54 protein-coding genes (2 of these 54 only partly in view) are annotated in these 57671 nt (G+C 58.8%); 23 read left to right on the forward strand and 31 right to left on the reverse strand.

The window, feature by feature from the left end; genetic code table 11:
* A protein-coding gene (locus ACMG4M_RS09860; protein WP_414429896.1) for a hypothetical protein crosses the window boundary here: on the reverse strand, window positions 1–228 show its 5' portion. Its footprint begins 492 nt before the window's first position; 228 of the gene's 720 nt are visible here — the first part of the coding sequence; the start codon lies at window positions 226–228; the stop codon falls past the left edge of the window.
* Between the two features lie 116 nt (window positions 229–344).
* Here ACMG4M_RS09860 and ACMG4M_RS09865 point away from each other — a divergent pair, with 116 nt between their 5' ends.
* The 8 genes from ACMG4M_RS09865 (at window position 345) to ACMG4M_RS09900 (ending at window position 11675) form a co-directional block, all read left to right on the forward strand.
* Window positions 345–743, forward strand: coding sequence for a MerR family transcriptional regulator (locus ACMG4M_RS09865; protein ID WP_035244572.1), 399 nt, complete (start codon window positions 345–347; stop codon window positions 741–743).
* Complete coding sequence (locus tag ACMG4M_RS09870) at window positions 736–1899, forward strand: isovaleryl-CoA dehydrogenase (protein ID WP_414429897.1); 1164 nt, start codon at window positions 736–738, stop codon at window positions 1897–1899. The genes ACMG4M_RS09865 and ACMG4M_RS09870 overlap by 8 nt, the downstream gene beginning before the upstream one ends.
* Window positions 1900–2012: 113 nt before the next feature.
* Window positions 2013–3620, forward strand: coding sequence for a carboxyl transferase domain-containing protein (locus ACMG4M_RS09875; RefSeq protein ID WP_035244575.1), 1608 nt, complete (start codon window positions 2013–2015; stop codon window positions 3618–3620).
* Between the two features lie 57 nt (window positions 3621–3677).
* Window positions 3678–4451, forward strand: coding sequence for an enoyl-CoA hydratase/isomerase family protein (locus ACMG4M_RS09880; RefSeq protein ID WP_272963224.1), 774 nt, complete (start codon window positions 3678–3680; stop codon window positions 4449–4451).
* Between the two features lie 93 nt (window positions 4452–4544).
* Entirely contained in the window at window positions 4545–6494 is a 1950-nt protein-coding gene (locus ACMG4M_RS09885) for an acetyl/propionyl/methylcrotonyl-CoA carboxylase subunit alpha (protein ID WP_414429898.1), read from the forward strand.
* Between the two features lie 86 nt (window positions 6495–6580).
* On the forward strand, window positions 6581–8521 hold the full coding sequence (locus ACMG4M_RS09890) for an acetoacetate--CoA ligase (RefSeq protein WP_414429899.1): 1941 nt from the start codon (window positions 6581–6583) through the stop codon (window positions 8519–8521).
* A 78-nt stretch (window positions 8522–8599) separates the two neighbouring features.
* Window positions 8600–9874, forward strand: a complete 1275-nt coding sequence (locus ACMG4M_RS09895; protein WP_035244582.1) for a hypothetical protein — start codon at window positions 8600–8602, stop codon at window positions 9872–9874.
* An 88-nt stretch (window positions 9875–9962) separates the two neighbouring features.
* Window positions 9963–11675, forward strand: coding sequence for a ShlB/FhaC/HecB family hemolysin secretion/activation protein (locus tag ACMG4M_RS09900; protein ID WP_414429900.1), 1713 nt, complete (start codon window positions 9963–9965; stop codon window positions 11673–11675).
* Window positions 11676–11779: 104 nt separating this feature from the next.
* Here the strand turns inward: ACMG4M_RS09900 and ACMG4M_RS09905 are convergent, their stop codons facing one another.
* A complete protein-coding gene (locus tag ACMG4M_RS09905; RefSeq protein WP_414429901.1) occupies window positions 11780–12019 on the reverse strand; it encodes a YdcH family protein in 240 nt (79 codons plus the stop codon).
* Between the two features lie 455 nt (window positions 12020–12474).
* On the opposite strand from ACMG4M_RS09905, the gene ACMG4M_RS09910 reads away from it, so the two are divergent.
* Window positions 12475–13419 (forward strand): oxygenase MpaB family protein, encoded by a 945-nt coding sequence (locus ACMG4M_RS09910; RefSeq protein WP_414429902.1) that lies wholly within the window; start codon window positions 12475–12477, stop codon window positions 13417–13419.
* A 145-nt stretch (window positions 13420–13564) separates the two neighbouring features.
* On the opposite strand, the gene djlA is transcribed toward ACMG4M_RS09910, so the two are convergent.
* The 5 genes from djlA to ACMG4M_RS09935 form a co-directional block, all read right to left on the reverse strand.
* Window positions 13565–14383, reverse strand: a complete 819-nt coding sequence (gene djlA, locus ACMG4M_RS09915) for a co-chaperone DjlA (RefSeq protein ID WP_272963228.1) — start codon at window positions 14381–14383, stop codon at window positions 13565–13567.
* A gap of 3 nt (window positions 14384–14386) precedes the next feature.
* Entirely contained in the window at window positions 14387–15169 is a 783-nt protein-coding gene (gene hyi, locus ACMG4M_RS09920) for a hydroxypyruvate isomerase (protein ID WP_035244592.1), read from the reverse strand.
* The gene (locus tag ACMG4M_RS09925; RefSeq protein WP_414429903.1) at window positions 15169–16068 is read right to left on the reverse strand and encodes an NAD(P)-dependent oxidoreductase; all 900 of its coding nucleotides are present in this window, start codon (window positions 16066–16068) and stop codon (window positions 15169–15171) included. The genes hyi and ACMG4M_RS09925 overlap by 1 nt, the downstream gene beginning before the upstream one ends.
* Window positions 16069–16216: 148 nt before the next feature.
* Entirely contained in the window at window positions 16217–18130 is a 1914-nt protein-coding gene (locus ACMG4M_RS09930; protein ID WP_414429904.1) for an FTR1 family protein, read from the reverse strand.
* 92 nt (window positions 18131–18222) lie between these two features.
* On the reverse strand, window positions 18223–18891 hold the full coding sequence (locus ACMG4M_RS09935) for a DNA-3-methyladenine glycosylase I (RefSeq protein WP_272963230.1): 669 nt from the start codon (window positions 18889–18891) through the stop codon (window positions 18223–18225).
* A gap of 139 nt (window positions 18892–19030) precedes the next feature.
* Here ACMG4M_RS09935 and ACMG4M_RS09940 point away from each other — a divergent pair, with 139 nt between their 5' ends.
* Together ACMG4M_RS09940 and ACMG4M_RS09945 are read left to right on the forward strand one after the other, a co-directional pair.
* Window positions 19031–20260, forward strand: coding sequence for a pyridoxal phosphate-dependent aminotransferase (locus ACMG4M_RS09940; protein WP_035244598.1), 1230 nt, complete (start codon window positions 19031–19033; stop codon window positions 20258–20260).
* Window positions 20261–20371: 111 nt separating this feature from the next.
* Window positions 20372–20887, forward strand: coding sequence for a hypothetical protein (locus ACMG4M_RS09945; RefSeq protein ID WP_035244599.1), 516 nt, complete (start codon window positions 20372–20374; stop codon window positions 20885–20887).
* Window positions 20888–21013: 126 nt separating this feature from the next.
* On the opposite strand, the gene ACMG4M_RS09950 is transcribed toward ACMG4M_RS09945, so the two are convergent.
* Window positions 21014–21946, reverse strand: coding sequence for a class I SAM-dependent methyltransferase (locus tag ACMG4M_RS09950; RefSeq protein ID WP_052042428.1), 933 nt, complete (start codon window positions 21944–21946; stop codon window positions 21014–21016).
* A 121-nt stretch (window positions 21947–22067) separates the two neighbouring features.
* On the opposite strand from ACMG4M_RS09950, the gene htpX reads away from it, so the two are divergent.
* On the forward strand, window positions 22068–22964 hold the full coding sequence (gene htpX / locus ACMG4M_RS09955; protein WP_035244600.1) for a protease HtpX: 897 nt from the start codon (window positions 22068–22070) through the stop codon (window positions 22962–22964).
* Window positions 22965–23105: 141 nt separating this feature from the next.
* Here the strand turns inward: htpX and ACMG4M_RS09960 are convergent, their stop codons facing one another.
* The gene (locus ACMG4M_RS09960) at window positions 23106–24245 is read right to left on the reverse strand and encodes an ATP-NAD kinase family protein (protein ID WP_035244601.1); all 1140 of its coding nucleotides are present in this window, start codon (window positions 24243–24245) and stop codon (window positions 23106–23108) included.
* Between the two features lie 73 nt (window positions 24246–24318).
* Here ACMG4M_RS09960 and ACMG4M_RS09965 point away from each other — a divergent pair, with 73 nt between their 5' ends.
* Entirely contained in the window at window positions 24319–24519 is a 201-nt protein-coding gene (locus ACMG4M_RS09965) for a PA1571 family protein (protein WP_156964803.1), read from the forward strand.
* Here ACMG4M_RS09965 and ACMG4M_RS09970 read toward each other — a convergent pair.
* Window positions 24491–25606 carry a 4-phosphoerythronate dehydrogenase gene (locus ACMG4M_RS09970; protein ID WP_035244602.1) on the reverse strand — a complete coding sequence of 372 codons (1116 nt, stop codon included), beginning with the start codon at window positions 25604–25606 and terminating at the stop codon, window positions 24491–24493. The two genes, ACMG4M_RS09965 and ACMG4M_RS09970, sit on opposite strands and share 29 nt — an antisense overlap.
* 11 nt (window positions 25607–25617) lie before the next feature.
* Entirely contained in the window at window positions 25618–26478 is an 861-nt protein-coding gene (locus ACMG4M_RS09975; RefSeq protein WP_272963242.1) for a fructosamine kinase family protein, read from the reverse strand.
* Between the two features lie 166 nt (window positions 26479–26644).
* Here ACMG4M_RS09975 and ACMG4M_RS09980 point away from each other — a divergent pair, with 166 nt between their 5' ends.
* The 10 genes from ACMG4M_RS09980 to ACMG4M_RS10025 all read left to right on the forward strand — a co-directional run bounded on the left by ACMG4M_RS09980 (window position 26645) and on the right by ACMG4M_RS10025 (window position 35911).
* Window positions 26645–27163, forward strand: coding sequence for a hypothetical protein (locus ACMG4M_RS09980; RefSeq protein ID WP_035244603.1), 519 nt, complete (start codon window positions 26645–26647; stop codon window positions 27161–27163).
* Window positions 27160–29076, forward strand: coding sequence for a tetratricopeptide repeat protein (locus ACMG4M_RS09985; protein WP_035244604.1), 1917 nt, complete (start codon window positions 27160–27162; stop codon window positions 29074–29076). The genes ACMG4M_RS09980 and ACMG4M_RS09985 overlap by 4 nt, the downstream gene beginning before the upstream one ends.
* Window positions 29073–30935 carry a tetratricopeptide repeat protein gene (locus tag ACMG4M_RS09990; RefSeq protein WP_414429905.1) on the forward strand — a complete coding sequence of 621 codons (1863 nt, stop codon included), beginning with the start codon at window positions 29073–29075 and terminating at the stop codon, window positions 30933–30935. Before ACMG4M_RS09985 ends, ACMG4M_RS09990 begins: the two co-directional genes overlap by 4 nt.
* On the forward strand, window positions 30895–32016 hold the full coding sequence (locus tag ACMG4M_RS09995) for a tetratricopeptide repeat protein (RefSeq protein ID WP_414429906.1): 1122 nt from the start codon (window positions 30895–30897) through the stop codon (window positions 32014–32016). The genes ACMG4M_RS09990 and ACMG4M_RS09995 overlap by 41 nt, the downstream gene beginning before the upstream one ends.
* Entirely contained in the window at window positions 31997–32749 is a 753-nt protein-coding gene (locus tag ACMG4M_RS10000; protein WP_414429907.1) for a tetratricopeptide repeat protein, read from the forward strand. The genes ACMG4M_RS09995 and ACMG4M_RS10000 overlap by 20 nt, the downstream gene beginning before the upstream one ends.
* Window positions 32749–33036: a hypothetical protein gene (locus ACMG4M_RS10005; RefSeq protein WP_414429908.1), complete on the forward strand. Its 288-nt coding sequence runs from the start codon at window positions 32749–32751 to the stop codon at window positions 33034–33036. The genes ACMG4M_RS10000 and ACMG4M_RS10005 overlap by 1 nt, the downstream gene beginning before the upstream one ends.
* A gap of 140 nt (window positions 33037–33176) precedes the next feature.
* On the forward strand, window positions 33177–33866 hold the full coding sequence (locus ACMG4M_RS10010; RefSeq protein WP_052042430.1) for a MotA/TolQ/ExbB proton channel family protein: 690 nt from the start codon (window positions 33177–33179) through the stop codon (window positions 33864–33866).
* Window positions 33867–33909: 43 nt separating this feature from the next.
* Window positions 33910–34440, forward strand: coding sequence for an ExbD/TolR family protein (locus tag ACMG4M_RS10015; protein ID WP_035244607.1), 531 nt, complete (start codon window positions 33910–33912; stop codon window positions 34438–34440).
* Window positions 34437–34937, forward strand: a complete 501-nt coding sequence (locus ACMG4M_RS10020) for an ExbD/TolR family protein (protein WP_035244609.1) — start codon at window positions 34437–34439, stop codon at window positions 34935–34937. Before ACMG4M_RS10015 ends, ACMG4M_RS10020 begins: the two co-directional genes overlap by 4 nt.
* On the forward strand, window positions 34934–35911 hold the full coding sequence (locus ACMG4M_RS10025) for an AgmX/PglI C-terminal domain-containing protein (RefSeq protein WP_035244611.1): 978 nt from the start codon (window positions 34934–34936) through the stop codon (window positions 35909–35911). The genes ACMG4M_RS10020 and ACMG4M_RS10025 overlap by 4 nt, the downstream gene beginning before the upstream one ends.
* Before the next feature lie 216 nt (window positions 35912–36127).
* Here the strand turns inward: ACMG4M_RS10025 and ACMG4M_RS10030 are convergent, their stop codons facing one another.
* The 20 genes from ACMG4M_RS10030 to ACMG4M_RS10125 form a co-directional block, all read right to left on the reverse strand.
* Window positions 36128–36559, reverse strand: coding sequence for an acyl-CoA thioesterase (locus ACMG4M_RS10030; RefSeq protein ID WP_035244613.1), 432 nt, complete (start codon window positions 36557–36559; stop codon window positions 36128–36130).
* The gene (locus ACMG4M_RS10035) at window positions 36559–37716 is read right to left on the reverse strand and encodes an iron-containing alcohol dehydrogenase (protein WP_414429909.1); all 1158 of its coding nucleotides are present in this window, start codon (window positions 37714–37716) and stop codon (window positions 36559–36561) included. Before ACMG4M_RS10035 ends, ACMG4M_RS10030 begins: the two co-directional genes overlap by 1 nt.
* Window positions 37717–37945: 229 nt before the next feature.
* On the reverse strand, window positions 37946–39544 hold the full coding sequence (locus tag ACMG4M_RS10040) for a GMC family oxidoreductase N-terminal domain-containing protein (RefSeq protein ID WP_035244617.1): 1599 nt from the start codon (window positions 39542–39544) through the stop codon (window positions 37946–37948).
* Between the two features lie 11 nt (window positions 39545–39555).
* Complete coding sequence (locus tag ACMG4M_RS10045) at window positions 39556–40152, reverse strand: transcriptional initiation protein Tat (protein ID WP_035244618.1); 597 nt, start codon at window positions 40150–40152, stop codon at window positions 39556–39558.
* A gap of 600 nt (window positions 40153–40752) precedes the next feature.
* The gene (locus ACMG4M_RS10050) at window positions 40753–42291 is read right to left on the reverse strand and encodes a GMC family oxidoreductase (RefSeq protein ID WP_035244620.1); all 1539 of its coding nucleotides are present in this window, start codon (window positions 42289–42291) and stop codon (window positions 40753–40755) included.
* Entirely contained in the window at window positions 42288–42917 is a 630-nt protein-coding gene (locus ACMG4M_RS10055) for a hypothetical protein (protein ID WP_414429910.1), read from the reverse strand. Before ACMG4M_RS10055 ends, ACMG4M_RS10050 begins: the two co-directional genes overlap by 4 nt.
* A 118-nt stretch (window positions 42918–43035) precedes the next feature.
* Window positions 43036–43956, reverse strand: a complete 921-nt coding sequence (locus ACMG4M_RS10060) for a cation diffusion facilitator family transporter (protein WP_349380293.1) — start codon at window positions 43954–43956, stop codon at window positions 43036–43038.
* A 27-nt stretch (window positions 43957–43983) separates the two neighbouring features.
* Window positions 43984–44772 (reverse strand): peptidoglycan DD-metalloendopeptidase family protein, encoded by a 789-nt coding sequence (locus tag ACMG4M_RS10065; protein WP_414429911.1) that lies wholly within the window; start codon window positions 44770–44772, stop codon window positions 43984–43986.
* An 88-nt stretch (window positions 44773–44860) separates the two neighbouring features.
* Entirely contained in the window at window positions 44861–45769 is a 909-nt protein-coding gene (locus tag ACMG4M_RS10070) for a DUF368 domain-containing protein (RefSeq protein ID WP_035244627.1), read from the reverse strand.
* A gap of 145 nt (window positions 45770–45914) precedes the next feature.
* Window positions 45915–46577 (reverse strand): protein-L-isoaspartate(D-aspartate) O-methyltransferase, encoded by a 663-nt coding sequence (locus tag ACMG4M_RS10075; RefSeq protein ID WP_297763315.1) that lies wholly within the window; start codon window positions 46575–46577, stop codon window positions 45915–45917.
* Window positions 46578–46625: 48 nt separating this feature from the next.
* Entirely contained in the window at window positions 46626–47657 is a 1032-nt protein-coding gene (gene truD / locus ACMG4M_RS10080) for a tRNA pseudouridine(13) synthase TruD (protein WP_349380290.1), read from the reverse strand.
* Window positions 47654–48127 (reverse strand): 2-C-methyl-D-erythritol 2,4-cyclodiphosphate synthase, encoded by a 474-nt coding sequence (gene ispF / locus ACMG4M_RS10085; RefSeq protein ID WP_414431130.1) that lies wholly within the window; start codon window positions 48125–48127, stop codon window positions 47654–47656. Before ispF ends, truD begins: the two co-directional genes overlap by 4 nt.
* Before the next feature lie 2 nt (window positions 48128–48129).
* On the reverse strand, window positions 48130–48843 hold the full coding sequence (ispD, locus tag ACMG4M_RS10090; RefSeq protein ID WP_156964804.1) for a 2-C-methyl-D-erythritol 4-phosphate cytidylyltransferase: 714 nt from the start codon (window positions 48841–48843) through the stop codon (window positions 48130–48132).
* Window positions 48840–49202 (reverse strand): FtsB family cell division protein, encoded by a 363-nt coding sequence (locus ACMG4M_RS10095; RefSeq protein WP_335625844.1) that lies wholly within the window; start codon window positions 49200–49202, stop codon window positions 48840–48842. The genes ispD and ACMG4M_RS10095 overlap by 4 nt, the downstream gene beginning before the upstream one ends.
* Window positions 49203–50495 carry a phosphopyruvate hydratase gene (gene eno / locus ACMG4M_RS10100; RefSeq protein ID WP_035244633.1) on the reverse strand — a complete coding sequence of 431 codons (1293 nt, stop codon included), beginning with the start codon at window positions 50493–50495 and terminating at the stop codon, window positions 49203–49205.
* A 20-nt stretch (window positions 50496–50515) separates the two neighbouring features.
* On the reverse strand, window positions 50516–51358 hold the full coding sequence (gene kdsA, locus ACMG4M_RS10105) for a 3-deoxy-8-phosphooctulonate synthase (protein ID WP_035244635.1): 843 nt from the start codon (window positions 51356–51358) through the stop codon (window positions 50516–50518).
* A 9-nt stretch (window positions 51359–51367) separates the two neighbouring features.
* Complete coding sequence (locus ACMG4M_RS10110; RefSeq protein WP_035244637.1) at window positions 51368–52996, reverse strand: CTP synthase; 1629 nt, start codon at window positions 52994–52996, stop codon at window positions 51368–51370.
* A 448-nt stretch (window positions 52997–53444) separates the two neighbouring features.
* Window positions 53445–55346: an ATP-dependent DNA helicase RecQ gene (locus ACMG4M_RS10115; protein ID WP_414429912.1), complete on the reverse strand. Its 1902-nt coding sequence runs from the start codon at window positions 55344–55346 to the stop codon at window positions 53445–53447.
* Window positions 55347–55606: 260 nt separating this feature from the next.
* On the reverse strand, window positions 55607–56896 hold the full coding sequence (gene tilS / locus ACMG4M_RS10120) for a tRNA lysidine(34) synthetase TilS (protein WP_414429913.1): 1290 nt from the start codon (window positions 56894–56896) through the stop codon (window positions 55607–55609).
* A gap of 123 nt (window positions 56897–57019) precedes the next feature.
* On the reverse strand, window positions 57020–57671 hold the 3' portion of the coding sequence (locus tag ACMG4M_RS10125) for an acetyl-CoA carboxylase carboxyltransferase subunit alpha (RefSeq protein WP_035244639.1). Its footprint extends 320 nt past the window's final position; only the last 652 of its 972 coding nucleotides appear in the window; its start codon lies off the right edge, out of view; its stop codon occupies window positions 57020–57022.

Below are 57671 nucleotides of genomic sequence, written 5' to 3' on the forward strand. Positions count from 1 at the left end.
GTCGTTTTTCGGATGCACCACAAACAACACCATCTCGTTGGCAGTGAAGCTGTCTTCCAGGGACACAAAGCGCTTGAAGTCCGGGTTCTCTTCCGTGAAGAAAATTCGTGGATCGTTGTTGTTATGGAAGTGGCTCATGCCACCGGCCATGGCAAGGCACAGGCCCGTGCAGGCCAGCAGTACCCACACCGGATGTGTCACCACCCAGCGACTCCATGCGTCTTTCATGCGTATCCCCCTTATTCGGTAGCCGCAGTCTAGGCAGGGGTAAACACTGTGTCACGGACCGAAAGGGCCAAAATCAGATACTTTACGTTAACGTAAACTTCCCCTACTCTTTTACCATGAGCAAAAAACAGACCTACAGCATCGGCGAGCTGGCCCGGGAATTTGATGTCACCACCCGCACCATCCGCTTTTACGAAGACCAGGGCCTGGTAGCCCCGGAGCGCCGCGGGCAGACAAGGGTCTACACCCCCGCCGACCGGGTCACCCTGAAACTGATTCTGCGTGGCAAGCGCCTGGGCTTCTCGCTGGCCGAATCCCGCGAACTGATCGGCATGTACCAGCCACAAAGCGACAATCGCAGCCAGTTGCTCGCCTTACAGGAAAAAATTCACCAGCGCCGCGTACAGCTTGATCAGCAACTGCGTGATATCCAGCTACTGCACCAGGAACTGGATAACGCAGAACAACGCTGCCTGGAAAGTCTTAACCAACTGGAGTCCAAGGAAAATGTTTAACAGCACCTTCAACTTCCACCTGGGCGAAACCATTGACGCCCTGCGTGATACGGCCCGCGCCTTCGCCCAGAAGGAAATCGCTCCCATTGCCGCCGAGATCGACCGCAGTAACGAGTTCCCCCTGGAGATGTGGAAGAAGATGGGTGATCTGGGTCTTCTTGGAATCACTGCCGGCGAAGAATACGGCGGCGCCAATATGGGCTATCTGGCCCACACCATCGTGGTGGAAGAGATTTCCCGCGCCTCTGCCTCCATCGGCTTGTCCTACGGCGCCCATTCCAATCTGTGTGTCAACCAGATTGCCATCAACGGCAGCGCTGAGCAGAAAGACAAGTACCTGCCCAAACTGATCAGCGGCGAGCACATCGGCGCTCTGGCCATGAGCGAGCCCGGCGCCGGCTCTGATGTAGTGAGCATGAAACTGCGCGCCGAAAAGAAAGGCGACCGCTACATCCTCAATGGCAACAAGATGTGGATCACCAACGGCCCTGACGCCCACACCTACGTAATTTATGCGAAGACTGATACCAGCGCGGGCCCCCGTGGCATTACGGCTTTCATCGTCGAGCGTGACTTCCCCGGTTTCTCCCGGGCCCAGAAGCTGGACAAGCTGGGTATGCGTGGCTCCAACACCTGCGAGCTGGTGTTTGAAAACTGCGAAGTCCCCGCCGAAAACATCCTTGGCAAGGAAAATGAGGGCGTAAAGGTACTGATGAGCGGCTTGGACTATGAGCGCACCATTCTGTCCGGTGGTCCGGTGGGCGTGATGCAGGCCTGCATGGATGAGGTGGTGCCCTACATCCATGAACGCAAACAATTCGGCCAGGCCATCGGCGAATTCCAGCTGATGCAGGGCAAGATCGCCGACATGTACGTGATGCTCAACACCAGCCGCAGCTATCTCTATAACGTGGCCCAGGCCTGCGACCGCGGTGAAACCAACCGCAAGGATGCCGCCGGCGTGATTCTCTACTGCGCCGAGAACGCGACAAAAATGGCCCTGGAAGCGATCCAGACCCTGGGCGGCAACGGCTACATCAATGATTACAACACCGGCCGACTGCTGCGTGACGCCAAGCTATATGAAATCGGCGCCGGCACCAGTGAAATTCGTCGCATGCTGATCGGTCGCGAGCTGTTTAACGAGACCGCCTGACCAGGCCAGCAAAAGAAATTTTCACCACAGAGGGCACAGAGTTCACTGAGGAAAACCTGGTCTCTGTGTGCTCTGTGACCTCTGTGGTAAGAAACGGTTTTTGCGAGACTCCTATGCCCAAGATCAATAGCCAGATCAATCCCGCCAGCCCGGAATTCCAGGCCAATCGGGAACACAACCTGACACTGCGCCAGCAGCTTCAGGACAAACTGGACCACATCGCCCACGGCGGTGGTGAGGCCGCCGAGCAGCGTCTGCGCGAACGCGGCAAACTGCCGGTGCGGGAGCGAATTAATCTTCTACTGGACCCGGGCTCGCCGTTCCTGGAGATTTCCGCCCTGGCTGCCGAAGGCGTCTATGGTGAAGACGTTCCGGCAGCAGGCTGTGTGGGCGGCATCGGTCAGATCCACGGTGTGGAATGCATGATCGTCGCCAACGACCCCTCAGTAAAAGGCGGCAGTTACTACCCGCTGACCGTCAAGAAACACCTGCGGGCCCAGGCCATTGCCGCCGAAAACCGTCTGCCCTGTGTCTATCTGGTGGATTCCGGCGGCGCCAACCTGCCCCGTCAGGACGAAGTCTTCCCGGACCGGGATCACTTCGGCCGCATCTTCTTCAACATGGCCAACATGTCTGCCCGGGGCATTCCCCAGATCAGTGTGGTGCTGGGCTCCTGCACCGCCGGCGGCGCCTACGTGCCGGCCATGGCAGACGAAGTGATCATGGTGAAGGAACAGGCCACCATCTTCCTGGCCGGCCCACCCCTGGTGAAGGCCGCCACCGGTGAGGTGGTCACCGCCGAAGAGCTGGGCGGTGCCAATCTTCACTGTGAGCAGTCTGGGGTGGCCGACCATTTGGCCGATGACGAACCCCACGCCCTTGAGCTTGCACGCCGCTCCATCGCGCACCTGAACTGGCACAAACCGGATCAGGTAAACCGTCAGGCGGTACGCCCGCCTGCCTACGATTCCAGGGAACTCTACGGCGTCATCCCCACCACTACCCGCCAGCCCATGCCGGCGCGGGAACTGATTGCCCGTATGGTAGACGGCTCCGAACTGGATGAATTCAAGGCCCGCTACGGCACCACCCTGGTGTGCGGCTTTGCACACATCCACGGCTACCCGGTGGGCATTCTCGCCAACGATGGGGTCCTCTACTCCGAATCCGCCCAGAAAGGCGCGCACTTTATCGAGCTGTGTAACCAGCGAAAGATTCCGCTGCTGTTCCTGCAGAACATCACCGGTTTCATGGTGGGCAAGAAATACGAATCCGAAGGGATCGCCAAACATGGCGCCAAGATGGTCAACGCCGTGGCCTGTGCCAGCGTGCCCAAATTTACCGTGATCACCGGTGGCAGCTTCGGTGCCGGCAATTACGGCATGTGCGGGCGCGCCTACGATCCACGCTTCATGTTCATGTGGCCCAATGCCCGTATTTGTGTGATGGGCGGTGAACAGGCTGCCAGCGTCCTCACCCAGGTCAAGCAGGCTTCGCTGAAGAAGAAAGGTCAGCAATGGAGTGACGAGGAAGCGACGGCATTTCAGGCAGACATGACCGAGCGCTACGAGGAAATGGCGCAACCCTGGTACGCCAGCGCACGACTGTGGGACGACGGCGTGATTGATCCGGCGGATACCCGTGACGTACTCGGGCTGGCCATCTCTGCCAGCTTGAACGCACCGATTGAAGAGACGCGTTATGGCGTGTTTCGGATGTGACGGGGACGCTTGTACGCAGGCACGCTTCACGCAACATGCTAAAACCTGGAGCAGGATATGAGTGTAACAACACAGATCGAAGGCCCGGTGGCCCGCATTACGCTGGACAATCCGGACAAGCGCAACGCCTTCGACGACACCATTATCGCCTCTCTCACCGATGCGTTTGAACACGTCGGGAGCGATGACAGCGTGCGCGTTGTGGTGTTGCAGGCCGCCGGTAACCATTTTTCTGCCGGCGCCGATCTCAACTGGATGCGCGCCATGGGCAAGCTGGATGCGCAACAGAACCGGGATGATGCACTGAAACTGGCGCGGCTGATGCAGGCCATCGACCAAAGTCCCAAACCTGTCATCGCCCGGGTGCAGGGTGCCGCCTTCGGAGGCGCTCTGGGTCTGATCTGCGCCGCTGACATGGCGGTGGCTGCCGACAATGCCCGCTTCTGTCTCAGCGAGGTGAAGTTGGGCATCGTACCGGCTGTGATCAGCCCCTATGTGGTCCGCGCCATGGGCGCCCGCCAGGCCAATCGCTATTTCATGACCGCTGAGGTCATTCCTGCCAGCAAGGCGGTCGCTCTTGGGCTTGCCCACGAAGTGGTACCGGAAAATGAACTGGATGAGGCAGTTAACACCCTCACCAGCGCCCTGCTCAGCGCCGCCCCCCGGGCCCAGATCGCGGCACGCAATCTGATCGCCCGCGTCAGCGACGGCCCTATTGATCAGAGCATGCTCAACGACACCGCCGACCTCATCGCCAAGCTGCGTACCGGCGAAGAAGGCCAGGAAGGGCTGAGTGCCTTTCTGGAAAAACGAAGCCCAAATTGGATCTGATCCACTATCCGTAGGAGCGCCGCTGGCGGCGCGATAACCCATGCCGGAATCGCGCCGCCAGCGACGCTCCTACGGCAGGACAAAGGCAACAACATGGCACAGATAAAAAAACTCCTGATCGCCAACCGTGGCGAAATTGCCCGGCGCATTATCCGCACCTGCCGTCAGCAAGGCATCGCTACCGTGGCGGTCTACTCGGAAGCGGATGCCACCCTGCCCCATGTGCGTGAAGCGGATAAGGCGGTCTGCCTGGGCCCGGCACCAGCGCGGGAAAGCTACCTGGTGATCGACAAGGTCATCGCCGCCGCCAAAGATACCGGCGCCGATGCCATTCACCCGGGTTACGGATTCCTTTCCGAGAACACCGCCTTTGCCGCCGCCTGCGAAAACGCCGGCATCATTTTTGTCGGCCCCAATGCCCGCGCCATCGAGGTCATGGGCGACAAGGCCGCCGCCCGGCAATTGATGGCGACCAGCGGCGTACCGGTATTGCCCGGTTTCGATGAAGAAGGCGCCAGTGATGACGACCTGGTTCGCGCCAGCGAGCAGGTGGGTTTCCCGCTACTGATCAAGGCCGTAGCCGGTGGTGGTGGCAAAGGTATGCGTGTGGTCAACAGCGCCAGCGAGTTCACCGAAGCACTGGCGGCGGCACGCCGCGAAGCCAGCGGCGCCTTCGGCGATGATCGGGTACTGCTGGAACGCTATCTGCCCACCGCTCGCCACGTAGAAGTGCAGGTATTCGCCGACAATCACGGCAATGCCGTGCACCTTTTCGAGCGCGACTGTTCGGTACAGCGCCGCCATCAAAAAATCATTGAAGAAGCGCCGGCACCGGGACTGGACGAGGCCACCCGGGAAGCCTTCGGCCACGCCGCCGTTCAGGCCGCCAAGGCTATTGATTACCGTGGTGCCGGTACCGTCGAGTTCCTTTACGGTCCCGATGGCCAGTTCTACTTCATGGAAATGAACACCCGTCTGCAAGTGGAACACCCGGTGACGGAGATGATCACCGGCGAGGATCTGGTGGCCTGGCAGCTCGCAGTCGCCGCTGGCGAACCATTATCCAAGGCACAGGGTCACATCACACGCCATGGCCACGCCATGGAAGTGCGGCTGTATGCGGAAAATCCGGAACAGGGCTTCCTGCCCTCCTCCGGTCTGCTCAGCCACCTGCGTTGGCCCCATGAGGTGGCCCGGGTGGATGCTGGTTATGAGAATGGCGACCGGGTGGACGATCATTACGATCCCATGATCGCCAAGTTGATCTGCCATGGTGCGTCTCGCAATGAGGCCCGCCAGAAACTGATCACTGCTCTGGAAGCCCTGGAACTGACCGGCATCCATCACAACGCTCCCTTCCTGCACCGGGTGCTCAACGACGATGCCTTTGCCGGTGGCGAACTGGATACCCGTCTTCTGGAACACCGCCCGCAACTGCTGGAGGCCACCGGGACTGATCCAGCGCTGCTGGCCCTGGCCGCCAGCCAGGTATTCGCCGCCAACAACGCCAGCAGTTCCCCCTGGCAAAGCCTGCAGGGCTGGCGGCCGCTGGGCAGGCGTTTCCGGCAGACGCTACTTCAAGTCGATGGCGACCTGGTAACCGTTCGCGAGCAGGACGGCTGTGCCGCCGTGGGCGACCAACAAGCGCCTCTCAGTGCCACTCTCACGGATCACGACATCACCCTGCATTGGGGAAACCTTGGTCTGCGCGCACGCCATGCCCGCAATGGTGATCACACCCTGCTGTTGTTCGTGGCCGGTCAGGCCCATGCGGTCACATTGAACCCCAGCCGTGAGAGTGCCCGGCACGACGAAGAAGCCGGCTTCATCGCGCCCATGAGCGGCACTATCGTGGCCCTGCACGTGTCGGCCGGCGATACCGTTGCTGCTGGCGATGCGGTGATTACACTGGAGGCCATGAAGATGGAGCACACCCTGCGCGCTACGGTGCCGGGGACAGTGCATGACTTTCATGTGGCAGCCGGCGACAGCGTCAGCGAAGGCACCCTGCTGGTGGAATTTGAAGAAACCGCTGACGACTGACAATCGCGGCCTTTCGGCCGCGATGACCAACCTGATTGAAACCGCCGGACACCTGCTGCCGGACACCAGACCCTTGGGAGAACACAATGGCCGCACCGCTTTGGCAACCGGGTGAAGCACAACAGAACAGCCGACTGGCCAGATTCTGGGAACAGGCCCGCCACCACAGTGGCCAGCTGCTGGACGACTACAATGCCCTGCATGCCTGGTCAGTGGAGCAACCGGAGGCATTCTGGCAACAGGTGTGGGACTTCTGTGGTCTGGTGGGTGAGCCCGGCAACACCGTACTCACCCGCCGCGACCGTTTCCAGGACACCCGCTGGTTTCCGCAAGCAACGCTGAACTATGCGGAAAACCTGTTACACCGCAACGATACTCACCCGGCCCTGATCAGCGTGCTGGAAGACGGCACCCGCACCGAGGTCAGTTACGCCGGCCTGCGTGTAGCCGCCGGCAAGGTGGCTGCCCAATTGCAGGCTGCCGGCGTTAAACCTGGCGACCGGGTCGCCGGCTTCATGCCAAATCGTATTGAGACGGTGATCGCCGCCCTGGGTGCTGCCTGGATCGGCGCGGTATGGTCATCCTGTTCGCCGGACTTTGGCGTATCCGGCGTGCTGGACCGCTTCGGCCAGATCGAACCCACCGTGCTGCTAGCCTGTGATGGCTATCACTACAACGGCAAATGGATCGACCTGGGCGAGCGAATCGACGCCCTGCATGATGCCCTGAAACCGGCATTGATGGTGGTGGTGCCCGGCAAGGGCAACAGTACACCGGTGCGACGGGCACTCATCTGGCAAACCTGGCTCGACAGTGCCGGGCCGGCACCGGACTTCGCCGCACTGCCGTTCAATCATCCGCTGTTCATTCTCTATTCTTCCGGCACCACCGGGCAGCCCAAATGCATCGTTCATGGCGCCGGCGGCACCCTGCTGCAGCAGACCAAGGAATTGCAGCTGCATGCGGACGTGGGCGCAGATGACACCCTGTTCTATTTCACCACATGCGGCTGGATGATGTGGAACTGGTTGCTGTGTGGTCTGCATACCGGTGCCACCCTGGTGCTCTACGATGGCAACCCGGCCTACCCGAACACCGCCCGGCTGTTCGATCTGGTGGATGACGAAGCCATTACCCATTTCGGAACCAGCGCCAAGTTCATCCAGGCTGTGGAAAAATCCGGCCTCAAGCCCCGCGAAAGCCATGATCTCGCCACCCTGCGCACGCTCTTCTCAACCGGCTCCCCCTTGCTCCACGAGAGTTATGACTATCTCTATGAGCAGGTGAAAGCGAATCTGCTGGTCAGCTCCATTTCCGGCGGTACCGATATTATTTCCTGCTTTGCTCTCGGCAATCCGTTGCTGCCGGTCTACCGCGGCGAATTGCAGTGCCCAGGCCTGGGCATGGACGTGGCCGTGTTTGACGACGACGGCGAACCGCTGGCGGACAGCAAGGGCGAACTGGTGTGTCGACAGCCCTTCCCTTGCTGCCCGATACAGTTCTGGAACGACCCGGATGGCAGCCGTTTCCACAAGGCTTACTTCGCACGTTTTGACGGCGTCTGGGCCCATGGGGATTACGCCCAGCTGGTGCCCCATGAGCAACACTGCGGGCTGATCATTCACGGCCGTTCCGATGCAGTGCTCAACCCAGGCGGCGTTCGCATCGGCACAGCAGAAATCTACCGTCAGGTGGAAACCCTGGATGCGATCCGTGAAGCCATTGTGGTCGGCCAGGAGTGGCAAGGGGATGTGCGCGTAGTGCTGTTTGTGGTGCTGGCCGATGGCGTCGATCTCAGCGAGGCACTACAGACGCGAATCCGCAAAGCGATCCGTGAAGGTGCCACGCCCCGCCATGTCCCGGCGGTGATTGCCGAGGTGCCGGAAATTCCACGCACGGTCAGCGGCAAAATTGTCGAACTGGCAGTCCGGGAAGTGATCCACGGGCGCCCGGTAACCAACCGCAATGCCCTGGCCAATCCGCAGGCACTTGAACATTTCTCCGACCGCCCTGAGCTGGCAAACTGACCACCCGTTTACCGGGCCATTGACGGCCCGGTTTAAACGCGCATCATGTAGGCTTGTACCGGCCCAGTGATGTAAAACATGAAGAATAATAAACGCTTGCCGACGTTGACGGCCGCCCTGCTATTTCCTCTCCTGGCCCTGTCAGGTCCTTTGCACGCCCAGATCATTACGCTTACCGGCGACACCTTCAAAGTCCTGCATGGAAAGCAGAGCGGGCTCTATTCGTTCTTCACCATGCAAGATGGGCGCCTGGCGCCCGTGCCTCATCAATGGGTGCAATGGTCGGAACAGGGTTACCCCTATTTCGAAGAAGATGACAGCACCAGTCCGGTTGGCGACCCCCTCCGGATTGATGCCGAGGATCGCCTGCTGCTGCGCTTTGAAGATGGTGGAAAGCCCCTTGGCGGCCCGGTCACCGAACAGGTGGCCGCAGAACTGGCCGTGGAACAAGATGGCGAAACCCGTTACTTCTACCTGATCAAGAACGCATACCTGCAGAGTACCGATCGCTACGTGCAGTTCGACCCGCAGTCCATGACAATCAAAAGTACCGACTATGCACTGAGCATGGCAGACGGCAACCTGTTCAACTGGAGCGACTTTTATTTTCGCGGCTTTGAGGGCGAAAACGGTGAGCGCCAGAGCATTCTCGATACCCTCAAACTACGCCTCAGTGCCGGCCTGTTCGGAGAAAACAACAGGATCACCCTGAACAACAACAACCTGGATCCCAAGGTAAAACAGGTCATCAATGGTCCGCTGGCAGCGCTGGTTTACGCGTCCACTTCGGTAACCGTTGCCAAGGTACCCGTGCTGCGCATCAACAATTATTTTCTGGTGATGCCCAAACAGATGGAGATCCATAGTCGCTTTACCTTGCCCGGCATCGCCGAAACTGTAGTGAAGCGCCCGGCACTGGATATTTCCCTGGACGGCAACGGCCTCTATGACAGTCAACTGATGACCAGTTGGACCGGCAATCATGTGGCGGTTACTGACGGCCGTTTGTCCGATGCCGAAAAGGCCATGCTCGACAAGCCCCTTGAGGGTGACAACTGGATCTGGTTCAGCACCGGCCGTGGTTTTGATTTGCTCGCCCAGCTGGCTTTCCTGAAGGGCTTTGATACCCCTGCCCGTCTGCTCTACCAGGATGATGCTTCGCTGGCCAATGACCCGGAGCGTTTTCCTGGCCAGCTTCCCAATGTGGGCTTTTCACTGACGGACATCCCTTTTGGTCAGGAGTTTTATTTTGTTACCCGGCTGTTCTACAGCAAGGACAGCCAGGGGCTTACGCCCGGCAACTATGCCCGCCAGCAACTGGATGAGCCGAGCGCCAGCCTGAAAATGGAATAACATGAAAGAGTGCGAGGTACGGCAGAAAACTTGTCATTCCCGCCGTAGGCTTTGTAGAGTAAAAGCTCTCCCGGTCAGGCGTTCGTTCATGCAGGCACTGTGTCCCGGTACGCAGCGGCAACAACTCTCCCGGGCCGGGTTTGGCATTTCCTGGCTGACGGCAACGCTGTTGTTGTGGCCCTTACCAGGCTTGGCATCCCCGCCCACTGTGGAAAGCTGTGAGCTTGTCTACGAAGACGGGGATCCGGCCCTGTTTGAATTTGTCGAGACCCGCCAGAAAGTGGATTTCAGTCGTTACCAAGGGCGCCCTATCGGCAAGATCCACTACAGCGTGCTTCCCATCTTCAATGAAAACGATCCGGCAGAAGATAACTGGCTCTATCGAACCGCTAATTTTTTGCATATAGAAACCCGTAAGACGACCCTTGAGAAACAAATGATCCTGACGAACGGTGAACCGCTGGATAGAGATCATCTCAGGGAAAATGAACGACTTTTGCGCAGTAACGACTATCTTGTCGATGCGATGATCGTGCCCCACAGGGTGTGTGCGGATCACATTGACTTGCTGGTAGTAACGCGGGATGTATGGACCTTTTCGCCATCTACCTCGGCATCACGTTCTGGCGGTGAGACCAGCACCAGTGCCGGGTTTACGGAAAGTAACTTGTTGGGCAGCGGCCAGCGAGTCGCCGCGGGCTACTTCGATGACGCCGATCGCAGCGGCCACTTTTTCAGTTATCGTAACCCCCTACTGCCCGCACGGATGCAACTGAATCTTAGCTATACCAACGCCAGTGATGGTGAATCCCTCTCCGGCGGCCTAATACGCCCTTTCTATCAGCTGGACAGCCGCTGGTCCGGTGGCGTTGACATACAGCGAGAGAACCTACTCGAACGCATCGAAGTCAACGGTCAGACCGTCAATCGCTTTCGGCAGGAAGATAGCCGTTACGAAGCCTTTGTGGGTTGGTCACCGGGTGTCCAGGAGCAAGCCATTGTCCGCTGGCGGCTAGGGATAACCGACGAGGAGGAACGCTTCAGCGCGGTTCCCGACGAAACCACCTCGCTGCCCGAGGACGAGCGCCGCGTTTACCCTTCGATATCCGTGGAGTATCAGGAGAACCAACATCTGGTAGCCTCAAACCTAAACCGCGCCCAACGTCAGGAAGACATTCGCCTGGGCTGGTATCACTTTGCGCGAATGGGGCATGCCAGCAAAGCGCTTGGCAGTAATGCCGAGTCTGTCATTTTCAATTTCAGCACCAGCAATACCCGCTTTATCCGCAAGCACCATTTGTTTCGCAGTGGATTGTCTGCGAGTGGCCGCTATCAAGACGATGACTTTGTCAGCACCTACTATGGGGGCAACCTCAGTTATTATTATTTCCTTAACCAGAACAACCGCTGGTTTGCCCGTCTGAATGTGAATGCCGGCCGCAATTTGCGCCAGGACGAACAACTCACGATCGGAGGCAACGACAACTTGCGCGGCTACCCCACGGACTATCAGCGGGGTGACCGGCGCTGGGTGTTGTCCGTCGAACGACGCCGCTTTACCAATTGGCAGATTTTCAACCTGGCCTATGTGGGCGGTGCTGTATATGTGGATGCTGGGCAAGCTTGGGAGCAAGGCCAACCCCGCGGTAGCACTCTGGCAAACGCGGGGCTGGGATTGCGTCTCAGCCCCAGCAAGTTCCGCGTGGATCGGGTGCTTCACCTGGATGTGGCAGCACCACTGGTGAACCAGGATGAAGTGGACGATGTCCAGCTCATCGTTACAGGAAGAGTGGATTTCTAGCGGTAACGCCTGAAGCTGAGCAGCGTCAGAACGCCTTTAACCCAACAAGCCTTTCGTGATTTTTAACACCTGACATTTTGATGCGTCAGGTTTCTTTTTTATCTTTAACCATTATTAAGACGATGGTACACCTCATCCTTTAATCGAATACGCTCCCGCTTCAAACGTTCCATATCAAGGTCTGCAATCGGGCTCTCACGCATTTCCAGGCCCCGTATCTGCTTGTCCAGCTTGTCGTGCTCCATCACCAGCGTCTTGAAACCGGGATCATTTCTCACCAGTTCGTCAATCTTCTGGCGCTGATCCGGAAATTCATGGTGGATGCTGTGATTCTCTCCCAACATGGACATTTCTCCTTTGCGGTAACGTTCAGTAACCCGGCAAGGGCTACGTCTCACTCTCCGACACAAAAAACTGCGCCACTGTTCCCGTACATCATTAAATCACCACATTTCCTGATTAGATTCAATCAGGCAGGCCCCTAGGATGAATAGGGAGCCTCTGAATCACTCCTTGCATGCTCAGTCTTCCTGGCTGGCTCTCCCCTTCGGCCAAGGTGTAAAGAGCGGCGAGATTTTGAAGGTGTCCCCCCAAAGGGGATTGAGATATGTCCATCCGTCGGCTCTGCACCTTCAAGACGCAACAACGAGTGCGGGCCAGCCAGGAAGACCCGGAGGGCGGGGTCTGAAGGGCACGCTGAGTACGCAAGGAGTGATTCAGAGACTCCCCAGAGCGCTACGTTGTCACCGGGCAGCTCGGTGGTAGTTGGAGACCCACACTGCACAAAGGAGACGTGCACATGGCGTTACCGCAATTACTGACCCGCGACCATATCCAGGCCGGCCTGTTCCAGGCCAGCGAACAATGCCATCAGCCCGATGCGGGCCTGTTCGGCCCCGGCTCCATCTGCTGGCAGCTGATGCGCGAGAACCTCACCTCCCTGGCACACGGTCGAGTGGTACTGTTGGCCCTGGCGGACAGTCGTCTGTCCCAGTTACTGGCGGATTCCCATGACCTGGTACAACGGCTTCAGCACACCCAGGTATTCATGCTGAAACTGGTGTTCGGCAACCTGGACCAGGCCTTGCTGACACTGGACAGCCCACGCATGCGACGCAAGACCCTGTTCGACGTGGATGACAGTGAAACCCTGCTGTATGCGCTGACGGCCTGGATGGATTCCTGCCTGACGGTGTACCAGGAGATCATCGAGCCGCTGAATACCGCCCACCAGGAACGGTTGTTCGAGGAAACCATGTTGCTGGCGCAGGTCATGGGAATTCCCGAAAGCCGGCGACCGGCAGACTGGCACGCCCATCGGCGCTGGTGGAAACGTCGGCTCAACCACCATGGCCCGATCAGTGATCGACGCCGCCAGCTGGGCCACAGCCTGATTCGCGAGCAGGGCTACCCGGGGCGACTGCCCTATGGCCCCTACCTGCCGCTGGCCTCTTTCCAGATCCCTGAACACCTGAGACAGACATTTCGGTTACCGCAAACCGGTCTGGACAACAACCGGGCCTACCAGAAGCACCTGAACCGGCTAATGGACATCACCCGCCGACTGCCACCACGATTGCGCTTTCAGCCCGCCTATCACGAAGCCAGCCAGCGTCTGGAGGGCCGGGCTCGTGCCGATCTGGCAACCCGGTTGCTGAATCGATGGTGGACCGGAGAAAGCGATCTGGTGAGCAGTGGCTGGTCGATCCCAAAAGTGGACCGGCTACCCAGCGTGAGCTATTGACGAAACGCAACAGCCCCGCGCGGCACGCGGCGGATAACCGTTGGAGCTTTGCTTGCAAAGCGAAGGATCAAAGCAACCTCCTCGCTGGAAGATTCGCTTTGCAAGCAAAACTCCAACAGTGCACGTCTTTCGTGTTGTGGGCCGCCTATTTAAAACCGCGGTTATCCTTGATCATGTCGTAAGCCTTACTGATTTCCGCGGTTTTCTCGGTGGCCATGCGGATCATCTCGTCCGGCACCCCTTTCGCTGCCAGTTTGTCCGGATGATGTTCGCTCATCAGCTTGCGGTAGGCCTTCTTGATTTCCTGGTTGGACGCAGACTCACTAACACCCAGCACCTTATAAGCTTGTCCCAGGGATGGCCGCGATGGACCGGCAGAGCTCTGCCCGCCTCGATAGGCACCGCCTGCACCGGAGAACTGGGCCTGGGCCAGCAGCATGTTGAGAATCTGCTGAAACTGGGCCCGCGGCACACCCAGCCCTTCGGCAACCCGAACCAGAATTTCTTCTTCCGCCTCGTGGATCTCACCGTCCGCCAGGGCTACTTGCAGCAGGACTTCAAGCAATACCAGTATCAGTTGCTTGCGGTGTTTTACCGTACTCGCGAATTCAGCGACGGTTGCATCAAGAGGGAAGTCAGCCTCTTTACCACGATTGAACAGGGCAATGGCTTCAGCGCGCTGTTCCTCGTTGAGCTGCATGCGATCCATCACTGCCCGGGCCTGGGCGATTTCATCCTCGCTGACCCGGCCATCCGCCTTGGCCAGATGGCCCATGATGGAAAACACCGTATCAAACAGGGCCTTCTGCACTTCCGCCTGCTGCGGGCGAACGTTCTGCACCTGGGCGGCGCCTTTGTCGAGCATGTGCCCGATCAACACCCCGATACCCAGGCCGATGGGCCCTCCCACCAGCATCCCCAGCAGGCCGAGAATAATTTTGCCGCCCCAGTTAAGTTGCATCATTAATCAGTTAATCCGTGGTCTGAACCAGCCAAGACTGGTTTCGGTGTCCTGTTGCGGACGATACTCCGCACTGACCCAGCCCTGATAATCAAGCGCATCAAGGTGGGCAAACACCCTATCAAAATGAATTTCGCCGGTACCCGGTTCATGGCGTCCCGGATTATCGGCAAACTGAATATGTCCTATATGGGGACAAAGTCGCGAAAGGGAACGGCACAGATCCCCCTCCATGATTTGCATATGGTAGAGATCGAACTGGAACCGGATATTCTCCCGCCCCGCTGCCTCGATGACCGTCATGGCAGCAAGAGACGTATCAACAAAGAACCCCGGCATGTCCACTTTCGAGTTAATCGCTTCCACCGTCAGGGTCATTCCTTTCGCCGCCAGCAGATCAGCGGCAAAACGCAGGTTTTCCACCAGGGTCTGGAACGCCACATCAGCAGGCAGAGACTCCGGCCGAATGCCCGCCAGACAATTCATCCGCGGGCAATCCAGCACCTCGGCATACTCCAGGGCCTGAAACACCCCTTCGCGAAACTCCTCCACCCGGTCCGGCAGGCAGGCAATACCGCGCTCACCGGCCTGCCAGTCCCCTGGCGGCAGATTGAACAGTACCTGGGTCAGATGATGCTGTTGCAGCTTTTCCGCCAAGCTCGACGCCGGCCAGTCATAGGGAAACAGATATTCCACACCCTGAAAGCCAGCGTCAGCAGCGGCGGCAAAGCGGTCCAGAAACGGCAACTCGGTGAACAGCAGGGAAAGATTGGCGGCAAAGCGTGGCATCAGTGTTCCTCGTCAGCATTGCCTAGTCGGACGCCATTGAGCCGCTCCAGTTCCAGCAACAGGCCACTGTGATCCACCTCGCCGTTGCCGCTGGCGAGCAATGCCCGGTATTGCTCGAACACCCGCTGACTGAGCGGCAATGTCAGGCCTTCACTACGGGCCTCATCCAGGATCATGCGCAGATCCTTGAGCTGAATCCGCGCCGGTGCACCGGGCTCGAAATTGCGCTGCAGCATACGCTCACCATGCTGTTCGAGAATCTTGCTGCCGGCAAAACCGCCCAGCAGGGCCTCACGAACCTTTTCCGGCCGTGCCCCACCCCTGGCTGCCAGCAACAGGGCTTCCGACACCGCGCCAATGGTGATGCCGACAATGGCCTGATTGGCGAGCTTGGCCAGCTGACCGCTACCCACCGGGCCGATATGCGTCACGATGCCCATGGGTTGAAGTACCTCAGCGGCACGCACGAAACTCTCGTCGCCACCGCCGGCCATAATCGACAGGGTCCCTGCTTCCGCACCCCGGGTTCCCCCGGACACCGGCGCATCCAGATAAGCCCCGCCTTGCGCCTCCACCAACGCCCCATGACGGCGGGCCATGGCCGGCTCGATGGAGCTCATGTCGATCACCAGCGCACCCTGGCGAAGCTGGTTAATGGCACCACTCTGATAGAGCACCTGGTCCACGACTGTGCCGTTTTCCAGCATGGTGATCACCACATCCGCCTCGGCAACAGCCTCCGCCGGACTGGCAGCCAGACGCGCACGGTCGGACAAGGCTTGCGCCTTTTCCGGGGTCCGGTTCCAGAGAGTCAGGGAAAAACCGGCATCCAGCAGACGGGCCGCCATGGGGGCGCCCATCAAGCCGATGCCGAGAAAACTGATTTTGGTTTGTGACATGGCAGTACCGCTTTCACGCACCACAGCGCCAAAGGCGCTCGGGACAGGGGAATCTCTGGAGCGCCAGAATATCGACGCTCCAGAAAGAGGCAGAGGTAATTATTCCTGATTCTGACCTATTAGACACGCCCACAGGCCAGTAAAAGCGCTATGCCTGTTGCCTGCTACCCCGCAACCACAACACGACGCCCAGTATTACCGCGATCATCTGCGCTACCACGCCTTGCAACGTAGGGAAGACACCCAACCATTCAATGGTGGGAACGCCCAGATAAAACGCGCTCAATACGCCCGCCTCCTGCAGGGCGGCAATGCCGCGGCCAAGCAGTACCACCGACAACACCAGCAATACCAGACTGGTTACCCGGAAGAACAGGCCAAGAGGCAGCTTCATGCCAATACGGAAGAACAGGAAGCAGACCACAGCCAGCCCCAGAACGGCCGCTGCGATTCCATAGAAAAGGAAGGCCTGAGTCACCATCGTCACCTGACTCCACAGCGCCTGATAGAACAGGATCGTTTCGAAGATTTCCCGGTAAACGGAGATAAAGGCAACGAACGTCAACACCCAGACCGTACCACTGCCCAGAGCATCATCTACCTTGCTACGGATATAGCCCATCCATTTCTGACTATTGCTGTTGCTGTGCATCCAGAAGCCTACGTAGAACAGGATCAGGGCAGCAACGACGCCCGCCACCCCTTCCGTCATTTCCCGGGAAGCGCCGCTGAACGTGACCAGCGAATTGGCCGCATACCAAGTCAGCCCGCCGGCTACCAGAGCAGCAATCCAGCCCAGATGAATATGACGGGTGGCGCTTACCGCGTTGGCCTTGCGGGTAAAGGTCAGCAGAGCCGCCACCACTAACAGGGCTTCAAGCCCTTCACGGAACAGAATGAAAAAGCTGGCAGAGAAGGTTGCCGCAGGGCTCAGGCCATCCCCGGACAGGGCATCCGCCGCCTTCGACAGGGAGGCCCGCGCCGCTGTCACTCGCTCGCTCACCGTATCCGCCGCTCGGTTACGATCGATGGCTTCACGCACCGCCATGAAATCCGCTTCGGCCACACGCATAAGGTCCCCATCCACTGCCGCAAGCTGCTGTTCGATCATCTCGAAGCCGTCCAGATAGGCGGACAGGGCAGCGGCCCGGGCCGCCTGACGATCACCGCTGCGGTAGGCGCTTTCGGCTTCCTGCAAGCGTTCATCACTCAGGGCTATATAGCGGTTTTTGTTGAACAACGCAGACGGCTCCCGGCGCAGATACCCCAGGGCCGCATAGGCCTGTTCGCCCTGCTCTTTCAACACATCTTCCGGCGCCTGGGCCACCAGGGTATCCAGCGTCAGTGATGTCTTCATGCCGGGGATCTGGTTGAAAGCTGTCTTGCCGGTTTCTGCCATCTCATCGCTGACCGCTTTGGCTCCCACGAAGAACGCCAGCGCCCAGCGGTCTTTGTCACTTAGGGTATCGCTGTAAGCGCCCATACCGGTGCCATCCACTCCCTGGGTGATGGTGGTATGCAGGCCCAGCAACGAGCGCCCGTTGTAGCGGGTGACTTCCGTAAAGTTGGTGGGAGCCGGTTCCAACGCCGCGCCAGCAGGTCCATCACCCCGGCCTTCGGCGCCATGGCAGGCGGCACATTGGGTTTGATACAGCTCGGCGGCGCGCTCAAGATCCGGTGCCGCTTTTGGCGACACCGGGATGCCGTAGACGGTGACCAGGGTGGCACGAATAGACTGGGTCAGTTCTTTGATACGGGGTTCCACGGCCTTGTCGATCACCGCCCTTTGCAGGGCATCCGCCTTATCCTGCAAGTCTTGCTTGCCATCAGCGGCAGGTAGCTGAGCCACCCCCTGCGCCAACAGGGCCGTAAACTCTTCCATCTCGGCGTATTCTTCCGGGCTGACGATATCGCCATCCACCACGGCATTGATGTAATCCGCCCCAACGTACTCCACCAACTGCACCAGAGCAGTCTGGTTGCTGGCAAACGCAGGCGAATTAAGGAAGAAGATCGAGATCAGAACAGCGGCGAGGCGCACCGGGATGGGAACAGCAGCCATGAAATGAATCCAGTTCAATGTGAAAAGGAGAGTCATTATCATTTATCTGAGTAAACCCATCAAGGCCGACCCTACACCGACGCCCCTGCACATCAGCCGATCGTAAAAGCCAACACCTTACTGATATGGGCCTGGGGCCAGCCACTCTCCTGCTGCCAGACATTGAACGCCGCCTGAGCAGACCGCTGGTCACGCTGGCTGGCCGGGGGTTTGTCGATGATATTCTGGGCCTTCAAGGCAGCAATCACATCACCGGTGGGGTACCAGGTATCACGGCCCACCATGCGCAGGAAGGCGGCTCCGGAGTTACCACCCAGTTGTTTACCGCGCTTTTTGAGCAGCAGCCACATTCCCACGGTGTCATCCGCCGGCCAATCCGCCAGCCAGTTGCCAACACTGCCGTACTCCTCGGCCAGATCCAGCACCAGCTGAGCATTATGGCGAATGGCTTTCATCTTGCCCCAGTGGCGAATCAGGCGCGTGTCCTGCATGCGCTCGTCCAGCATGCTATCCGGCATCAGCACCAGCTTTTCCGGATCGAAACCGAAAAAAGCATCCTCGAACGCCGGCCATTTGTTGTCCACCAGGGAATGCTTGAGCCCGGCCCGGAAAATGCGCCGGGTCAACGCCGAAAAGTAGAACGCATCATCACGGTTGCGCAAAAGCCCGGCATCCGCCACGCCAGGCAGTTCCGCCTTGACCGCTTTTAAAGACCCCTTGCGGTTTACCGCCAGGGCTAACAAATCCTTGAATGGGGTCACGCTCTGCTCCGGTTGCGTTTTGTTTCTAGTAACTCGATAACTGGATCCGCGATGCAGTCACGGATTCAGGTCGATATACAGTAATTTGGGGACATTGTAGAATCAGCCTCTTGGCTCTATCCAATTCAACGGGACCGGCATGACCATCGACCAATACCACGTCAACAAATCCGACAAACTGCGCGGTGTATGTTACGACATTCGCGGCCCGGTGCTGCGTGAAGCCCATCGCCTGGAAGACGAAGGTCACCGGGTGATCAAGCTGAACATCGGCAATCCTGCGCCCTTCGGCTTCGAGGCACCGGAAGAGCTGCTTCAGGACGTGATCAGCAACCTGCCGGATTCCACCGGGTACTGCCACTCCAAGGGTCTGTTCCCGGCCCGCAAGGCAGTGATGCAGTATACCCAGACCAAGGGCATCGAAGGCGTCACCGTAGATGATGTGATCATCGGCAATGGCGTGTCCGAGCTGATTGTCATGTCCATGCAGGCCTTGCTCAACAGCGGCGATGAAGTGCTGTTGCCGGCACCGGACTACCCCCTGTGGACCGCTGCCGTGCGCATGTCCGGCGGCACCCCGGTGCACTACCTGTGTGATGAACAGCAAGACTGGCAACCGTCACTGGAAGATATTCGTGCCAAGGTGAACAAGAACACCAAGGCCCTGGTGATCATCAACCCGAACAACCCCACCGGCGCCAACTACGAGCCGGCCATGCTGCAGGAGTTGTTGCAGATTGCCCGGGAAAACAACCTGATCGTGTTCGCCGACGAGATCTACGACAAGATCCTCTACGACGGCGAGGTGCATACGTCCATCGCATCCATGGCCGACGATCTTCTGTTCATCACGTTCAACGGCCTGTCCAAAAATTATCGCGCCGCCGGCTTCCGCGCTGGCTGGATGGTGATATCAGGTGCTAAACACCGGGCAGAGAGCTATATCGAAGGGCTCGATATGCTGGCCAGCATGCGCCTGTGCGCCAACGTACCCAGCCAGCATGCGATCCAGACTGCTCTGGGCGGCTACCAAAGCATCGGCGATCTGGTGTTGCCCACCGGGCGCCTGGGACGCCAGCGGGATCTGGCCTGGGAAATGCTCGATTCCATTCCCGGAGTCAGTTGCGTCAAACCCAAATCCGCCCTGTATCTATTCCCGAAACTGGACCCGAAGGTGTTCCCGTTTGAAGACGATGAAGCCTTTGCACTGGATCTACTGCGCGAAGAAAAGGTCCTGATCGTTCAGGGTACCGCCTTCAACTGGCCAAACCCGGATCACTTCCGCGTGGTGTTCTTGCCCCGGGTGGATGACCTGGAAGATTCCATCGGCCGCATTGCCCGTTATCTGGATCGGGTACGAAAAAAATAACAGGGATTGATTCCCGAACCGACTTGCAGAAGCGTCGCTGGCGGCGCGATTCCAGGCGTTAGTGATCGCGCCGCCAGCGACGCTCCTGCATTTGCTTTCAAAGAGCCGCCCATGTCACACCTGCACATCGACGACTTCAGCCACGACGTTGCCCGCATCCTCATGCAGGCTTACATGAGCTTCCCGCGCCCCGGCGCGCTGTACGTGGAAGACATTATCGGTCCTACGGAAGTGGACGATGTGGGCTTGCACAGCAGCCGTCACATGGCCTGCCTGGGCGCCATGCTGTGGCTGGCAGAGGAAGGGTTGCTGCGTTATCAGGCGACCATCTTTCAGGAAGGTATTGAGCAGTCCGTGCTGACCAACAAGGCTTTTGTATTGTTGACCGCCATCAGTGAGCTGCGCTTTGACAACACCGATCCGTCACTACCCGCCACCGTCAAGCACGAGAAAGCGACACTCGCCGAGCAGTTCCTGCAGGCCATCCGTGCTCAGGATTCAGTGCGTACCACAGCGGTAGTGCGTTATCTGCTGTCACGAAATCCGGAGCCGGTACAGGCCGAAGAATTTGCCGATCTGCTCAAGCATGATGACAACCCGCATGTCGTCACCGAAGACGGCTTCTAAACCTCGTACGTTGCCGCTACGTAGGTTGCACAGAGCCTAAGGCGAACTGCACCGATCTGGCGTTGGGATGGTGCAGTTCGCCTTAGGCTCAGTGCACCCTACGGTGGCTATTGCAAATGCAGGAGATCAGCTATCGAGCTCCGCCGGCCGCCGGTAGTGGTAGTGCACCGTCTTCAGCGCAGGCTCCCCGGCTTCATCAAACCCCGGCGCTCCCGGTAAACGCCCTGCCAGCTCTGCTCCCGGCAAATTCTCCTCCACACAAGCTTCCAGCCAGCCATAATCCAGCCAGGGCGCATTCACACAGGCAAGAATCTCCGCCTGCGGCGCCAGCAGTTTGTGCAGCTTCTTCAGCAGCTTCGGGTAGTCCTTTTCCACCATGAAACTGCCTTTCTGGGCGCTGGGAGGATCAATCACGATGATGTCGTAACGGCCCAGACTGTGCAGTTTTTTCCAACTTCGGAAAATGTTGTGCGGCAGATAATGCACCTTGGCATCCTTGAACCCGTTGAGTCCATGATTCTGCTGTCCCAGTCTGAGTGCCGGGTCGGAGAGATCAATATTCACCACCGATTCAGCACCGCCGGCCAAGGCCGCAACGGAAAAACTGCAGGTAAAACTGAACAGGTTGAGGACTTTCTTGCCCTCGGCACGCTCACGAATCCAGCGCCGACCTTGAGCCATATCGGCAAAGAAACCCAGATTCTGTCCGCGCTGGAAATCCAGCTTGTAGACCAGCCCGTCTTCCTCTGCCAACGGCGACTCGGGCAGTTGGCCGCACACCAGCACATTCTCCGCTTGGCCATCATAGCGATGCTGAACGACCAGGGTGTCACAGCCCAGGGCGACCAGTGCGGCTGTCAGGCTGGCTTCCAGCGCCTGCAGGATGGCATCGTCCTGGGCCCGGAATACCGTGGCCACCAGCACCGGTGCAAAACAGTCAATAGTCAGCCATTCCAGAGCCGGCACGGTTTTCCCCCGGCCATGAAAAAGGCGGTGCCGGGTCGGCGTGGAGGGAACCAGATAAGGGGCAAGCAGGTCTGACAGTTCGGTGAGTTGCATAGGATCGGAAAGGCAGTGATAGAGACGTGGCAGGATGCAATTTTGCCACGCAGTATACCTTGCCTTCCCCTCCTTCGCCCCCATACTTGGCATTTCCGATGACACGTGGAGACAACCGACGATGATGCGCATTGCGCTTTATCTGCTGACCAATATGGCGGTGATTGTGGTCGCCAGCATTACCCTGAGTCTGCTCGGGGTGAATTCCTATTTTGCCGCCAGTGGCTCGGGGCTGGACCTGACCAGCCTGCTGATCTTCAGTGCGGTGTTTGGCTTTGCCGGCTCGCTGATTTCCCTGTTGATTTCCAAGCCCATGGCCAAATGGTCTGCGCGGGTAAAGATCATCGAGCAGCCCGGCAACGATGCCGAACGATGGCTGTTACAGACAGTGAAAGAGCTGTCTGGCAAGGCGGGGATCAAAATGCCTGAAGTGGGTATTTTCCCGGCCCAGCAATCCAACGCCTTTGCCACCGGCTGGAACAAGAATGCCGCCCTGGTAGCGGTGTCCCAGGGCCTGCTGACCCGTTTCCGCCCGGAAGAAGTGCGCGCGGTACTGGCCCACGAGATCGGCCATGTGGCCAACGGCGACATGGTCACCCTGAGCCTGGTCCAGGGGGTGGTAAATACCTTCGTGATCTTTGCCGCCCGCGTTGTCGGCTATGTGGTGGACAGCTTCATGCGCCGTGACGGCGGGGGCGGTCTGGGATTCGGTTACTACATCGTGGTAATCGTGGCGGAAATCATCTTCGGCATCGCCGCCAGCGCCATCGTCATGTGGTTCTCCCGCTTCCGGGAATACCGGGCCGATGTGGCAGGCGCGCAGCTGGCAGAGCGTCGTGACATGATCTCTGCCCTGCAACGGCTGAAAGCAGAATCACAGATGCCCAACCAGATGCCGGATACCCTGGTGGCCTTCGGTATCAACTCCGGCCTGGCCAAAGGCTTCAAGGCCCTTTTCGCCTCCCACCCGCCGCTGGATGATCGTATTGCAGCATTGCAGGAGAAGCGGCACGGGTGAGAGTTAAAATTGACAGTTGATAGTGGACAGTTGACAGCCACGCGAGAGAGGTTGTCTTTGTTCAAAAAGGAAGAGGCCGCGTATAAAGACTGGACGCGGCCTCTTCCTTTTGAGTAACCAACATTCGGGGACGCGTAGCTGTCAACTGTTAACTGCCTCAGTGCTTACCCGATACAACACCTGATCCTCATAGCCGGTCGTCACCGGCCACAGACCACACAACTCCCGGTCGAGCGCTGCATCACCGGTGTCCACCAGCAGTGGCCGCCCCTCCAAGGTCTTCAGTTTGGTGCGGGTAGCAAGGATCTGGATGTTGTCCTTGCCCAGGCGGCGAATCAGGGCCGGGCTGAATTGCTGGTTGCCACGACCGAACAGGTGCCCTTGTCCGCCGATCACGGTGATCACCGCTCTGGCCGGCGCATCACCGATCTGCTCCAGCAGCGCCCGCGCGCCCAGATCCCGGCCGACCACTTCCTGGTTGTAGACGAGATCCACACCCAGCAGCGTGTTCTCCAGGCCCAGTTGTTCCATGACCACGGCCACCGTAGAACCGGAGCCCATCAGGTAAAAGGTATCGTCTTCCAGGCTGTCCGCTATCCAGGCGGCCACTTCGGTGACCACCAGATCTTCCACTTCCCGGCCGCCACACTTTACCTGCTGCAGGTAGCGGGCTTCGGCAGGAACCTGGAGCTCACCATAATGGCGAGCACGGACCACACCCTCGCGGAAAGCGTCCTCATCGATATCCCGTACCTCCGCCAGTTCCAGCCCCACCAGCTCGCCGCCAGCCAGCTCTGCCAGCAGGCTGCCGGCGGCTTCCGGGTTGATGGCATAGACTGCGGAATGCATCTTGCACCCGGCGGGAACGCCCAAAACCGGCGTCCCCTGCCCCAGCGCATCGACCAGATCCCGGGCAGTGCCGTCACCGCCGGCGAACAGGATCATCTCCGCACCTGCGCCTTTCAGAGCCTCTGCCGCCCTGCGGGTGTCCTGTGGACCACTGGGCATGGCGGATTGGCCGATGACCTGACAGGACAGTCCGGCCTCCCGGCAGCTTGTTTCCCCCATCTCGCCGGCCCAGGTCAGTACGGTCAGGTTTTGCGCGTCGGCAAGCGCCTTCAGCGCGCGTGTCATGCGGGCCGGCGCCTGGGGCTCGGCACCGCGTCGCAGCGCTTCGGCACGGGTTTCCTCGCCATCGCTACCCTTCAGTGCCACGCTGCCACCGAGCCCCGCGTAGGGATTTACCAGAACACCGAGACAGAGACTTTCGTCGACTTTCATAAAGCGGTCATATCCAGATACAAAAATGGCATTGCTGTCCACGGTGGGCAGCGCCTAAATAAACGACTCAATCATGCAGACTCAAAGGGATGCAGCCATGAACCTCGACAGCCAGCAACCCGGCAAGAATTTCCACGGTGGCGCCATCATTGATGAGCAGGGACGGGAAGTTCCCATCACCGAAGCCATGATCCAGCAAGCATTTCAGCGCCTTGAAAAAAGCGGTCAGCCCCCTGCCCAGCCGTTCACGCCGGCGCAAAAAGCCGGCGCATGATCGGCTGCCAGGGCGCAGCAATATCCCCCTGGTAATGCCAGTCATGGAGCTCGTGGCGCAACGGGTATTCCTTGCGCAGCCGGTCAAATGCCTTGCCGGGATCCGCTGAGGCAAGGCTGTCACCGAGCCGCCTGTGATCCTCAGATAACTGATACGCTATCTGCAACACCTTGAGCAAATCCTCCTCGCTCGCCACCGGCTGCGTGATGATCTCATTGCTTGCCGACACCGGCGCCGGTTGTGCGGTGACTCCAAGCCAGTCACAGAACGCTTGATAGAGCATCTGGGTCCCCTTGAGCTTGCCCTCAGCGCTATAGCCGGCAATATGCGGTGAGCCGAGCAGGACCTGCCGGAATAACGCGGGCGGCACCAGTGGCTCGGTTTCCCACACATCCAGAATGGTGGCCGGGCCCCGGCCCGCATCAAGCTCCGCCAGCAAAGCCTGATTGTCGATCACCGGCCCCCGGCAGGTATTGATCAGCATCTGCGACGAAGACAGCCGTGACAGACGGCCCGCATCCAGCAGATGGCGGGTGGCATGATTCCCACTGTCTGTCAGTGGCACATGCAAGCTGATCAGGTCCGCATCAAGCATGGCATCCAGCGGTTCCAGTTCGTAGGGGCCCTCATAGCCCTGTTCCTCCAGTGGCGGATCACAGGCTCGCACGGACATGCCCAGATCGGACAACCAGTAGGCCACCCGGTGCCCTACATTGCCCAGTCCCACCACCGCCGCCGTTGCCCCCAGCGGGGAACGATTGCCAGCCTGACAGAGCCGCAGCACTGCCTGCAGCACATATTCCGCCACGGCACGGGCATTGCAGCCCGGCGCGTGGGCAAAGCGGATGCCCAGCTCCTGCAGGTAGCCGAGATCCACGTGATCCGTACCGATGGTAGCCGAGCCCACAAAACGTACCCGGGATCCTGCCAGCAACCTGGCATCCACCCGGGTCACCGACCGCACCAGCAACACCTCGGCGTCACCCAGCTGCTGTCGGGTCAGGCTTCGACCATCCACCCGGGTCACGGTGCCCATGGCGTCAAAGGCTTCCAGTCCCGGCATGTTGGCATCGGCAATGATCTGCATCGCGTTTCCTGTCAGCGGGTGTTCAGCAAGCGGCGGGCGGTGTCATCCACTGCCCGGGCATACTGACCACCGAAAAGATTGTAGTGATTCAGCCAGTGATACAGGTCGTACACGGGCCAGGCCTGATATCGCAATGTAGTGGGACACTCCGACTGATAACCCTGATAGAACGCCGCCGGCACAGCGCCAAACAGATTCAACATGGCCAGATCCACCTGTGGGTCGCCATGATAACAGGCCGGATCGTAGAACACCGGCTCCCCGTTCACCTGCCCCAGATTGCCTTGCCACAGATCACCGTGGACCAGGGCACAAGGTGGCCGGGCAGGCAGCCAGCGGTCCAGCTGTTCAATCACCTGGCCGATGCGCTCCGCGGCCGCCGGCGGCAAGCCCTGCTGCCGGGCCCGCTGCAGTTGAGGCGCCAACCTTTCGCTGGCAAAAAAGGCGCGCCAGTCACTATGGCCCGCGTTGCTTTGCAGGCTGGCACCGATAAAGTTGTTCGGGTGGCTTCCATAACCGGCTCGCCCCTGGATCCGGTGCAAACGGGCCAGCGCTGCCCCGGCAGCCATCCAGTCACGATTCCCCGACAGGGGTTCGATGGACAGATACTCCAGGATCAATACCCCGCCTGCGCTGGCACCGTAATAGTGGATAACCCTGGGCACCCTCAATCTTTCCGACAGTGCTTGCAGCCCGAGAGATTCCGCTTCAAGCAAATGCTGATTGCGATGCTGTTTAACGAAATAACGACTCGCTCCGTTATCAATAACCCCGCTAAGAGCCGTATCTCCGCCCGCCGCCGGAGTCAGGGTCCAATCACCCTCTAGGCCAGCCTGATTAAGGCTCTGCTGCAGCAGTACTGGTAATTTCATATCAATCAAGTGAAACTCCTTGACTATAGAAGCCACCAAAATCGGCTCTCACGGCCAATAATGACTGACTGTTCCCCTTGATTTAAGGCATTCTTCTGATTACAACTAGGCACTACGCCAGCCGGTTTACCGGCCAATAACAACAACACAAAGCGATCGCCACCCCATGAAAGCACTCTTGCCCCTGTGCGGCGCCTTCCTTGTCGGCCTATGTACGGTCGCCAGCGGCGCCGATGACGATGGTCTGTCCGAGCAGATCCGCCAGCTGAAAAGCGAAGCCCTGGACCTGAACCGGGATCTCACCCTGCTCGAGCAGGAGCTCCTCTATGCCAGCCCGCAAACCAGCATCTTTGTCTCCGTGGATGTGGGCACTCCGATTCGCCTGGTCGATGTGAATCTAACCATTGATGGTGAACACGTGGGTTACCATTTTTACACTGACCAGGAATTCGAGGCCCTCACCAAGGGCGGCATCCAACGTCTCTACACCGGCAATCTGGCCAGTGGCCGCCATGTCATGGAAGCCACCATCACCGGCTATGATCCGCTAGGCAAGGATTACCAGAAAAGCACCAGTTATACCTTCACCAAGGGGGCCGGCAAAAAAATGGTGGAGATGCAGGTGGTGGACGACCTGAACAAGCAGCAGCACAAGTTTGAATTCCGTGAGTGGAATCAGCAATGACACAGGTGCGGCGAAAACGATGGCTGGTCGCGGCGTGCCTCGCCACCCTGTTGTCCCCCGCCCAGGCGGCAAAAGTCGAATTCTTCGATGATTTCAACGAAGGTCCGATACCTCTTGGCGAAGAGGAACACCGCTACCTGGCTTTTGGCGAGGTCATGTTCGACTACTACCGTCATGCCAACTTTAATGCCATCAATACCCTGCTGGTCAATCAGGAGCAGGCGCTATTCAACGAAAATACCGATTACGCAGAGCTTTTACTTGGCGACCTCTATGTGACCTATGGTCTGCCGGGCAAGGCAGAGGTCATCTTCAACCGCCTGCTGGAGAAGGACATTCTTAGCCGCACCCGGGCCCAGACCTGGCTGCACAAGGCGGCTCTGCATTATCGCGAAGGCAATCTGGCAGAAGCGGCCATGATTCTAGACGGCGACAATGTAGATGGGCTGGACTCGGCTGACGACGCCCGCCGACGTCTCATGCTGGCCAATATCTTCATGGCCGAGGAAGACTTCGCTGGTGCTCTGGATTATCTGCATTCTGTTCCCCTGAGCACGGATGAAGGCCGCTACGCCACTTACAACATGGGTGTGGCATTGATTCGCGGCGGTCATCGCGAACAGGGGGTTGCCCTGCTGAAATCCTTACTGGAAGCCGGCGGCAGTTCTGACCAGGCTCTCGCCCTGCGCGATCGGGCCGCTCTGGCCTCCGGTTTGACCGAGTTGAGAGAAGGAAAACTGCAAAGTGCCCGTGCAGACCTGCGCCAGGTTCGCAGTGACGGCCCCTTCTCCGAAGATGCCCTACTCGCCCTTGGACTGGCCAATTACCGGGCCGGGGAGGTAAAACGCGCCCTGCCACTGTGGCTGGAAGCGGTACGCCGCAACAGCAGCCACCCCTCTGTGCAGGAAGCGCTCATGCTAGCTCCCCGTGCCTACGAAGAGCTCGGTGGTCTGCCCCAGGCCCTAGCCGGCTATCAGTATGCCGCTTCGGAATACCGTCAGGCATTGAAAGACATCCAGCAGACCATCGACAACATCACCAAACCTGGTTGGTCGGAAGCCTTGTTACCGGAAGACCGCAACCAGGCCGGCCTACTGCCAGCCAACAGTGGCGATCTCGCCCAGGGCAATGAACTCTCCTATCTCTACAAACTGTTTTCCAGCAACGCCTTTGCCCAACGTTTCGAGCACTACCGGCAGATTCACCAGATCAAGACCATGGTGGAGCAATGGCAGCAGTCACTGCCCGCGCTTCAGGAAACCTATCAAATCCAGCAGCAAAGCCTGACCCGCAACCTTCCGCATGTCCGCGCTGAAATGACTCGTCACATGGGCCGGCAGGAGCAACTGGCCTTGGCTAGCGACAGGGTATCCTCAGCGATCCCCAATTTTGTCGACATGAGCAAACCGCAAGACGTGGCCACCCCCGAACAGGCCATCATGTGGAAGAAAGTGGATGCCATGGCTCGCCAGTTCGGCACCTTACCCGGCTCCAGTCATGCCAATGCCCTTCGCTTACGCAAGGTACGCGGCCTGTTGTTGTGGGATATTGCTCACCAGTCGATAGAACAACGGCAAAAACAGGAGCAAGCTGCTACCCAATTACGAGAAGAAAGCAGTGTTCTGGGCGAACGAATTGCTGCCGTACAACAGCAGATACGGGATGCCACCCTGCGCACCCGGGACGACCTGGGCCAGAGACTGGCCGGGCAGACCCAACGAATTGACAACATAAAGCGTCTTACCGAAGACACCCTTGAGGCTCTGGAAAAGAGCATGCAGGCCGATGCCCTTGCGCTTCTACTGGCCAACCAGCAGAAACTGGCAGACCAGTTGGCCGAGGCACATCTGGCCGTCGCCCGCCTGCAGGACACTTCGGCATCTGACGGCAGCAAACAGAGGACAGGATCGTGAACCGATTTCGCCTGCATGGGCTGGCAGCCGCAATCATTGCTCTTGGCGGCTGCGCGTCTGCACCGCAGAACGGCACACTGGAGCAACAGGCCCGCTTCGGGGGAACCACCCTGGCGGATCTGGAAGGCACCGACATCATCATTGAAGAGCAGCAACTGGAAAGCGCCAGCACCCAGGATGCACTCAACAGCTACCGGCAGGCAGCTGAGCTGTTCGACGACCCGGAACGTCGAGCCAAAACGCTCCGTCGTATGGCGGACCTGGCCTTGTCTTCTGCCACCGAACAGGAAATGGGTATTGAAGACGCCGATAACCAGCGTCTCGAACAAAAAGTGGACAAACTCGTCTACGACAATGCCATGGAGCAGGTGAACACTACAACGGATAACGAACGAAAACTGGCGCTGCTGGATCTGGCCGGCACCATGGCGCCATCTATGGCCGATAAGGACGTGAATTACAACACCGCCATCTCCCTTTATCAGGAACTGCTCAACAGCACCAGCGATCCGGATCAACGCGCGGAAGCCTATTACCTGTTGTCCAAGGCCTACGCCATGGATGGCAACCTGGAACAGGCCCGCGCCAGCCTTGACACCCTGGTGGAGCAGTACCCGAACAGCGAATGGGCCCTGGAATCCCAGTTCCGTCGGGGTGAAATGCTGTTCTCAGACGGCGATTATGACTATGCGGAAAAAGCCTACGCTGACGTCATCAATCGCGGCGCCAATAATGAATTCTACAGCCAGGCGCTCTACAAGCATGGCTGGAGTCATTACAAACTGGGCGACTACGAGCTGGCCCAAGCCAGCTTCTTTACCTTGCTGGACACGTTGAATGGCGCCAGTGAGCTTAATGACGACACCAGCATGGAGAACAAACTGTTCGCCGATACCCAGCGCGTGGTGAGCCTGGCGTTCAGTAACCTGGATGGCCCGCAGTCGGTGAAAACGTGGTTTGCTCGCAACGGCAAGCGGGACTACGAACCGGAAATCTACCGCTCCCTGGGCCAGGTCTACCTGAGCCAGGAACGCTTCCGCGATGCAGCAGAAGCCTTCGACATGTTTGTCCAGGTGTACCCGAATTCCACCCTGGCGCCGGAATTCTCTAGTCTGCAGATCGACGCCTACCAGAAAGGTGGCTTCCCTACCCTGGTGTTGCCGGCCAAGGAAAAATTTATTCAGCATTATGGGATAAACAGCGATTACTGGGGCCGCCATCCCGATATTCGTGAAGAGTATGTCTCGCTGCTCAAGGGTCATATTCTCGATCTGGCCGAATACCACCATGTGCTGGCCCAGAAATCCGGCAACCCGGCGGATTACCGCAACCCGGCGCGCTGGTACCAGGAATACCTGGATACCCCTCCAGCCAGCGAAGACCAGGGCAAGGTCAATCACCGCTATGCGGAAGTGCTCTACGCCGCCGAGGATTACCCGGCCGCTATCAGTGAGTTTGAACGTACGGCATATCAGTACCAGGGCTATGAAAAAGGCGGTGATGCCGCCTTCAATGCCCTGGTAGCCTACCAGCAGATTCTCGACAGCAACCCGGACGAGGAACAGGCAAGCCGTTGGCGGACAAAGAAAATCGCCAGCGCCCAGCAATACGGACAACGCTTCCCGGAACACCCGGAAGTGCCCAATGTATTGCATGACACCGCCGAGGACCAACTGGCGCTGGGTGACGTGGAAGGCGCCGTGAAAACCGCCGGCATTCTGGTCAATCGACAGCCCCCCTTCCGCCGAGCTGATGCGCTATGGCTGGGCCACCATTGCCAACGGCAAATTCGATCTTGGCCGTTTCAAGGTGGCCGAAATGGCTTACGGCAAACTGCTCGATATGCAGATGCCCGCTGAACAACGCGCGCAGTACCGGGAGAAACTGGCGGTCAGCATTTACCGTCAGGCCGAGCAGCAGCAGGAACAGGGTAACCTGGATATCGCCGCTGCCACCTTCCTGCGTGTTGGCCAGGCCGTGCCGGAAGCGGCGGTTCGCAAGAATGCGGAATTCGATGCCGCCACCTTGTTCATCAACCAGGGCCGCAGCACCGATGCCATCCCGGTTCTGGAAGCCTTCCGTCAGCGCTACCCCGATGATCCGCTCACTGACACCATCCCTGACAAGCTGGCCATTGCCTACGAGAAACAGGGCAACTACACCGCCGCTGCCGGCGAGCTACAGTTGATTGCTGCCAATTACAAAGGCGACGATCCCGAGCTCTCCCGCCAGGCGTTGTGGAAAGCAGCGGAAATGCAGGACCGGGCAGAGCAGCCCCAGGCCTCCATTGCCCTCTACCAGCAGTACCTTCAGGAGTGGCCGCAACCCTACGATTTCCGCTCTGAAGCGCAATTCCGGCTGGTAGAGCTGAACCGGAAAACCGGCAACAGCGAGCGAGAAAACCATTGGCTGCAACAACTGGTAACCAGCTACCGCCAAGCCGGCGGTGAAGCTAATGACCGGGTTGCCTGGCTGGCGGCCTACGCCAGCTTTACCCTGGCAGAACCCCACTTCGCGGAATTCAAACGCATTGCCCTTACGCAACCGCTGAAAACCTCCCTGGCCGCCAAGACCGGAGTCATGAAAAAAGCCCTGGCGGATTACCAGGCAGTCGCTGACATCGGCGTCGCGGAATATGCCACCGCCGCCAACTACAAGATCGGCGAAATGTACCGGGTACTGGCCCGCGACCTGATTGCCTCCGAACGCCCGAACGGGCTGGATGAACTGGAGCTCGAAGAGTACACCATGCTGCTGGAAGACAAGGCCTTCCCCTACGAGGACCAGGCCATCGACATCCTTATCGCCAATACCAATCTGGTCACCGACGATATTTATGACCAGTGGGTAAAGAAAAGCTTTGGCGCGCTGGCAGAATTGATCCCCGGCCGTTATGCGAAGTTTGAACAGGTAGAAAGCTATGTGGACATCATTTACTGATCGCGGCCGCCTGGGCGCGGCCACCGCACTGCTCGCTGCCCTGGCGCTGTCAGGCTGTGCCAGCAAGGGCGGCATCGGGCTGGAGGGCTCCACCGAGGGCGGCACCAGCAAATACAAGCAACAGAAAGACGGTGGCGCTGCCGCCGACAGTGACGCCATTCATATTCCGCCGGTACCCCATGATCCCAAGGTGGAGAAGGTCGCCGAGCAGGCCATGGCGGAATATGCCCGTGCACTGCAGGCTCGAATGGCAGACAAAGACAAGCAAGCCCTGGTAATGTTCCGCTCCCTGGGTGAGCGTTTCCCGCAACTTTCCGGCCCTCAGCTCAATGTGGGTCTGATCTACATGGAACAGGAAGACTACGCCAAGGCACAACAGGCCTTCGAGCAATCCCTGGCCATCAACGATGCCAACCCCTATGCCCACAACGGCCTTGGCCTGGCATTGCGTGAGCAGGGTCAGTTCGATGATGCCCGTATCCATTACGAGCGAGCGCTGGTTCTGGACCCGAAGTATGCTCGCGCTCATTTCAATCTGGCCGTTCTCGCCGAGCTCTACCTACAGGATCTGCACCTGGCACTGGAACATTTCAAGGCCTATCAGAACCTGCAGAAATTGCCGGATGAGAACGTGGCCAACTGGATTGTGGACCTGCAGCGCAGAGCCCCGGACGCCCCCAGCCAGCCAGTGGCGGACCAGAACGCCGGCAACAAAAATGGAGAGTTGAACTGATGCGCCTTTTACTCGTGATCGCCGCTCTTGTGTGCGCCACAGTCAGCCACGCCGAAGGCGATGGCCAGGAAGCGTCCACCAATGTGATCGGCACCCAGGAAGCCCCCACGGTACTCAACGTGGTGCCCTGGAAGGACCGGGAGGTGAAGCTGGAGAAAAAAGACCCCACCTCTTCCCTGCTCAACCGGGTACTCGAACCCCTTGATCAGGAGGTGTTGATGCGGGAAATCGAGTATCACCAGCTTCTTAATCAGGAGCCGGATAACGATGATCTGTTCCTGAAATAGCACATCAACCGATATCACTAGATGCGCCCGAGCCTTTTTTCTGATAAAAATTGGCGCTTTGGGGAAGGTGTAGCAGCCAGCAAGACGGCTTAGCTGCATGCGAAACAATAACACTAACAGGAATACCGCAGGAGAAGTCCATGCCAACCACCACCGCCGCCCAGAATTCTGGCGTTGTCGAGACCGCTATTACCTTCATTCAGGATGGCGGTTTCTTCATGTACCCCATTCTTGTCGTCCTGGCCCTGGGCCTTGCCCTGTCCCTGGAACGTATCATTTACCTTCAGGCCACCAAGGCAAAGAACCAGAAAACCTGGAAAGACGTCTATCCCCTGATCGCCAAGGGCCAGTTTCGCCAGGCGCTGGATGTGGTCAGCAGCAGTAACACCGGCATGGCCAAAGTCATCGGCTACGGCCTGGAGCGCGCCAAGACAGCCAAGCGCCACGATGATATCGAACTGGCCATGGAAGAAGGCCTGATGGAAATCATCCCGCGTCTGGAGGCCCGGACTCCTTACATCGGCACCTTTGCCAACATTGCCACCCTGCTCGGCCTGCTGGGTACCATCCTCGGCCTGATCAGCGCCTTTACCGCAGTCGCCAGTGCTGACCCGGCACAGAAGGCCGATCTGCTTTCCGCCTCTATTTCCGTTGCCATGAATACCACCGCCTTCGGTCTGATTGCTGCCATTCCCATGCTGCTAGCCTTCGCCTTTATCAACGCCATGGCCGGCAAACTGGTGGATAGCATGGAAATGGCCTCGGTGAAATTCGTTAACGTCTTCCGCCAGGTTTCTGCCCAGCAAGAGCGCAAGAACGACGGCCAATAAGCCGTAATTTCTTGTTTTCGCCAATCTGGTGTAAGGATCTGGTATGCGATTTCGCAGACGACGTTCGCGCGACACCGATGTGGAACTGAACATCACTGCCTTTCTGAATCTGATGGTAGTGCTGATTCCTTTTCTGCTCATCAACGCGGTCTTCGCGCAGGTCTCTATCCTGCAGTTGAACTTGCCCGCGGTGAATGAGAGCAGTCCACCTTCGGAAGACGACGAAAAAGACAAACTGGTACTGGAAGTACTGATTTACGGTAACCGCTATGAAGTAGTGGACCGCAACACCAGTGCCGTACTGAAAATTGTGGACAACAAGGGCGAAGATCATGACAGCGCCGCCCTGCATGATTATCTGGTGACCCTGAAAGAAAAGTTTCCCGAGGAAACCGCCATTACCCTGCTCTGTGAGGACGACACCCCTTATGAGGTGATGATCCACACCATGGACGCCGTGCGTCTGTACAACACAGAGATCAATGGCCAGACCATCAAGAAAGAGCTGTTCCCAAGCATCAGCATTGGTTCAGCGCCACAGGATCAGACTGGCAGTAACGGAGGTGACGCGTGAAGAAATCCGCCCGCGCCCGCCGAATGGCCCGTCACCATGGCCGCCACAAGATGGTTGCCACACTGAACCTGACTTCACTGATGGATATCTTCACTATCCTGCTGATCTTCCTGCTGGTGAATAACAACAACGCCGCCAAACTACCGGAAGACCAAGATATTCAGCTACCGGAATCTACCGCACAGGAGCTGCCCAACGATGTCCTGATCATCCAGGTCAGCGCCACTAATGTGATTATCGATGGCCGTAAAATTGCCGATACTCAGGCAGTTAAAGTACAGGAAGAACGTACCGTCGATGCCCTGGTAGAAGAGCTGAAATTCCGTGCTTCCCGCGCTCTGGCGGTAAACCCGGAAGACGAGCGGGAAGTGATGATTCAGGCCGATCGGGATGTACCCTATGCCGTCATCAAGAAACTGATGCGCAGTTGCATGGAGACGCCCTACACCAAGGTCGCCTTTGCTGTCCTGAAAGTGGCAGAGGAGGAGTCTGAATGACGCAGAACAATAACAACAAGCTGCGCATACTCATTGATGGCTCCCTGCCCTGGGACAAACAAGAGGGGGAAGACCGGCGCCTTTACGGCATCGTTATCATTCTGCTGATTCTGGCACTGCTGATGATGATCCTGGTGGAATCGGTCACCATTGAAAAACCTGACCCGCGGGAACAACAGGAAATCCCTGAACGATTGGCACAACTGGTTCTCGAAAAACAAAAAGAGCCACCACCGCCTGAGCCCGAACCGGAGCCTGAACCCGAGGAGGAAGAACCGGAGGAAAAACCCGAGCCTGAAGAGCCGAAACCGGAACCCAAGCCAGAGCCTGAACCGAAACCGCGGCCTGCTGAAGTTCAACGGGAAGAGGCACGAGAAAAAGCCCAGGCACGACTCGAAGAAGATCTGGGAGACTCCCTGGCCGGCTTGGATGATATTGGCCCATTGGTAGATTCAGGCGACAGTCTGCGCACCGGTGGTGATAGCGCCGCCAAGGCAGAACGTGATCTGATCGGCAAGCGTGCCGGCACAGGATCCGGCGGTGTAGCAACTGCCAGGGCATCCAGCGGCGGTGGCGGTGGCGGCACCTTGTCTGCAGGGACTGTGGGTGGCGGCAAGGTGGACAGCAAGATCGCCGAATCCGGTCAGGCAGCCAGCACAACGCGCAAGGGCAGCGATGGCAAGAGCCGTCGTACCCAGGAGCAACTGCGCCGTGTATTCGACCGCTACGCTGGTAAATTCAACAGCCAGTACCAGCGTGCTCTGCGCAGCAACCCTGCCCTGCAAGGCACAGTGGTCCTCTATCTAGTTATCGCACCCAACGGCGATGTACAGGATGTGAAAGTGAAATCCAGCCAGCTGGGCGACAGCCAACTGGAAAGACGTATCACGCTGATTGCCAAAGGCATGAACTTTGGCGCTATGAATGTGGAAACCTGGAAGGGAGACTACAAGTTGAACTTCTTCCCCAACTGATCGTGATGGTCAGCCACAAAAAAGCCCGGCTCAAAAGGCCGGGCTTTTTTGTGATGAGGACAACCTCGTCTTGGCTGTTAATGCGTAGGGTGCACTGAGCCTCAGGCGAACTGCACCGATTCGGCGTTTGATGGTGCAGTTCGCCTTCGGCTCAGTGCACCCTACCCTATCCTCCTCCCATTGGAGTGATTCCAGAGGGCAAAACGCGTTTGCCAGTCAGACGAGCTTTTCCAGCGCTTCCCTTAACGGCGCCGGGATCGATACCGGCCGGCCGCTTTGACGATTCACAAAAACATGCACCACAAAGCCCGTCGCCTTCGCCGGCCCTTCAGCGCCAAACAATGCCAGGCCGTAGCGCACAGAACTGTTGCCCAGCTTGTCCACCTTCATACCCACAGACAACGAGTCAGGGTACGCAGCGGCTTCCAGATAATCACAACCGGAGCTGACCACATAGGCGATATGCTCACCATCATGAATATCCAGTCCCCCCTGCTCGATCAGATAACGGTTGATGGTGGAATCAAAATAGCTGTAATAAACCACGTTATTTATATGGCCGTAGATGTCGTTATCGCTCCAGCGGCTATCCACCGGACAAAGATACCCATACTCATCACGATCAGGCCGGTTGCCCTTCTCTGCCATCAATACACCGCCTTGTAGATCGCCAGCGCATCGGCCTCGGAGACTTCCCGTGGGTTGTTGATCAGCAAACGCTGCTGAAGCATGGCATCCGCTGCAAGAGTTTCCAGGCTGTCCTCGCTAACCCCGGCATCGCGCAGGCGTACCGGCAATCCAACCGCATTGATCAGGGACTCCAGTGCCGCAATCAGTGCCTCGGCACCACCGCTGGCATCCGTGAAACGCTGATCACTGAGAATCGGCGCCAGCTCTGCATACAGGGGGGCGGCTACTGCAGCATTGAATTTCAGCACCTCCGGCAGTACCAGCGAGTTGCTCAAGCCGTGGGGAATATGAAAATGCCCACCCAGCGGATAGGCCAACGCATGCACGGCGGCCACCGGAGCATTGGCAAACGCCTGGCCGGCCATCATTGCTCCCAACAAACAGGCTTCACGGGCCGCCAGGTTGCTGCCATCGTTTACAGCGGTCTCCAGGTTCCCGCCCAACAGGCGCAAGGCCTCTCGGGCCAGCATATCCGAATAGGGATTTTTCTTGTGGGCACTGGTGTACGCCTCAATGGCATGAACCATGGCATCCACACCGGTGGCAGCAGTCACATGGGCCGGCAGGCCAAGGGTCAGCTCCGCATCCAGCACGGCAAGATCCGGCAGCAGGGAGGGTGCCACCACACCGGCCTTGGTGGTGGCCCCGGTAGTGACAATGGCGACAGGGGTCACTTCCGAGCCGGTCCCCGCCGTGGTCGGCACCTGTATCAACGGCAACCTTGGCCCAGTGGCCAAGCCCACCCCGTAGATATCCGACAGTTGCTGACTGGCATCCGGATGCGCCAGCAATGCCACCAGCTTGGCCACATCCATGGAGGAGCCGCCACCGAATCCAATCACCAGGTCAGCTTTCGCCTCCCTCGCCTGCCGTGCAGCATCCAGCACAACAGTGTCTGCCGGATCCGCACTAACCTGATCAAAAATGGCCAGCGGCATACCGGCTTGACGAAAGCTGTCTTCCACCGGTCCAAGCAGTGGCGTGCTGCGAATACCCGGATCCGTGACCAGCAGTACCCGACTGGCGCCCCGCTCCTGACACAGCCCCGGCAGACGGCCGGCAGCGCCCGCCTCTACCAGCACACGATGGGTGGTTGCGAATTCGAAACCCGGCATGATGACTCTCCTGAAATGACGTGCCGATTAGGGCATCAATGCTAGCACAGGCGGGGATGGGGAATGACGCCGTGGGAGCCGCGATTTACGTCGCGGCGGGATGCAGACAAGGTGCCGGAATTCCTCGGCTTTAGCTCAAGCCCCGGAATGCAAAGAGCGAGCTGAACGGAACGAGGTCATGCCGTCAGGCATGCCCTTGTTCCCTACAACTCGCTCTTCGTAACAGCGGTTAACCGATAAAGTAATTGTGCGCGTTCTCGTTGATCTGGTCGCTCACATACTGGGCCAGCGCCTGCACGGTCCACTGTATCGGAGCCGTCATGGGCTCGGGGATCAGGCTTGAATCTGCCACGAACAGACCTGCTGTGCCATACACCTGCCCTGTGGGAGCCACCACCGCCTGGTAGGGGTCAGCGCCCATACGGCAGGTGCCATGGGGGCTGAAGCTGTTGGCCCTGAAGGTGTACATGCCCTTGAGGCCGAAGTCCACCTTGTCCAGGGTTTCATCCAGCGCAAAGACCGAATCCACTTCCAGATTCTGGAAGGTGGGCATGTAGACTTTTTCCGCGCCGCCGGAGAAGAAGATACGCGCCGCCAGAGCAGCAGACGCCTTCATATTGTTGAACTCTTCCCGGTTCGGGTTCCAGTGAATGGTCTTGTCACCGCTATAGGCATCCCCGGACCATTCCACGTATCCCCTGCCCTGGTCCGTGCTGAAGGCATTCACCCCGGCGTAGTACTTGTAGTTCTTCATGAAGTCGATGTGGGCCTTGCCCGCCTTCATGTCACCCTGAGCCAGCAGCGATTCCGGCTCTGCCAACCCTGAGAAAATGGTAAAGCCATCGGTGCGGGTGAATTCATCCACCTGCACCCCGACCAGCGCCCCCCGGAAACCATACAAGGGCTCCTTGAATTTACCCAGCACCTGGGTGAAGGGCTGAATCGACAGGTTACGACCCAGCTGACCGCTGCGATCTTCTATCTGACTACGCTGCATGATCAGCGGTGTATGAATGGCGCCAGCGGCCAGTACCACCATATCCGCATCCACCTGCATGTCGGCTACGTGGGCGCCGCTGTCCGGGTCGGTAATACGCGCTTCCACGCCGCGGGCCCGACCATCACGGGTCAGCACACGTACCACTTCGGTATCCGAGAAGATCCGTGCGCCATGGGCGGCGGCCCAGGGCAAATGCGTCACCAGAGAGCTCATTTTCCGGTCAGAAGGACACCCCGCCAGGCAGTGCCCGGTCAGCGCGCACTGCTTCACGTTGCGCTGGGCCGGTTTCCAGGAAAACTGCATTTTCTCGCAGCCCTGAATCACCTTGTGGGCACAGGCGTTGATCTCGTGGGCCTCGTTGATATGAATCTGCAACTGGTCTGCCACGCCATCCAGGTAGGGCCGGAATTTTTCTGCCGACAGATTCTCCAGGCCATACTGGCTCGCCCAGCCATCCAGCACCGCATCATCGGGCTCTTCCATCACGCAGGCACCGATCACCGTAGAGCCACCGACACAGGCGCCCTGGACAAAAATGATATCCGCAGTGGTATTTACCTGGCCGACCTGATCCTGATAGATCTTGGTCATGGTATCACCCAGGTGTTCGGTAAACTGGGAGCTGGGATAATAGCGGCCGGATTCCAGCACCAATACATCGCGACCGGCTTTGGCCATTTCATAGGCCACAATGGAACCGGCAGCACCAGAGCCCACTACCACCACATCGGTTTTCAGGGTGAAGCGTTTGCCCAGGTTTGCATCCAGGGCCACATCTTTTGCCTCGGTGACGGGGACACCGTCACGGGCGACACGTACAAAAGCCATAATTCCCCCTGTCAGGCTCGCGGCAACGGTGCATTACCCAGACGCCGCACGCCCCACACTTCGGTCACCGGGCCATGGTATTCCAGCCCCGGCCAGGTGCGCTCATCACGCCAGTAATTCAATGCCACCAGGGCTTTCAGCGTGGTCATCAGACCACGCTCGAAGAACGATCCTTCCTGCATGGCGTTAACGTAATCGAGCGCCTTGTCGTCGGAGAGGGAGGTGAACTGGCTGAACTTGAAGCTGACCATGGGCCGGTTGTTGAACACCCAGATACCCAGGCCAAGCAACTCGCGGGTCTGCTGGGGCATGCGCTGGCTCATGGCGTCCACATTCTTGACCGTCGGCACGACCTCGGTACTGGATGGCAGCCCATAACTGGCGGTGGGTAACATGACCTCGGTCAGGCGGGTGATAACCCGGGCTTCGTCCTGGTTGAGGCTATGATATTGCAGCGCTTCAGGGGCATTTCGTCGCCCGAACATACTGGCACAACCGGAGGTAACTGCGGCGCTGGCGAGCACGGAGCTGCGCAGGAAACTGCGACGACTCAACGGCTCCAGACCGGCCAGAAAGCCGGGCAGCGGCGCACGCTTGTTGTTATTCATCTAACCCTCTCCTGGGCAGACCCTGTTCCTTTGGGTCCTTGTTGTTATTGGTGGAGCGGTAATTTCTAGTGACCTGTATCCGTGGCTTCAGTGTGGATGCATGGCGCAAGAATTTGTTGTCACAGGCAATTTTCTGAAGAAGCGGCGTATCAGGCAATACGATCGACTGAAGAAAATTGTCTGTGGCGGCAAAGGCTTACGTCAGGCGCCGCGATGAGGCCACGGATGCAGGTCCCAGTCTATAACAAACCGTTACAAACGCCAAAGCCCTAGGGAGCCTCTGAATAACTCCTTGCGTACTCAGCGTGGCCTGAAGGGTGCAGCTGTTGTGTTTTGTCGCGACGGGCAGGGTGGTTCCCTTTCCTAGCGGCAAAGCGCAGCAGATGGGCCCTTCAGACCTCGCCCTCCGGGTCTTCCAGGCTGACTCGCACTCGTTGTTGCGCTTTTTCGATGGATGGACATACACCTTCAAAATCGCGCCTAGATTGCGAGCCAGCCTGAAAGACTGAGCATGCAAGGAGTTATTCAGAGGCTCCCTGGTGACCGGGAGCAACCGACATCCTGTCAGCCACCCCCAGGCAGGCTGTTGAAGGCACCGAATCAGCCCATATGTCGGGCAATTCGAGTGGCCAGGGCGTAAACGGTAATCTGAGGGTTAACGATGATCGAGGTGGGTAACAGGCTGGCATCAGCCACATAGAGGCCGGGTACATCATGGCTTTGGCCATTGGCGGCGACCACACTGTGGTCCGGGTCCGCCCCCATACGGCACGTACCCTGTGGATGGTAACTGACCATGCGCAGATGCTGGGGCTGGTTTTCCAGGCTGTCCACCTGGCTGTCAATATCGGCCTCGTTGCGGATAATCCGTTGATCGCTGGCAGGCACATAGACTTCGCTGGCACCAGCAGCGAGATGCAACCTGGCGGCAGCTTTCAATGCCCGTTGCATGGAGGGAAAGTCGGTATCACTGAGCTTGTAGTTGATCTTTTTACGCTCGCCATCCCATTCGATGCTGCCCACATTGTGATCGTGGATCAGCGTCACCAACCCGGCCAGATATTTGGCATTGGCCATGTAATCCATGAACGGTTTTCCGGTGCCGGGTTCTGCGGCCATGGTTAGCTCTACCAGGCCAGCTCCGCCATCTTCCAGCACAAACCCACCCTTGTCCGGATGCATAAACTCATCCACATAGACCCCCAGCATGGCACCCCGCCAGGGGTACACAGGTTCCGGGTATCGGGCTGGTACATACAGGGAGGGGTGGCAGGCAAAATTCTTGCCCACCTGCCCTGACCGGTTTGCCAAGCCGCTCTTGAGTAGCAACAAGGGGGTCTGCACTGCCCCGGCCGCCAGAATGACACGGGGCGCAGACACCGACAGGGTTGCTGCCACGGTGCCGTCATGGCGGGTAATGATTGCCTCCACACCACATGCCTTACCCTCGCGGGTAACAATTTTTTCCACCCGTGTATCCGCATATATCTGCGCCCCATGAGCTGCCGCCCAGGGCAGATAGGTCACCAGCATGGATTGTTTGCGCTCGGTCTTGCAGCCAGACAGGCAATGTCCGGTGAGGCCACACTGGCGAATATTGCGCTTAAGCGGTTTCACCGACCAGCCCAGTCGATTGGCACCAGCGCGAATCAGACGACCATGCCGGGGAATTTCATGCTCACCGTTATCGTGAACGGCCAGGTTCTTTTCCACTTCGTCGAAATACGGCGCCAGTTCGTCAACGGTGAGTTCACTCAGACCGAAATCCCGCTGCCAGTCCTGCAGAATAAAGTCCGGGGTTCGGAAACAGACACAGCCGTTGACTACCGTGGAGCCTCCCACACAGGCCCCTTGAAGCACCAGCAAATCGCCGTCGCTGTTACTCTGACTGCCATGATCCTGATAGAGGGTGTCCAGGCTGTCGGTGAAATTCTCGGTGAAGTCCTTGGAGGGCACATAAGGACCTGCCTCCAGCACCAGCACTTTCATTCCCCGTTTGGCCAACTCATAGGCGCTGACTGCCCCACCAGCGCCAGACCCGACGATCACCACATCGGCTTCCAGCTGCAAATGGTCACGGGTAACATCACTGGCCTGGTGGACTCGCAAGCCGGAAGCCTGCCATTTCACTTCGCTCATGCCCGCGCCTCCCCATCAGCAACACTGTCAGGCAGCGGTGCATTACCCAGGTATTCCAGCCCCCACTTGTCACTCACCGGTCCATCGAACTCCGTGGGTGGCCAGGTGGCGGAATCCTGCCAGTAGGCACTATAGACGAGCTGCTTGATAACCGTGGCCAGGGTCCGCTGGATCACATTGCCCTGGCCCCAACTATCGAAATAGGCCCGGGCATCGTCATCATTCAAATCGACAAACCGGCTGCCTCGAGTGAGCACCGCAGCGTTATCGAACAGACCCAGTCCGGCCGCCACCTCCTTTCGCGTCAGCGGGTGCAAATGCCCCAGCAGGGTTTGCACATTCTGCACCACTGGCACCTGCCCGCTTGGCAGCAGAGCGGTGCCGTCAACGGGCAACAACACTTGCCGTGCCCGGTTGAAGAGATGGTACTCCGCCTCGGACAGGCCTCGTACCCAGGCCGGAGCTTCCTGCTTGTCCAGTGGAGAACGGCGCAGCAGGGCAAAGCCCCCGGCGGCCACAGCCGCCACGCCTGCGGAGCCCAGCAGGCCCCATTTCAGAAACCGCCGGCGGGCCATGCCCTGTTGCCAGATAGCGGAAACCCGCCGCGCCTGAAGCTGGCTTTTCATGGTCTGTCCTCAACGCAAAAACACAGCCTTGAAGCTACTCAAAAGACCACATGAATACAATGTGTTTACTCTAACAGGGGAGCTTGACCGCACAGAACAGGCGGCCAGCGAAAGGCTATCAGAAATCGCCGTTACCGGGGCCGGCCACCGGCACGCTGGGGCCTACCGCCACCGGATCCTGGTGGATAATCACATCCGCCGCCGGATAGGCCTGGCGAATCCCCTGCTCGATACGTTCAGCCAGGTCATGGGCTTCACGCAGCGACAGGTTCTGATCCATATCCACATGTAACTGGATAAACTGGGTGCGGCCAGACTGGCGGGTACGCAGGTCATGAAACCCCAGTGCAAGGGAATGCTCCGCCACAATGGCCCCGATTACATCACGTACATCACCGGGAATCTCCCGGTCCAGCAGCAACTGGATGGACTCACCGGCAATCGACCAGGCGCTGTAAAGAATAAACAGGGCAATCACCAGCCCCATGGCGCCATCCAGCCACAGAAAACCATACTGACTGACCACCAGCACCAGGATGATCCCCGCGTTCACTGACAGGTCTGACAGGTAGTGAAGTGAATCGGCCTCGATGGCGGTTGATCCGGTCTCTCTGACCACGAATTTCTGGATCAACAACAGCCCGAAGGTCAACGCAATGGAAAACACCATCACCGCTACCCCCACCGCATTCTGCTCAATCGGCTGCGGATCCATCAGTTTGAAAACAGACTGCTGGATCAGGAATATCGACGAGCCGGCAATGAAGATTGCCTGCCCCAGCCCCGCCAGCGCTTCCGCCTTGCCATGACCAAAGCGATGCTCTTCATCGGCAGGCACCAGGGAATAACGAATGGCAAAGAAATTGATCAGCGAGGCCAGCGAATCCATCACCGAATCCACCAGTGACGCCAACAGGCTCACCGAGCCGGTCATCAGCCAGGCCACCGTCTTGGCTGCGATCAACAGCAATGCCGTAAAGATTGACGCCAATGCGGCGATCATCAAAAGGCGGTGTTCCCGGCGGGTTTCACTGGTCATGGATGGTTCCGTTGGTGAGCAGAGGGGTTATTTCTTCGGCAAATAGGTGAGCGGATCCACCGGTTTACCATCCTTGCGAATTTCAAAGTGCAACTGGGTACGGAAAGTCCCCGTGGCTCCCATCGCGGCGATCTGTTGGCCGGCCTTTACCGCATCCCCTTCCTTGACCAGCATTCTGTCGTTGTGGGCATAGGCACTCAGCCAGCGGTCACTATGTTTGAGAATCAACAGATTGCCGTAACCGGTCAGGCCACTGCCACGATACACCACACGGCCATCCGCCGCAGCCACTACCGGGCTGTTGGTTTTACCGGAAATGGCGATGCCTTTGCGGCCATGATTGTCAATGGAAAAGGTTTCTACCACCTGTCCCCCAGCCGGCCAGCGCCAGCTCACCGGGCCCACTGTGGAACCTGCAGACGCAGTCGCAGAGGGTTTGGGCGCAGGTGTTTTTTGCTGCTTGGCGGGTGCCGGTTTGCTGGAGGGTTTGTCCTGGGCTTTTGGTGCCGGTTTACTGGTACTTGAGGAGGCCGATGAAGTACCGCTGGAGGGTGCTTTCAGCGCCAGGGAAATACGCTGCCCCGGATAGATGGTATAAGGCGCCGGAATCCTGTTGGCCCTGGCCAGCTCCCGATAGTCCCAACCATAGCGCCAGGCGATGGAGTATAGGGTTTCTCCCCCGCGCACTTCATGGGTGCCAGCGGTGACCTTGCTGGTTCGTGGCTCTTGACCGTAGATATCAACGACCGGTGCAAAATTTCCCGCACTGCAGCCGCCTACCATCACGAAGATCAATGCCGTCGCCAGGGCACGCATTAGAATGAGTCGCTACCTGTCGGGTGTTGGCACGCCATTAACCACTCCCTCGAAATGGCACCGGATTACGGTACCGGAAATTCAATATTTACGAATCCTGCGCAACATTATGCACTGGCGCCAGCCGATACAGTAGCCACACCAGCGTAGCCGCGACCAGCCCGGCCAGCAGAGCCAATGCTAATTGCGAACCGTCGCCGGTTTCACTGGCATATTGCGCCGGTGACAACCAACGATCTGCCAGACCTTGTTCACCCGATACCCGCCAGGGCCAAAGCTTCAGCAACGACCCGGCCATGAAACCCGCCAGCAAGGCCATGACGGTGTCGTGGTAACGGTGCAGAGTCCATTTGAGCACATGCACAAAACTCAGCAAGCCGATAGCGCAGCCGGCCATAAAGGCCAGTAACAACGGTATCTCACCTTGCTTCACTGCCTCCAGCACCGGTTGGTACATTCCCAGTAAAAGAAGGATAAAACTGCCGGAAATGCCAGGCAGGATCATGGCGCAGATGGCGAGCATGCCGCTGAAGAAGAACACCGTTGCGCCACTGCCCACCGCCGACAGCGCCGGCGCCAGCCCGATAGCCACAGCCACACCGGTACCGGCCACAAAGGCAGCAATCTGAACCGCCCCCCGTTGTTGCAGTGGTTTCAAGACCAGAAAAATGCTGGCCAGAATCAGGCCACTGAAGAAGGCCCAAACCGGCACTGGATGCGTCTCCAGCAGCCAGGTAATCAAACGCGCCAGCACAGCAATACTGGTAAAGATGCCCGCCAGCAGGGTCACCAGAAACGTAAGATTGGCCTGACGCCAGAACGCCACAAAGCCTTGCTGGTGCCATACCTTCAGCAAACGCGGCGTCAGCCCGCCAAGAGTATCAATCAACTCTTCATAAATACCGGTGATCAACGCCAGGGTGCCACCGGACACACCGGGCACCACATCGGCCGCGCCCATGGCCATGCCGCGAAAGAAAATACCGGGTCGAATCATGTTAGTCCTTGAAAAGAGCTTCTAGCTTCTAGCTTCTAGCTTCTAGCTTCTAGCTTCTAGCTTTCAGGATGGGGCCCGCCCCAAACGAAGCGCAACCTCAAGAGCAAAGTGTTTGTTTCACTCGCAGCTAGTAGCTCGTAGCTGCTTACCGCATCACCCCACGCTGGAATGGCACGAAGCGGACCGCATCCAGTGATTGCACATGGAACTGGTCGCCATCACGGTCAACCACAGTGAGGATCTGTTGGCGATCACCGCCCACCGGCATCACCAGACGGCCTCCGTCTGCCAGTTGTGACAACAGATCATCAGGAATGTCCGCACGGGCACAGGCGGCCAGGATCGCATCAAAGGGGGCTTCGCTTTTCCAACCGAAGCCACCATCCGCGTGCTTGAGCTGTACCCGAGCCAGGCCCAGCTTCATCAAACGCTTGCGCGCCTGATCCTGCAATGGGCGGATGCGTTCCACAGAATAGAGGGCGTCACAGAACTGGGCCAGCACCGCCGTTTGATAGCCACAGCCCGTGCCGATCTCGAGCACCTTGGTGGGTCTGCCGTTGGCGATCAACAATTCGGTCATGCGTGCCACCACCCAGGGCTGGGAAATGGTCTGACCGTGGCCGATGGGCAGCGCCGTATCGTCGTAGGCCTGGTGGGCCAGGGCTTCTTCGATAAACAGGTGACGCGGGGTATTGCGGATGGCATCAAGCACACGCTCGTCACTGATGCCGGCATCACGCAGCCGTTGCACCAGACGATCCCGGGTCCGTGCAGAGGTCATGCCGATGCCGCTAAGTTGGATATCCATCTGTACTTCTTTTGCCTCTGGATGTGCCTCTCGGCGGATCACTCAGGGTTACCCTGAAGTCTCGGACTCAGGTTTTATAATTTCCGCCATGACTGTCGTGGCAAAAGCGCCTGTGGGCAGCGTAAACGCCAGCTCCAGGCACACTTCCCCTTCCCTTTCTGCTTGCCAGGACCATTGCAATTCCCGTACCGGCAACCTTGTTGCCCGGCGGGCTTCCTCAACGCCGATGCGGCACAGGCCATCGATCACGGTGGCATACGGTGCGAGTATCCGCTGTTCCAGTTCCCGGCAAGGGCCAGATGATGCCATGCCCGGCACCCCCGGCAAAGGGGCGGTGGGATGAACCTCACCGGCAATCACTCTTTCGCCGGCCTCTGTGTCGTCGTCCGCAAGGAACAGGCCGCGGCTACCTTGCGGCTGTAGCAGATCACCGGCCAGTACCCGGTCCCAGCATTGCCGGTTAACACGCTCGGCAAGGACCTGGTTGAACAAGTTGCTGCGCACCGCTGACAGCCACAGACCGCGCAGCGCTTTCTTGCGCGGCGCTTCGCCACCACACAACCACTCGGTTCCCCGCACCAGGTTGCCGGCACCGCGACCAAAGCGCTGCTCACCAAAATAGTTGGGCACCCCCTGGCGCTCAATGGTGGCAAGTTGCTGTTCCAGCTGCTGGCGATCTCCCTGGAAATCGGTAACACGAAGCACAAAACCGTTGGCGCGATGGGTACCCCGGTTCAGTTTGCGGCGATGGCGAAGCCCTTGAAGGCCCCTCAACCCCGGCGGCCAGTCAAACTCCGGGTCCGCCTTGCCGGGCAGATGCAGGCTGAACCACTGACGGGTAATGGCGTGCTTGTCCTTGAGCCCGCTGTAGCCCACCGCCAGGCGATGAACACCCGCCTGTTTGGCCAGTAACAGCGCCACATCCTCAGTATTCCAGCCGGTCTTCTCGATTTCCAGCCACAGGTGTTCGCCCTCACCTTCCGGGCGCACATGCATGTGCTCGAATACCTGAAAATCTGCCGGAGAGGCTTTCAGCACCCCAGTGGATGCCGGCCCGCCATGGGCGCAGGGTAGACTCATCGAGACTCCACCAGTACCACGGCCTGCACCGCAATACCTTCCTTGCGGCCGGTGAAACCGAGTTTTTCGGTGGTAGTCGCCTTGACGGAAACCTGCCCCACCTCACAATCGAGCAGATCGGCAATGCGCTGGCGCATGGCTCTGATATGGGGAGCCAGTTTGGGGGCCTGGCAGATGACGGTGATATCTGCATTGCCCAATTGCCAGCCGGCCGCTGTCACGTCCCGGTAGATCGCCGCCAACAAGGTGCCGGAATCCGCGTCCTGCCACTGCGGATCGGTGTCCGGAAAATAGTGACCGATATCCCCCAAGGCCAGGGCACCCAGCAAGGCATCAGACAGGGCATGCAGGGCCACATCACCATCCGAGTGTGCCTTGAGTCCATGGCTGTGAGGAATTGCCACACCGCCCAGCATCACGTGATCCCCTTCCGTGAACGCGTGCACATCGAAGCCCTGGCCGATACGAATACTCACAGCATGTTCTCCTCGTCGCCCAGCTGGCAGGCCAGATAGAAACGGGCCAGTGCCAGATCTTCCGGGACGGTAACCTTGATATTGTCGCTATGACCCGCCACCAGCGCCGGACGGCGTCCCACTCTTTCCATGGCAGACGCTTCATCGGTAATACCGGCCAGATCACCTTGCAGGGCATCGTGCAACGCACGAGCAGGGAACAACTGCGGCGTCAGCGCCCGCCAGATGCAGTCGCGATCCAGAGTGGCGGCAATATGGTTGCCATCATCGGCTTGCTTGATGGTATCCACCACCGGCAACGCCAATATCGCACCCTGACTGTCGGTCTGGTCGAGCAGGTTCTGAATATCTGACAGCCGTACCAGAGGCCGGGCCATATCATGAACCAGTACCCAGGCGTTTTCTCCACCCAACTCCAGCGCCCTGGTGACGCCGTTGCGCACGGATTCGGCGCGGGCGGCTCCGCCGCTAACAGTGGCAATACGCGAATGCGTGGAGACACCCAGCGTCGGCCACCAGGGATCCTGCACGGATACGGCAACCAACACACGGTCGATGGGGGCAAATGATAACAAACGATTGAGGGTATGCTCGGCCAGGGTCTTGCCGGCCAGTGACAGGTACTGCTTGGGAAAACCCGCCCCCATGCGCTCACCGATACCGGCAGCCGGTACCACCGCATAGAGAGGGCCGTTAATGACAGGATTCACTCACCGCCCCGGGGTTGTTCGAGAATCAGGAAAAAACTTTCACCGTCGCGGATCATGCCCAGATCCTTGCGAGCAATCTCTTCCACCGCTTCGGTGCCCTGCTTGAGATCCTTCACGTCGGCGGCCATCAGCCGGTTGCGTTCGTTCAGTTTGGCATTGCTCTGCTTGAGTGTGGCTACCTCTTTTTCCAGCGTCGCCACATGCCTCAGACTGCCCTCACCAAACCACAGCCGGGCCTGCAGGCCGACAAATACCAGAGCCAACAGGGCAATCACAATCTGCCTGGCGGGAGACAGCTGCATGGCCTCCCGCTTGCCAGATTCCTTCCCTGCCTTGCTGGTTCTGGTATCCGGCATCATTTAACCGAGGAACTTGAACTCTTTGCGACCGTGGTAGGCAGCGCGCCCCAGTTCCTGCTCAATGCGGATCAGGCGGTTGTACTTGGCCACCCGGTCGGAGCGGCACAGAGAACCGGTTTTGATCTGCCCGGCAGCGGTAGCCACTGCCAGGTCGGCGATGGTGCTGTCGGCAGTTTCACCGCTACGGTGAGAAATGACTGCAGTGTAACCGGCATCCTTGGCCATCTTGATGGCATCCAGGGTTTCGCTGAGAGAACCGATCTGGTTGAACTTGATCAGGATGGAGTTGGCCACACCCTCATCAATACCACGCTTGAGGATTTTGGTGTTGGTCACGAACAGATCGTCACCTACCAGCTGAATCTTTTTACCCAGCTTCTCGGTGAGGATTTTCCAGCCATCCCAGTCGGATTCATCCATGCCATCTTCAATGGAGATGATCGGGTAACGGTCGCACAGCTCGGCCAGGTAGCTGGCGAATTCTTCAGAATCCATGCTACGCCCTTCACCGGCCAGCACGTATTTACCGTCCTTGTAGAATTCGCTGGCGGCGCAGTCCAGGGCCAGGGTCACGTCATCACCGGCCTTGTAGCCAGCAATCTCGATGGCTTCCATGATTGCTTCCAGGGCCGCCTCGTTGCTGGGCAGGTCCGGGGCGAAACCGCCTTCGTCACCCACTGCGGTGTTCAGACCACGCTTTTTCAGCACGCTTTTCAGGGCGTGGAAAATCTCGGCGCCGTAACGGATTGCTTCGGCCACGGTGGGAGCGCCCACCGGCTGAATCATGAACTCCTGGATGTCCACGTTGTTATCCGCGTGCTCACCACCGTTGATGATGTTCATCATCGGTACCGGCAGGGAGTATTCGTTGTCATCGTCCTGCAGGTCGGAAATGTACTCGTACAGGGGCTTGCCCTGATCCACTGCAGCGGCTTTGGCTGCAGCCAGAGACACGGCGAGAATGGCGTTGGCGCCGAACTTGGCTTTGTTCTCGGTGCCATCGGCATCGATCATGGCCTTGTCCAGGGCCTTCTGGTCGCCGGCTTCCATTCCTACCAGCAGTTCCCGGATGGCGGAGTTCACATTGCCAACGGCCTTGGTGACGCCCTTGCCCAGGTAACGGGCCTTGTCGCCATCACGCAGCTCCAGCGCTTCGCGGGAACCGGTAGAGGCGCCACTGGGGGCACAGGCACTGCCGGAGGCGCCGGATTCCAGAATCACATCAGCTTCGATGGTGGGATTGCCACGGGAGTCGAGAATTTCGCGGGCTTTGATGTCAACGATCTTGGACATGACAGTCAATCTCTCTTCAATCAGTTGTTTTCAAAGGCAGGCAGTGCCTTGACGGTATTATCCAGGGTTTGCATCCGTGTCAGGAATGGCTCCAGACGGTCCAGACGCAGGGCGCAGGGGCCATCGCATTTGGCATTGTCCGGGTCCGGGTGGGCTTCCAGGAACAATCCGGCGATGCCTTGGCTGATGCCGGCAAGACCGAGTTCAGCCACCTGAGCACGACGCCCATCGGCGCTGTCCGCACGACCCCCTGGTTTCTGCAGGGCATGAGTCACGTCGAAAAACACCGGGTAGTTGAATTGTTTCATGATGCCAAAGCCGAGCATGTCCACCACCAGGTTGTTGTACCCGAAGCTGGAGCCACGCTCGCAGAGAATAAGCTGGTCGTTACCGGCATCCTCGCACTTGTGCAGGATATGGCTCATTTCGTGGGGAGCCAGGAACTGGGGCTTCTTGATGTTGATGATCGCCCCGGTCTTTGCCATGGCCACCACCAGATCGGTCTGCCGAGCCAGGAAGGCCGGCAGCTGAATGATATCCGCCACTTCGGCCACCGGTGCCGCCTGATAGGGCTCATGCACATCGGTGATCACCGGACAATTGAAGGTCTGCTTGATCTCTTCAAAGATCTTCAGGCCCTCTTCCATCCCCGGCCCCCGGTAGGAGCTCAGCGAGGAACGGTTGGCCTTATCGAAGCTGGCCTTGAACACCCAGGGAATGCCCAGCTTGCTGGTCACTTCCGCATAGGCTTCCGCCACCTGCATGGCCAGATCACGGGATTCCAGCACATTCATTCCGCCGAAAAGAGCCATGGGCTTGTCGTTGGCAAACTCCAGCTCGCCTAGCTTGATGGTCTTCTGCATAACGCGTCCTTAGTGTGCTTTCTGTTCCGCCAGGGCCGCGGCCACATAGCCCCTGAACAGACCATGCCCATCACGAGGCGTGGACGTAAACTCCGGGTGGAATTGGCAAGCCACAAACCAGGGGTGGTCTGCCACTTCGATCACTTCCACCAACTCGCCATCGGTTGAACGACCAACAATCTTCAGGCCGGCGCCTTCCAGTTGCGGCAGGTAATTATTGTTTACTTCGTAACGATGACGGTGACGTTCAACAATACTGGTGCCACCATAGCAATCGGCGGCACGGCTGCCCGCCTCCAGAATACATTCCTGGCCACCCAAACGCATGGTGCCACCCAGATCGGATTCCTTGGAGCGCTGTTCCTTGCGACCGTCTTCCGTGGTCCACTCGGTAATCAGCCCCACCACCGGATCCGGCGTATCCGGACGCAGTTCGGAAGAATGGGCGTTTTCGATCCCGGCCACGTGACGGGCGTATTCGATCACCGCCAGCTGCATACCCAGGCAGATGCCCAGATACGGCACCTTGTTTTCGCGGGCATAGCGAATGGCCGCGATCTTGCCTTCCGTACCGCGGTCGCCAAAGCCACCGGGAACCAGGATGGCATCCAGGTTTTCCAGCACACCAGTGCCTTCGCGTTCAATATCTTCCGCATCCAGGTAAAGGATATTGACCTTGGCCCGGTTGCTGATGCCAGCGTGGATCAAGGCTTCATTGAGTGACTTGTAGGCATCGACCAACTCGATGTACTTGCCCACCATGCCCACGGTGACTTCGCTTTCCGGATTCAGTTGGGCTTCTACAACACGATCCCATTCGCCCAGATCCGGCTCCGGCAGATCCAGTCCGAACTTTTCCACCACGATGTCATCCAGCCCCTGCTCGTGCATGCCACGGGGGACCTGATAGATGGTTTTGCAATCCGGGGAGGAAATGACCGCCCGCGCTTCCACATTGGTAAACAGGGCAATCTTGTCGCGGGCACTCTGCGGGATAGGGTCATCTGCCCGGCACACCAGAATATCCGGCTGCAGGCCGATGGAGCGCAGCTCCTTAACTGAGTGCTGGGTCGGCTTGGTCTTGATCTCGCCGGCAGTGGCGATATACGGCACCAGCGTCAGGTGCACCAGCAGAGACTGGCTGGAGCCCAGCTCCACACGCATCTGCCGCGCCGCTTCCAGAAACGGCAGGGACTCGATGTCACCGGCGGTACCACCGATTTCCACGATAGCCACGTCCGCATCCCCTGCCCCTTCTCGGATCTTCAGCTTGATCTCGTCGGTAATATGGGGGATCACCTGCACGGTAGCACCCAGATACTCACCGCGGCGCTCCTTGTCCAGCACGTCCTGATAGACACGGCCAGTGGTGAAGCTGTTGCGACGGCTCAGGCGAGTGCGAATAAAACGCTCGTAGTGACCCAGGTCCAGGTCGGTTTCGGCGCCGTCTTCGGTCACGAACACCTCACCGTGCTGGTAAGGGCTCATGGTGCCGGGATCCACATTAATATATGGGTCCATTTTGATCAGGGTGACGTTGAGGCCGCGGGCTTCCAACAAAGTGGCCAGGGATGCTGAAGTAATCCCCTTACCCAGAGACGACACCACACCGCCGGTGACAAAGATGAAACGTGACATGCACTCACCAGATTGCTAGTGGGTTGGTAGCACTCTCACCAGTGTAACCGGCACCAATAAAAAAACACCCTGCACGCATGACACGGGCAAGGGGCTTTCTGAATCGGGTTGGCCAGCTACGCAAGTGATGGTTGAACACCTGAAAATTCAGGGGCTTGCGCTACATCAGGACGGGAGGAAATGCTAACAGAAGGCGCCCCTCGCCTCAATCGGAATCGCTCTCGGGAGCGTAAAAAGTGGCGCGGGCTGATGCATGGCGCAGGTCCACCCTGAGTGGCTCAGGCGTTATTCTGTCTACGGATGCCGCTTTCAACGCTCAGTGGATTGTGGGGTGCGAGTTTCGAAATGGAAAACCGGCCTGACCTTTCGTGACTCGCAACTCCCCGAGGCAACGCTGAATTACCTGCACTGCGCCAGGTCGCCGGAATCGAACCCTGTGTTCCCGTCGTCAGTCGCTCTCACAGGCAGCCAGCACCTCGGAAAATGGCGCACCCATCTGTGACCCGAACGACGGGTGCCGGGCCAGGCGGGCTCGGCTGGCTCTGGGGCTGGTGATGCCGCAGAGAAAGCGGGCCAACTGCCGGGGAGTGGTCAGAGCCTGGTGGTTTTCCTCACGCATGGCGTGAACCACTGCCGGGTCCGGTGCACGATGGCGACGGGACGGCAACTGCGGCTGTTCGCCGAGGCAGGCGCTGCACTGACCACAGGGCTGCGCGAGAGTCTCGCCGAAATAGCCAACCAATGCCTGCTGGTGACAGTCGGCGCTTCCCGCCCAGTAACACACCTGCTGCAGGCGCTGAATATCACGCTGCTCACGCAGGGCAAACTGCTCCTGCATCCGCACGATCAAGGGCTCGCTTTCCGCTGGCGGGTTGAGCATTCGATACCCCTGACGCACGCCGGCCACCCGTAGCTCGATCATCTGCTGCTGTTCCAGATAGTTCAGGGCATTGAGGATCCGCAAGCGATCATCGCCCAGTGTCTGGGCGGCGTCGATGGGCCGCAGGGTCAGCCAGATTCGACCCTGCTTGCCAGTGGCAAACAGACGCTCCAGAAAAGCAGCTCGCTCCGGGTTGAAGCCGGCAAGAATCTCTTCCCTCAATCCCTGGAAAGCCACCTTGTATTCGGTATAGAACGGCGCCGTGGCGCGGATCACCCCTTCCAGTTCCAGGTAGGTGAGCAAGGTATTGATGACCAGAGGTCGCACATCGAACTGCCCGGATAACTCATGAACGGCAAGGTCAAATTGCGCCGGCTGTGCCAACAGCCAGTGAATCAGCGCGGCCAGCGACTCACTGTCCGGGGTATCGCCATAGGTGAAATTCTCCAGCACCGTCAGATCATCCGGGTTGGCCAGCAGGTGGCAGTGGGAGGGTTGCCCGTCGCGACCGGCCCGGCCAATTTCCTGCATATAGTTTTCCAGGGATTTGGGCAGGTTGTAGTGGTAGATCGCGCGAATGTCCGCCTTGTCGATCCCCATGCCGAAGGCGATGGTGGCCACCACGATGTCGGTCTCCCCCGCCATGAACGCCTCCTGCACCTGATGGCGGGGCTCGTCTTTGAGCCCGGCGTGGTAGGCCTGGGCCTTCAATCCCTGTGCCTGCAAAAAGGCCGCCACTGTCTCGGCGGTCTTCTGCAAGGTGACATAGACGATGGCGGGCTCGGCAGACCGGCTGGTGAGCTGATCCAGCAGGTACTGATCACGCTCGTCGGTGCGGCAAGGACGCACCGCCAGGGCCAGATTGGGGCGAAAAAACCCGGTCTGGATATGATCCGCCCCGGCGATGTGGAAACTATCGCAAATCTGGTCTGCCACCTGCGGGGTGGCCGTGGCGGTCAGCGCCAGCACCCGGCCCACCTTGAGTTCACGGGCTAGCTGCGCCAGTTTCAGATAGTCGGGGCGAAAGTTATGCCCCCACTCGGAGACACAGTGCGCCTCATCCACTGCCATCATACTGATAGATAGGCGTTTCAACCGGGCCAGGAAACGCTCATTGGCGAGACGCTCCGGCGCTACATAAAGCAGCTTGATGCTGCCATCGTCGAGCCCTTGATAGATGGCCTGCAATTCTCCGGCATCCACACTGGAATCCAGTCGTGCCGCCGGAATATTCAAACGATTAAGCTGGTCCACCTGATCCTTCATCAGTGCAATCAACGGCGACACCACCAGCGTCAACCCATCCAGCATCAATGCCGGCAACTGATAACACAGGCTCTTGCCGCCGCCAGTCGGAAACACCGCCAGCGCCGAGCGGCCAGCCAGTAGCGCGTCGATGACAGCCTGCTGGCCGGGCCGGAAGGTCTGGAGATTGAATGTCTGTTGCAGTAATTGTTGCACGTCTTGCATGAGGGCTCTTCGGTAGTCAGGCGGAAGTTCAGAGCAAGAAGGCAGAGGTCATGGCTGCCTCCTTGCAGGTCCAAGACCTCAGGGTACAGAGCCAAAATCCCCGTCTATATCAGTCAGCGTAGATCAAACCCGTAGGATATTGGCCAAAATTCGGCTCTATCGGTATTCAAGTGGAGGATACAGGCTTACGATGCTCTCGTTCCTACTGCCTCCTATCTTTCCACAGGGTCCACCGACAGTAACAGCATCCCTTCACGTGACTAGGAAGAGTGCGGCAACAAAAACCATTCCTCACAACTCGCAGCCTCTTCGCCATCCGCCAGCCCCACCAGCGGCACCGATACCAGCGTCTCGCCCCGGTATAACAGTGGCCACTGATGACGCTGCCAGGGGGGCACGCCGGCCGCTCGCCACAGTTCCTTGATGCGCTGGTGCATGCCATTACGCAACAGACGGGCGCCGCCGGTGAAGGGACGCAGAGTGAGATCACCAGGAGGACGCATCAGGCTTACCCCGCCCTCCTCGGCCATAGTCGCCAATCGCCAGAATGGCAGCGTGGGCGGGGGCGAGTCCGCCGACCAGAGCAACTCGCCCTGCCAGGGCGCCAAAGCGTGACGGGGAAGCAAGTACAGCGCCCCCTGAAACAAGCGCACAGCCCAGTTCCCCCACTCCACCCTGGCCTGACTGTCCTGAGCGGCATCCTGCAGCGCCAGTAACTCAGCCAGCACGGCCGCGCTGGGCGCACTGGCACCGCGACGATGAAGCCACCAGCGCAACAGGTTACGTTGCCGGGGCGGGCCTAATGCTGCCAGCCCGGGTAGTGGAAACCGTTGGGAACTGACCCCACAGGCGTCGGCATCCTGCTGCGCCCTTTCGTCCAGCAACTCACGGGCATCCCCCATGTGCTGGGCAGTGCGGGCCAGGATTTCGTCGGCCCCACGCCAGCGCTGGCGCAGGGCCGGTAAAATGCTGTGGCGCAAATAGTTACGGCGCAGGGATTGATCCTGGTTGCTGGGATCATCCTGCCACTGCAGGCCCTGCTCATGGGCATGGCGCTCCAACACAGATCTGGGCTGGTCCAACAGGGGTCGCCATACGGCTACTTCCTGGCGATGATCCAGGCCACGCATGGCGGCAAGCCCTTGCACGCCCGCACCACGCAGCAAGCGCAGCAGCAGGGTCTCGGCCTGATCATCGCGGTGGTGGGCGGTAATGACGGTGGCGCCATCCCGGTGGGCATCAGCAAACAGGGCATGGTAGCGCGCCTGGCGGGCGCCAGCTTCAATCCCCTTGCCCGCCTCCACCTGCACCGCGATTACCTCACAGGGCAATTCCAGACCGGCGACGATCTGCTGGCAATGTTCCGCCCAGTCGCCGCTGTCAGGCTGTAGTTGATGATTGATATGGACCACCCGCAGGCGAGGACCAAGGCCGGCTTCCACCAGCAGGTGCAGTAATACGGTGGAATCCAGGCCGCCACTGAAGGCAAGCAACAACGGCCCCGGTGGGGCCTGCTGTGCCAGATCAGAAATCAGGGGTGGGTTTGCCATGGGGAATCAGATTATCACGCTTGCCGGGACCGGGTTTGAGCAAAAAGGCGCTGCCGCCTTCGCCATGCAAGCCTAGCTTCCCACAGCATCGTGACTGGCGGCTAGAGGACGGCCGGCAAGCGGTTATTCGTCGGCGGTAGCGCTGACCACGTTGCCGTAGCTCATCAGCCGGTCGTAGCGACGCTCCACCAGTGCCTCAACCTCAAGAGCCTTGAGCTCATCGAGTTGCTTGACCAGCGCCTTGCGGATGGCATCCGCCGCCTGTTCATAATCACGGTGAGCGCCACCCAGTGGCTCCTTGATCACCTGGTCGACGATGCCCAGTTCGTGGAGTCGGCCAGCGGTGAGGCCCATGGCCGCCGCCGCTTCCGGGGCCTTGTCGGCGCTGCGCCAGAGAATAGAGGCACAACCTTCCGGGGAGATCACCGAATAGGTGGAGAATTCCAGCATCTGCAGATGATCACAGACACCGATGGCCAGCGCCCCGCCAGAGCCGCCCTCACCTACCACGGTGGCGATGATCGGTACTTTCAGCTGAGACATGACACGCAGGTTGCGGGCAATGGCCTCGGACTGGCCACGCTCTTCCGCATCAATTCCCGGAAATGCCCCGGGAGTATCGATAAAGGTGAGAATCGGCATCCGGAAGCGCTCGGCCATTTCCATCAGGCGCAAGGCTTTGCGGTAGCCTTCCGGCTTGGGCATACCGAAATTACGACGCACCTTCTCCTTCACTTCGCGGCCTTTCTGATGACCGATCACCATCACCGGCTGA

Origin of the sequence: Alcanivorax sp. IL3, assembly GCF_047495465.1 — a bacterium.
Taxonomy (GTDB): Bacteria; Pseudomonadota; Gammaproteobacteria; order Pseudomonadales; family Alcanivoracaceae; genus Alcanivorax; species Alcanivorax jadensis.

Coding starts and splice junctions, on each gene's coding strand:
- ACMG4M_RS09880 (WP_272963224.1), top strand. CDS start 3,678: ATGAGTGTAACAACACAGATCGAAGGCCCGGTGGCCCGCATTACGCTG.
- djlA (WP_272963228.1), bottom strand. CDS start 14,383: ATGATGCAACTTAACTGGGGCGGCAAAATTATTCTCGGCCTGCTGGGG.
- ACMG4M_RS09910 (WP_414429902.1), top strand. CDS start 12,475: ATGGCGTTACCGCAATTACTGACCCGCGACCATATCCAGGCCGGCCTG.
- ACMG4M_RS10045 (WP_035244618.1), bottom strand. CDS start 40,152: ATGAATAACAACAAGCGTGCGCCGCTGCCCGGCTTTCTGGCCGGTCTG.
- ACMG4M_RS09965 (WP_156964803.1), top strand. CDS start 24,319: ATGCAGACTCAAAGGGATGCAGCCATGAACCTCGACAGCCAGCAACCC.
- ACMG4M_RS09945 (WP_035244599.1), top strand. CDS start 20,372: ATGTCACACCTGCACATCGACGACTTCAGCCACGACGTTGCCCGCATC.
- ACMG4M_RS10025 (WP_035244611.1), top strand. CDS start 34,934: ATGACGCAGAACAATAACAACAAGCTGCGCATACTCATTGATGGCTCC.
- htpX (WP_035244600.1), top strand. CDS start 22,068: ATGATGCGCATTGCGCTTTATCTGCTGACCAATATGGCGGTGATTGTG.
- ACMG4M_RS10030 (WP_035244613.1), bottom strand. CDS start 36,559: ATGGCAGAGAAGGGCAACCGGCCTGATCGTGATGAGTATGGGTATCTT.
- ACMG4M_RS09950 (WP_052042428.1), bottom strand. CDS start 21,946: ATGCAACTCACCGAACTGTCAGACCTGCTTGCCCCTTATCTGGTTCCC.
- ACMG4M_RS09995 (WP_414429906.1), top strand. CDS start 30,895: ATGGCTTACGGCAAACTGCTCGATATGCAGATGCCCGCTGAACAACGC.
- ACMG4M_RS10060 (WP_349380293.1), bottom strand. CDS start 43,956: ATGACCAGTGAAACCCGCCGGGAACACCGCCTTTTGATGATCGCCGCA.
- ACMG4M_RS10075 (WP_297763315.1), bottom strand. CDS start 46,577: ATGGATATCCAACTTAGCGGCATCGGCATGACCTCTGCACGGACCCGG.
- ACMG4M_RS10055 (WP_414429910.1), bottom strand. CDS start 42,917: ATGAAAAGCCAGCTTCAGGCGCGGCGGGTTTCCGCTATCTGGCAACAG.
- eno (WP_035244633.1), bottom strand. CDS start 50,495: ATGTCCAAGATCGTTGACATCAAAGCCCGCGAAATTCTCGACTCCCGT.
- ACMG4M_RS09960 (WP_035244601.1), bottom strand. CDS start 24,245: ATGAAAGTCGACGAAAGTCTCTGTCTCGGTGTTCTGGTAAATCCCTAC.
- ACMG4M_RS10065 (WP_414429911.1), bottom strand. CDS start 44,772: ATGCGTGCCCTGGCGACGGCATTGATCTTCGTGATGGTAGGCGGCTGC.
- kdsA (WP_035244635.1), bottom strand. CDS start 51,358: ATGCAGAAGACCATCAAGCTAGGCGAGCTGGAGTTTGCCAACGACAAG.
- ACMG4M_RS09980 (WP_035244603.1), top strand. CDS start 26,645: ATGAAAGCACTCTTGCCCCTGTGCGGCGCCTTCCTTGTCGGCCTATGT.
- ACMG4M_RS09900 (WP_414429900.1), top strand. CDS start 9,963: ATGCAGGCACTGTGTCCCGGTACGCAGCGGCAACAACTCTCCCGGGCC.
- ACMG4M_RS09890 (WP_414429899.1), top strand. CDS start 6,581: ATGGCCGCACCGCTTTGGCAACCGGGTGAAGCACAACAGAACAGCCGA.
- ACMG4M_RS10040 (WP_035244617.1), bottom strand. CDS start 39,544: ATGGCTTTTGTACGTGTCGCCCGTGACGGTGTCCCCGTCACCGAGGCA.
- ACMG4M_RS09885 (WP_414429898.1), top strand. CDS start 4,545: ATGGCACAGATAAAAAAACTCCTGATCGCCAACCGTGGCGAAATTGCC.
- ACMG4M_RS09925 (WP_414429903.1), bottom strand. CDS start 16,068: ATGTCACAAACCAAAATCAGTTTTCTCGGCATCGGCTTGATGGGCGCC.
- ACMG4M_RS10115 (WP_414429912.1), bottom strand. CDS start 55,346: ATGCAAGACGTGCAACAATTACTGCAACAGACATTCAATCTCCAGACC.
- ACMG4M_RS10050 (WP_035244620.1), bottom strand. CDS start 42,291: ATGAGCGAAGTGAAATGGCAGGCTTCCGGCTTGCGAGTCCACCAGGCC.
- hyi (WP_035244592.1), bottom strand. CDS start 15,169: ATGCCACGCTTTGCCGCCAATCTTTCCCTGCTGTTCACCGAGTTGCCG.
- ACMG4M_RS10010 (WP_052042430.1), top strand. CDS start 33,177: ATGCCAACCACCACCGCCGCCCAGAATTCTGGCGTTGTCGAGACCGCT.
- truD (WP_349380290.1), bottom strand. CDS start 47,657: ATGAGTCTACCCTGCGCCCATGGCGGGCCGGCATCCACTGGGGTGCTG.
- ACMG4M_RS09895 (WP_035244582.1), top strand. CDS start 8,600: ATGAAGAATAATAAACGCTTGCCGACGTTGACGGCCGCCCTGCTATTT.
- ACMG4M_RS10035 (WP_414429909.1), bottom strand. CDS start 37,716: ATGCCGGGTTTCGAATTCGCAACCACCCATCGTGTGCTGGTAGAGGCG.
- ACMG4M_RS09870 (WP_414429897.1), top strand. CDS start 736: ATGTTTAACAGCACCTTCAACTTCCACCTGGGCGAAACCATTGACGCC.
- ACMG4M_RS10110 (WP_035244637.1), bottom strand. CDS start 52,996: ATGTCACGTTTCATCTTTGTCACCGGCGGTGTGGTGTCGTCTCTGGGT.
- ACMG4M_RS10095 (WP_335625844.1), bottom strand. CDS start 49,202: ATGATGCCGGATACCAGAACCAGCAAGGCAGGGAAGGAATCTGGCAAG.
- ACMG4M_RS09940 (WP_035244598.1), top strand. CDS start 19,031: ATGACCATCGACCAATACCACGTCAACAAATCCGACAAACTGCGCGGT.
- ACMG4M_RS10000 (WP_414429907.1), top strand. CDS start 31,997: ATGTGGACATCATTTACTGATCGCGGCCGCCTGGGCGCGGCCACCGCA.
- ACMG4M_RS09970 (WP_035244602.1), bottom strand. CDS start 25,606: ATGCAGATCATTGCCGATGCCAACATGCCGGGACTGGAAGCCTTTGAC.
- ACMG4M_RS10070 (WP_035244627.1), bottom strand. CDS start 45,769: ATGATTCGACCCGGTATTTTCTTTCGCGGCATGGCCATGGGCGCGGCC.
- ACMG4M_RS10005 (WP_414429908.1), top strand. CDS start 32,749: ATGCGCCTTTTACTCGTGATCGCCGCTCTTGTGTGCGCCACAGTCAGC.
- ACMG4M_RS09905 (WP_414429901.1), bottom strand. CDS start 12,019: ATGTTGGGAGAGAATCACAGCATCCACCATGAATTTCCGGATCAGCGC.
- ACMG4M_RS09975 (WP_272963242.1), bottom strand. CDS start 26,478: ATGAAATTACCAGTACTGCTGCAGCAGAGCCTTAATCAGGCTGGCCTA.
- ACMG4M_RS10015 (WP_035244607.1), top strand. CDS start 33,910: ATGCGATTTCGCAGACGACGTTCGCGCGACACCGATGTGGAACTGAAC.
- ACMG4M_RS09985 (WP_035244604.1), top strand. CDS start 27,160: ATGACACAGGTGCGGCGAAAACGATGGCTGGTCGCGGCGTGCCTCGCC.
- ACMG4M_RS09865 (WP_035244572.1), top strand. CDS start 345: ATGAGCAAAAAACAGACCTACAGCATCGGCGAGCTGGCCCGGGAATTT.
- ACMG4M_RS09930 (WP_414429904.1), bottom strand. CDS start 18,130: ATGGCTGCTGTTCCCATCCCGGTGCGCCTCGCCGCTGTTCTGATCTCG.
- ACMG4M_RS09875 (WP_035244575.1), top strand. CDS start 2,013: ATGCCCAAGATCAATAGCCAGATCAATCCCGCCAGCCCGGAATTCCAG.
- tilS (WP_414429913.1), bottom strand. CDS start 56,896: ATGGCAAACCCACCCCTGATTTCTGATCTGGCACAGCAGGCCCCACCG.